Annotated in this window: 44 protein-coding genes (2 of these 44 cut by a window edge); 21 read left to right on the top strand and 23 right to left on the bottom strand. The window is 51.4% G+C overall.

The features are described from left to right. On the top strand, positions 1–11 hold the end of the coding sequence (locus ABDW72_RS11320) for an efflux RND transporter periplasmic adaptor subunit (RefSeq protein ID WP_347158676.1). It extends 1132 nt beyond the left edge of the window; 11 of the gene's 1143 nt are visible here — the last part of the coding sequence; the start codon falls outside the window, past its left edge; it ends in the stop codon at positions 9–11. A 286-nt stretch (positions 12–297) separates the two neighbouring features. On the opposite strand, the gene ABDW72_RS11315 is transcribed toward ABDW72_RS11320, so the two are convergent. The 3 genes from ABDW72_RS11315 to ABDW72_RS11305 form a co-directional block, all read right to left on the bottom strand. Further along, positions 298–1098, bottom strand: coding sequence for a hypothetical protein (locus ABDW72_RS11315; protein ID WP_347158675.1), 801 nt, complete (start codon positions 1096–1098; stop codon positions 298–300). 7 nt (positions 1099–1105) lie between these two features. Next, the gene (locus ABDW72_RS11310; protein WP_347158674.1) at positions 1106–2305 is read right to left on the bottom strand and encodes an iron transporter; all 1200 of its coding nucleotides are present in this window, start codon (positions 2303–2305) and stop codon (positions 1106–1108) included. 224 nt (positions 2306–2529) lie between these two features. Beyond that, on the bottom strand, positions 2530–3447 hold the full coding sequence (locus ABDW72_RS11305; RefSeq protein ID WP_347158673.1) for a mechanosensitive ion channel family protein: 918 nt from the start codon (positions 3445–3447) through the stop codon (positions 2530–2532). A 237-nt stretch (positions 3448–3684) separates the two neighbouring features. Between ABDW72_RS11305 and ABDW72_RS11300 the strand changes: the two genes are divergently transcribed. Further along, a complete protein-coding gene (locus ABDW72_RS11300; RefSeq protein WP_347158672.1) occupies positions 3685–5151 on the top strand; it encodes an aminoacyl-histidine dipeptidase in 1467 nt (488 codons plus the stop codon). Between the two features lie 229 nt (positions 5152–5380). Here ABDW72_RS11300 and ABDW72_RS11295 read toward each other — a convergent pair whose 3' ends face one another. The 12 genes from ABDW72_RS11295 to ABDW72_RS11240 all read right to left on the bottom strand — a co-directional run bounded on the left by ABDW72_RS11295 (position 5381) and on the right by ABDW72_RS11240 (position 24738). After that, complete coding sequence (locus ABDW72_RS11295; RefSeq protein ID WP_347158671.1) at positions 5381–6553, bottom strand: DUF3570 domain-containing protein; 1173 nt, start codon at positions 6551–6553, stop codon at positions 5381–5383. Positions 6554–6576: 23 nt separating this feature from the next. Further along, positions 6577–6804 (bottom strand): DUF4266 domain-containing protein, encoded by a 228-nt coding sequence (locus tag ABDW72_RS11290; protein ID WP_347158670.1) that lies wholly within the window; start codon positions 6802–6804, stop codon positions 6577–6579. After that, positions 6801–7868, bottom strand: coding sequence for an FAD:protein FMN transferase (locus ABDW72_RS11285; protein ID WP_347158669.1), 1068 nt, complete (start codon positions 7866–7868; stop codon positions 6801–6803). The genes ABDW72_RS11290 and ABDW72_RS11285 overlap by 4 nt, the downstream gene beginning before the upstream one ends. An 84-nt stretch (positions 7869–7952) precedes the next feature. After that, positions 7953–8423 (bottom strand): thioredoxin family protein, encoded by a 471-nt coding sequence (locus ABDW72_RS11280; RefSeq protein WP_347158668.1) that lies wholly within the window; start codon positions 8421–8423, stop codon positions 7953–7955. A 221-nt stretch (positions 8424–8644) separates the two neighbouring features. Further along, a complete protein-coding gene (gene bglX / locus ABDW72_RS11275) occupies positions 8645–10960 on the bottom strand; it encodes a beta-glucosidase BglX (RefSeq protein WP_347158667.1) in 2316 nt (771 codons plus the stop codon). 130 nt (positions 10961–11090) lie between these two features. Beyond that, entirely contained in the window at positions 11091–11762 is a 672-nt protein-coding gene (locus ABDW72_RS11270; protein WP_347158666.1) for a GDSL-type esterase/lipase family protein, read from the bottom strand. A gap of 382 nt (positions 11763–12144) precedes the next feature. Continuing rightward, the gene (locus tag ABDW72_RS11265) at positions 12145–13878 is read right to left on the bottom strand and encodes a family 43 glycosylhydrolase (RefSeq protein WP_347158665.1); all 1734 of its coding nucleotides are present in this window, start codon (positions 13876–13878) and stop codon (positions 12145–12147) included. A 12-nt stretch (positions 13879–13890) separates the two neighbouring features. Next, a complete protein-coding gene (locus tag ABDW72_RS11260; RefSeq protein WP_347158664.1) occupies positions 13891–15267 on the bottom strand; it encodes a glucoamylase family protein in 1377 nt (458 codons plus the stop codon). A gap of 113 nt (positions 15268–15380) precedes the next feature. Next, positions 15381–17006 (bottom strand): glucoamylase family protein, encoded by a 1626-nt coding sequence (locus tag ABDW72_RS11255; RefSeq protein ID WP_347158663.1) that lies wholly within the window; start codon positions 17004–17006, stop codon positions 15381–15383. A gap of 72 nt (positions 17007–17078) precedes the next feature. Then, the gene (locus ABDW72_RS11250; RefSeq protein ID WP_347158662.1) at positions 17079–18560 is read right to left on the bottom strand and encodes a RagB/SusD family nutrient uptake outer membrane protein; all 1482 of its coding nucleotides are present in this window, start codon (positions 18558–18560) and stop codon (positions 17079–17081) included. 21 nt (positions 18561–18581) lie between these two features. After that, on the bottom strand, positions 18582–21560 hold the full coding sequence (locus ABDW72_RS11245) for a SusC/RagA family TonB-linked outer membrane protein (RefSeq protein WP_347158661.1): 2979 nt from the start codon (positions 21558–21560) through the stop codon (positions 18582–18584). Between the two features lie 265 nt (positions 21561–21825). Continuing rightward, a complete protein-coding gene (locus ABDW72_RS11240; RefSeq protein WP_347158660.1) occupies positions 21826–24738 on the bottom strand; it encodes a hypothetical protein in 2913 nt (970 codons plus the stop codon). Positions 24739–25063: 325 nt separating this feature from the next. On the opposite strand from ABDW72_RS11240, the gene ABDW72_RS11235 reads away from it, so the two are divergent. The 12 genes from ABDW72_RS11235 to ABDW72_RS11180 all read left to right on the top strand — a co-directional run bounded on the left by ABDW72_RS11235 (position 25064) and on the right by ABDW72_RS11180 (position 38836). Beyond that, positions 25064–26905, top strand: coding sequence for a glycoside hydrolase family 15 protein (locus tag ABDW72_RS11235; RefSeq protein WP_347158659.1), 1842 nt, complete (start codon positions 25064–25066; stop codon positions 26903–26905). Then, positions 26902–27717 carry an SDR family oxidoreductase gene (locus ABDW72_RS11230; protein ID WP_347158658.1) on the top strand — a complete coding sequence of 272 codons (816 nt, stop codon included), beginning with the start codon at positions 26902–26904 and terminating at the stop codon, positions 27715–27717. Before ABDW72_RS11235 ends, ABDW72_RS11230 begins: the two co-directional genes overlap by 4 nt. 192 nt (positions 27718–27909) lie before the next feature. Next, the gene (locus tag ABDW72_RS11225) at positions 27910–28347 is read left to right on the top strand and encodes an HYC_CC_PP family protein (RefSeq protein ID WP_347158657.1); all 438 of its coding nucleotides are present in this window, start codon (positions 27910–27912) and stop codon (positions 28345–28347) included. A 161-nt stretch (positions 28348–28508) separates the two neighbouring features. Continuing rightward, the gene (locus tag ABDW72_RS11220; protein ID WP_347158656.1) at positions 28509–29783 is read left to right on the top strand and encodes an efflux RND transporter permease subunit; all 1275 of its coding nucleotides are present in this window, start codon (positions 28509–28511) and stop codon (positions 29781–29783) included. Positions 29784–29807: 24 nt separating this feature from the next. Next, entirely contained in the window at positions 29808–30173 is a 366-nt protein-coding gene (locus ABDW72_RS11215) for a four helix bundle protein (protein WP_347158655.1), read from the top strand. A gap of 38 nt (positions 30174–30211) precedes the next feature. Beyond that, on the top strand, positions 30212–32110 hold the full coding sequence (locus ABDW72_RS11210; protein ID WP_347158654.1) for an efflux RND transporter permease subunit: 1899 nt from the start codon (positions 30212–30214) through the stop codon (positions 32108–32110). Further along, positions 32097–33395 carry a TolC family protein gene (locus ABDW72_RS11205; RefSeq protein ID WP_347158653.1) on the top strand — a complete coding sequence of 433 codons (1299 nt, stop codon included), beginning with the start codon at positions 32097–32099 and terminating at the stop codon, positions 33393–33395. Before ABDW72_RS11210 ends, ABDW72_RS11205 begins: the two co-directional genes overlap by 14 nt. A gap of 79 nt (positions 33396–33474) precedes the next feature. Next, on the top strand, positions 33475–34770 hold the full coding sequence (locus ABDW72_RS11200) for a heavy metal-binding domain-containing protein (protein WP_347158652.1): 1296 nt from the start codon (positions 33475–33477) through the stop codon (positions 34768–34770). A 52-nt stretch (positions 34771–34822) separates the two neighbouring features. Further along, on the top strand, positions 34823–36043 hold the full coding sequence (locus ABDW72_RS11195) for an efflux RND transporter periplasmic adaptor subunit (RefSeq protein WP_347158651.1): 1221 nt from the start codon (positions 34823–34825) through the stop codon (positions 36041–36043). A gap of 165 nt (positions 36044–36208) precedes the next feature. Then, positions 36209–36841, top strand: a complete 633-nt coding sequence (locus tag ABDW72_RS11190; protein ID WP_347158650.1) for a DUF3347 domain-containing protein — start codon at positions 36209–36211, stop codon at positions 36839–36841. 763 nt (positions 36842–37604) lie between these two features. Then, positions 37605–37937, top strand: a complete 333-nt coding sequence (locus ABDW72_RS11185; protein ID WP_347158649.1) for an ArsR/SmtB family transcription factor — start codon at positions 37605–37607, stop codon at positions 37935–37937. Between the two features lie 53 nt (positions 37938–37990). Next, a complete protein-coding gene (locus tag ABDW72_RS11180) occupies positions 37991–38836 on the top strand; it encodes an arsenite methyltransferase (RefSeq protein ID WP_347158648.1) in 846 nt (281 codons plus the stop codon). Between the two features lie 171 nt (positions 38837–39007). On the opposite strand, the gene ABDW72_RS11175 is transcribed toward ABDW72_RS11180, so the two are convergent. Further along, entirely contained in the window at positions 39008–39232 is a 225-nt protein-coding gene (locus ABDW72_RS11175) for a hypothetical protein (RefSeq protein ID WP_347158647.1), read from the bottom strand. Positions 39233–39634: 402 nt separating this feature from the next. Between ABDW72_RS11175 and ABDW72_RS11170 the strand changes: the two genes are divergently transcribed. Next, positions 39635–42064 carry a TonB-dependent receptor domain-containing protein gene (locus tag ABDW72_RS11170; RefSeq protein ID WP_347158646.1) on the top strand — a complete coding sequence of 810 codons (2430 nt, stop codon included), beginning with the start codon at positions 39635–39637 and terminating at the stop codon, positions 42062–42064. A gap of 194 nt (positions 42065–42258) precedes the next feature. On the opposite strand, the gene ABDW72_RS11165 is transcribed toward ABDW72_RS11170, so the two are convergent. Further along, positions 42259–43809: a vitamin K epoxide reductase family protein gene (locus tag ABDW72_RS11165; RefSeq protein WP_347158645.1), complete on the bottom strand. Its 1551-nt coding sequence runs from the start codon at positions 43807–43809 to the stop codon at positions 42259–42261. A 174-nt stretch (positions 43810–43983) separates the two neighbouring features. Between ABDW72_RS11165 and ABDW72_RS11160 the strand changes: the two genes are divergently transcribed. After that, positions 43984–44619: a hypothetical protein gene (locus tag ABDW72_RS11160; protein ID WP_347158644.1), complete on the top strand. Its 636-nt coding sequence runs from the start codon at positions 43984–43986 to the stop codon at positions 44617–44619. An 83-nt stretch (positions 44620–44702) separates the two neighbouring features. Here the strand turns inward: ABDW72_RS11160 and ABDW72_RS11155 are convergent, their stop codons facing one another. Beyond that, on the bottom strand, positions 44703–45182 hold the full coding sequence (locus tag ABDW72_RS11155) for a vitamin K epoxide reductase family protein (protein ID WP_347158643.1): 480 nt from the start codon (positions 45180–45182) through the stop codon (positions 44703–44705). Positions 45183–45352: 170 nt separating this feature from the next. Between ABDW72_RS11155 and ABDW72_RS11150 the strand changes: the two genes are divergently transcribed. Further along, positions 45353–46375, top strand: a complete 1023-nt coding sequence (locus tag ABDW72_RS11150) for an SDR family oxidoreductase (protein ID WP_347158642.1) — start codon at positions 45353–45355, stop codon at positions 46373–46375. A gap of 589 nt (positions 46376–46964) precedes the next feature. Here the strand turns inward: ABDW72_RS11150 and ABDW72_RS11145 are convergent. Continuing rightward, positions 46965–48893, bottom strand: coding sequence for an ABC-F family ATP-binding cassette domain-containing protein (locus tag ABDW72_RS11145; RefSeq protein ID WP_347158641.1), 1929 nt, complete (start codon positions 48891–48893; stop codon positions 46965–46967). A 301-nt stretch (positions 48894–49194) separates the two neighbouring features. On the opposite strand from ABDW72_RS11145, the gene ABDW72_RS11140 reads away from it, so the two are divergent. Further along, positions 49195–49743 carry a 2'-5' RNA ligase family protein gene (locus tag ABDW72_RS11140; RefSeq protein ID WP_347158640.1) on the top strand — a complete coding sequence of 183 codons (549 nt, stop codon included), beginning with the start codon at positions 49195–49197 and terminating at the stop codon, positions 49741–49743. A gap of 80 nt (positions 49744–49823) precedes the next feature. On the opposite strand, the gene ABDW72_RS11135 is transcribed toward ABDW72_RS11140, so the two are convergent. The 4 genes from ABDW72_RS11135 to ABDW72_RS11120 all read right to left on the bottom strand — a co-directional run bounded on the left by ABDW72_RS11135 (position 49824) and on the right by ABDW72_RS11120 (position 54420). Further along, positions 49824–50795 (bottom strand): deoxyhypusine synthase family protein, encoded by a 972-nt coding sequence (locus tag ABDW72_RS11135; RefSeq protein WP_347158639.1) that lies wholly within the window; start codon positions 50793–50795, stop codon positions 49824–49826. A 221-nt stretch (positions 50796–51016) separates the two neighbouring features. After that, complete coding sequence (gene hslV / locus ABDW72_RS11130) at positions 51017–51559, bottom strand: ATP-dependent protease subunit HslV (RefSeq protein ID WP_347158638.1); 543 nt, start codon at positions 51557–51559, stop codon at positions 51017–51019. A gap of 420 nt (positions 51560–51979) precedes the next feature. Beyond that, positions 51980–53668 (bottom strand): pyruvate dehydrogenase complex dihydrolipoamide acetyltransferase, encoded by a 1689-nt coding sequence (locus tag ABDW72_RS11125; protein WP_347158637.1) that lies wholly within the window; start codon positions 53666–53668, stop codon positions 51980–51982. 107 nt (positions 53669–53775) lie between these two features. After that, on the bottom strand, positions 53776–54420 hold the full coding sequence (locus tag ABDW72_RS11120; protein WP_347158636.1) for a histidine phosphatase family protein: 645 nt from the start codon (positions 54418–54420) through the stop codon (positions 53776–53778). Positions 54421–54479: 59 nt separating this feature from the next. Here ABDW72_RS11120 and ABDW72_RS11115 point away from each other — a divergent pair, with 59 nt between their 5' ends. From ABDW72_RS11115 to menD, 3 genes are all read left to right on the top strand, one after another. Beyond that, complete coding sequence (locus tag ABDW72_RS11115; protein ID WP_347158635.1) at positions 54480–54899, top strand: hotdog fold thioesterase; 420 nt, start codon at positions 54480–54482, stop codon at positions 54897–54899. 20 nt (positions 54900–54919) lie between these two features. After that, positions 54920–56119, top strand: coding sequence for a chorismate-binding protein (locus tag ABDW72_RS11110; protein ID WP_347158634.1), 1200 nt, complete (start codon positions 54920–54922; stop codon positions 56117–56119). A 215-nt stretch (positions 56120–56334) separates the two neighbouring features. Further along, positions 56335–57671, top strand: partial view of a 2-succinyl-5-enolpyruvyl-6-hydroxy-3-cyclohexene-1-carboxylic-acid synthase gene (gene menD, locus ABDW72_RS11105; protein WP_347158633.1) — the 5' portion only. It continues 355 nt past the right edge of the window; 1337 of the gene's 1692 nt are visible here — the first part of the coding sequence; its start codon is at positions 56335–56337; its stop codon lies off the right edge, out of view.

The raw sequence follows: 57671 nt of genomic DNA, 5'->3' as shown, positions 1-57671 counted from the left end.
ATGAAGAGTAACAGTTAAAGTCACAACAAGTATAAAGGCCGCCTTATGGGCGGCCTTTATACTTTGTAAAATGGTTCCCCCCCCTAGCCCCTCCAAGGAGGGGAATTGGACGGAGGCATTTTTTTGGAATAGGGTGTTGTAACCTTTGCTATGCCGCATCCCCCCTGCCCCCTTTGAAGGGGATTCTTGTACGTGTGATTCCCCTCCTCGGAGGGGTTAGGGGTGTTTTATACTTGCACAGCATCAGTGGATCGCGGCTTTGGCTAGTAGGTAATCTCAACGTCTGACATAGTCTCTTTACCGTGCCTGCCGGGAGGGCCGTATCGTCGGGAACTCGTAGGTAAGGATGCTTTTGAAAACCCAGTTATCGGAGCCGTCCGTCAGGCCTTTGCCGGCGCCCAGCTCCCACATAAAACCGCTGAAAAACCGCATGTTCAGCACCCCGAACAGCACATGCTCCCGCTGCTGCTGCTCCGGAAACTCCTGTACCTCCCCGAAGCGCCCATAATACTCCAGCCCCGGCTGAAAGGTATAGTAGCGGCGCCAATACAACCCAGTGAACAAATTGGCTTTCAAGCTTTCCTGTACCTCCTCCCCCGACAGGTCCTTCTCGATGGCCGGGTTCAGGTTGAGGCGGAAGTCGCCGAAGTCGTGCTGCAGGATCAGGCGCGTCTCCAGCTCGGTGGCCTCCCCGGAGTTTTTGCGCGGCACATAGTATTCCATGTAAATGGCGGGGTTGAAGAAATACTCGAACTTGCTGAACAGGCGGTAACGCGCCACGGCCCGGAAACGGTAAAAGCTGAAGTTCATGTCCGGGGAGTCTCTAAAATCAACGTAGGAGCCCACGGCCAAACGGTCGGTAATGCCATACTCCACCTCCGCCGTGTGCAGAAAAAGTCCCTTCCGCGACAGCTGCTGGTCGTTGAGCGAAAAGGTGTTGTCGCTGGAGCTGACATATTTGTTCCACATGTTGAGCTCCAGCCAGCCGCGCCGGGGCGTTTCCCAGCCGTACACCCGGTAATACTGTGCTTGCGCCTGGCTGGCCGCGAACAGGAGAAAGCTAAATAGGAGTAGTTTTGTATATCCTTTCATCATCATTTGCTGCTTATTTCTGACCTGTCACCACATCCACATCCTCAAAAGTATAGGTGATCGGCTGGGCCATGATGTTGCCGATGCCATACCCGTAGCGGCGGTAAGGCGGCGGTGCCACCTGCACCTGCAGCGTATAGTTGCCGCTGCCAGGCACCCGAATATTCTGCCCATAGTGGTAGAGCCAGGGGTGCCACATAAACATGGGGCTGTAGCTGTTTACCTGCTCCCCGTTCCGGAAAAACGTGGTGGTTACCTGAAGACCCGGCAACAGGCGGCCTGTCAGGGCATCGCGTGGGGCCACCTCTACGTGAGCGTTATTTTCTGCGCTATACTCTACTGATATCTTATATTTTAACTTATCCTTTATAAAGCGCCAGTACCCTTCAGCGAACTCCACCCCATAGGCCAAATCATAGTCGCCCAGTTTGGTTTCGGCACCGTCCATGGCCTCGCTGGCAATCATCGCGTCCAGCGAGCGCTCCAGCATACGGCCCTGCTCCTTTGCCAGCGGCAGCCACTCCTGCTCGTTCGCCGGGTCTTCCGCATCCTGCAGGCTGTTCAGGTCGATGGTTACGTCGGTGAACTCGGCCATCGCCGGGCTGGCGAAGCGGTCACCGTTCACGGGGTCATGGCGCCAGAACTGCGCCGGTTTGATGTGAAAACGGATGGTATAGTTGCCGGAGGAAGGCAGGCTGATGTTGTCGCCATAGCGGTGGAGGAGCGGAAACCAACCGAAAGCAAGCGGCACTTCCTGCACCGCGGCCCCCAGCGCCCCTTCTACGGTAGCCGTCACCTCCAGCCCCGGCACAATGCGCCCGTCGTAGCCGTCGAGCACCGCCACGCTCAGGAAAGCATTCTGCTGCGGCTCGTGCCAGGTCAGCTTCCCGTTCTGCTGCTCATAATAGCCTTTGGGCTTCTCGAGCAGGTAAATCAACTGATACTCGCCAGCCCGCATTTCGCCGGACTGCGTCTGGCGCATGGCGTAGCTGGCGGCCTCTGCCACTGCCTTACCCTGGTTCTTGGCCAGCTGAAACTGCTCCGCCGAGGACTCATCGCTCACCACCGACAACGGTATCTGCGGCTCTGTGGCCCGGCCGTTCCGCGTCACCCGCACGTTCTGTTCCAGGTTCGGCGCCACCTGCACACAGGCCTGAAGGCCCAGCAGCGGCAGGAATAATAGCAGGAAAATATACTTTGCGTAGCCTGTCATACCATTCGTCTTCCTATTGATTCCGCTATAGTATACAAGAGGCAACACAAAGTGTTGATGTTTAACCTTTATTTGAACACGCTCTAAATAAGAACCTCATCTATAGAAATATATAGCTATACTTTGCCTTGACTTTTTCACAAAAGCGTGCAGCATCGTGCAATTTTGAGGTAAACTCAGGCGGATTAGCAAAGTCTCATGCGAAACCAGCTGCTGCGCCAGGCTTAAGGCCGCAGGGGACCGGCTTCACCGGGTGGTGGCGACTGGTAGAAGCGTGTGGTGGGGTATGCGAAACGGATGTCGGGGGAGCTGAGGAATTGCCGCAGCAGGTCCTCCCAAATCTGGTGCTCACTTAAGCGGCGTCGGTTCAGGCCCACCACATAACGTAATGTCAGCTCGATCCCATACTTGCGGACGCGGGTGTATACCTGCGGATCGAAGTCGTTGTAGAAGATCAGGTGGCGCTGTGATTTACGCTTGACAAGCTGTTTGGTGGCATCAGTCAGTTGCTCGGCATGTTGCTCCCCTACCTGCTTCAGAATTTCTTTCGCCTTCTCCCAATTGCTTCCAAACGTGAGGCGCACTGGTATCTCATGCCAGATATAAGGAAAACCATAGGTATAGTTAGACAGCGGCTTTGAAAACAACAGTCCATTGGGAATGTTGACGACGCGGCCGGACGCCTGATCGGCATGCACCCATTCCTGAATCTCATTAATAGCAAACTCAAACAATCGGATATCGATCACATCACCTTTGCGGTCGCCAATCTCGATGCGGTCGCCGATGCGGAAAGGACGTTTCCAGAGCAAAAACAGCCAACCAGCCATATTCAGCACCGGTTCTTTGAGGGCAACCACCAGACCCGCTGACAGCAGGCCCAGAAAAGTTGCGACTGATTTAAAGCCATTGAACCAGATATCAATCAACAGAAACAGGATAAGCCCTGTCGTAATGTAATTGGTGGTTTTGCGCCAGCGATACTGCTTCCGCAGATCATGCTGGCGCTTAAACAGCAGGCGAAGCACCAGCCGACTCAGCAACCAGAAGCCCACGATCAGCACAATAGAAAGCAGCAGGTCTTGCTGAAACTCAGCAGACAAACCGGTGTTTACTTCAATCCAATGGAATATGCGGTGCATTGGTTTTTTTCTCTGCTTACGGGTACCGCCACCTGAAGGATAAAGATTGCTGCTGAAGTATAGGCATCTGTGCGAGTCAGGACGGCATTGCAGGCTGCTTCAGACCACATGAAAAACCTGTATACCTCGGCAAAACACCCTAAAAATGCGTACCTTTAAGCCATAATGGCGTGGTGCCGCACGCGTAGTACCGCTGCCGCTGAACCAAAACCTCTACTTAATTTACAACCTCAATCTATGAGCACTAACGTACGAAGCCTGGAGCCAAAAGCGATGTGGAATCATTTCGCAGACCTGAATGCGGTTCCCAGACCTTCCAAGAAAGAAGAACGCGTGATTCAGTTCATCAAAAATTTCGGTGAGCAACTGGGTCTCCCAACTGTGGTGGACGAGATCGGCAATGTGATCATCAAAAAGCCCGCCACCCCCGGCATGGAAAACCGCCAGACAGTGGCGCTGCAAAGCCACCTGGACATGGTGCACCAGAAAAACGCCAGCACCAATTTCGACTTTGATACGGAGGGAATCCGCATGTACGTGGAGGGCGACTGGGTAAAAACAGAAGGCACTACGCTGGGCGCCGACAATGGCATTGGCGTGGCCAGCATTATGGCGCTCCTCTCCTCTACCGACATTGCTCACCCTGCACTGGAGGCTTTGTTTACTATAGATGAAGAAACTGGCATGACGGGTGCCATGTACCTGAAAGGCGGCCTGCTGGACGCGCCCATTCTGCTGAACCTGGATACTGAAGATGACAACGAGCTGACCATCGGCTGTGCCGGCGGCATTGATCTTACCGCTATCGGCACTTATGCCGCGGAAGCAGCAGACCGGGAGGCCAAAGCCTACCGCATCACGATAAAAGGTCTTACTGGCGGCCACTCCGGCATGGATATTCACCGGGGGCGCGGCAATGCCAACAAGCTCATGAACCGCCTGCTGTTCCATGCGGCCGCAGCGACAGACGTGCGCATTAGCACCATTGATGGTGGAGGCTTACGCAACGCTATTCCGCGTGAGTCGGTAGCGCTTGTTACTGTGCCGGCGACGCAGCAGGAGCAATTTGTGCAGCTGCTGCAGGAGCAGGAGGCGATCATAAAAGCAGAGCACGCCAGCACTGACCCGCAGCTACAGGTACTGTTGGAGGCGCAGGAAGTACCAACGGAAGTGTTACCTGCCGATTTCCAATACAAGCTGCTACGCGTGCTGTATACGTGCCCCAACGGCATTTACCGCCTCAGCCCCGACATTGAGAACCTGGTGCAGACCAGCAACAACGTGGCACGGGTGCAGGTGCAGGAAGGTACCTATACTATTCTCTGCCTCACCCGCAGCTCTGTGGATTCTGAGAAAATGGACCTGGCAACAGCCATCCGTAGTGCGCTGGAGTTGGTAGGAGCCGAAGTGAAACTCAGTGGCTCTTATCCCGGCTGGGCACCCCGCCCCGACGCTGCTATCGTGCGCATCATGAGCAACTTATACCGCCAAATGTTCCAATCAGAACCCGAGGTAAGCGCTTGCCATGCAGGGCTGGAGTGTGGTATACTAGGAGCAAATTACCCCAATATGGAGATGATCTCCTTCGGTCCCAACATCCGCGGCGCCCACTCCCCGGACGAGAAAGTGCAGATCAGTTCGGTGCAGAAGTACTGGAACTTCCTGTTGGAGACACTCCAGCAGATTCCGGTAAAGGTGGCATAGTAAAAGGTAACTTTTATACTTAGTGGACCTTGGCTGTTCCGGATATCTTTATCTGATGCGTTTTTTTAATTCGCGTTTGCAGCAACACAGGTATTAGGAAATACCCTGTTGAATGCTTTCATACTAGCAAATCTAAAAGAGAAAGCAAATTAGATTAAGAGAAATCAGTCAGGTATCAGCTATACTTTTATACAGCAAAAGCCGCTCCTAAACAGAGCGGCTTTTGCTGTTACTGGCCGGCCGGAATGTTGAAGCCGAGGTCAGTGCTGATAATAAAGGCATGCAGGCCGTCGCTGCGCCAGTACTGTGCACCCCTGATTTCTATACTTTTAAATAGGGCGTTGCTGCCCGACAGCGGCCAATTGAACTTGGAAATGCCGTACAGCGGTGAATAGCGCACCCCCAGCCCCACTTTGTTGCTGTTGAAAGCCGACAGGTCATAGTCAGAAGTATAAAATGCGTCGGACAGGTGATGCTGTTTGTAGGGTGCAAAATAATCGGCGGCGGTTTGCACGTGGTAGCGGTAGAAAGGGTAGAACGAGAAAAACGGCCCGATCTTAACAGGCGTTTCCAGTTCCAGCGTATTCGCCGTAATGCCCCAGTCGTCGTTGTAGAAGCGGTAAAACAGGCGCGCCGTTACATAGTCGCTCACATAGTAGTTCATCCGCACACTCACCGGAAACTTAAAACGGCTGTCAGGCAGCTGCTCTACCTTGGGCTGCGACTGCTCCACAAAGTAATCGCGGTGGAAAGGCGTGGAAAGCAGGCCTGTCTGGTATACCAGGTCTGTAGCAAACAAGGCCTGAAAACGCTTGGTGAATACCTGTGAGAGCGCAGCAGAGAAGTTGAACGACTGCCGCTTTTTGGTCGGAACCAGCTCGCCCTGCCCCCGCAGCTCTATGGGGTAAATTAGCTTCCAGGTGTCTAAGAAAACCTCCCCCGCCAGGCTCAGCTCCCGGTTTCCATCACGTGAGTCTTTTGTCCAGCCCGCGCCGATGGAAAAAGAAGTATAATCATACTCTTTGGAAACGCCAAGATTCAAGCTTCTGATCACGCGGTGCAGCTTGTTATTGCGGCTGAAGCCGATGTTGAGGTGCGTGCGGGTGTCAGAACTGGAGGCAGAGGATACCGTATAGGGGGCGATGTTATCGGTTGAAGCGGAAGAATAAAAATCCATGCCAAAGTTCACGTTCAGGTTGGTGACTGTATCCAGTGGCACATTCACAATAATCGTAGGCGTTACGTCTGTCAGTTGCTCGGTGCCAATGCCGCCGGTAACCGGCGAGTGGTCGCCGTCCTGGCTATAGTAACTGGCCAGAATATTCACATCTGCTGGCGATATCTGCTGGAAGCGCTGTGGGTCTTTGGCCGTCTGTGCCACTGCCGATGTAGCTATACCCATGGCTAGCAGCAACAAAGTATACTTTAATTGCATCCGCAGCCGCCTCCTACTTTACCACCGTTCGCCCCAGATCCACCCTCTCTGTATGATTCAAAGTTTACTTCAAAAGTCTCTGGCTTGCGCATGCTCAGCTGCATCTCTTCCTCATTAAGGTAGGTTTTCTGATATGGCTTTACGGCCTCGCAGCTGCTCATGAGCACCATCAGCCCAAGACCGGCCAATGCTATTTTTGCTTTCCCTGCTTTTTTCATGGTTGTTTTTCTGTTGCATTTATACTTACTGCTGCGGCCGCGTTTGGTTTACTTTTATAATAGTGGAGGTGCAGTTTGTCAGAAGTGATCACGTCGTTGTTATCCGTAATCAGCAGGCACTCCACGCCTTTCAGCTGGTTGATCAGGGACAAGCCTTGCTCGGCACCCATCACTGATACGGATGTAGCCAGCGCATCGGCCAGTTCAGCGTTGGGGCACACAATGGTGACGCTCTTAAGGCCGGTAGCTGGCCAGCCGGTGCGCGGATCGATGATGTGAGAGTAGCGCTTGCCATCCACTTCGGCATACTTCTCATAGTTACCAGATGTGACTACAGCTATATTGTCGGCGGTAAGCCAGGAGAACACCTTTTCCTTTTCGGCTGGATCAGCAATGCCCACGTACCACGACTCCCCATCGGCCTGCCTGCCCCAGGTGGTCAGGTCGCCTGCGGCGTTCACCACGCCGCCCGCTATGCCCATCTCGCGCATCACATCGCGGGCACGGTTGGCAGCGTAGCCTTTTCCGATCGCCCCGAAGCCGATCTTCATGCCCGGCTCTTTTAAAAACACGCTGTGGTCGGCAGGGTTCAGGAGAATTTTCTCATACCCGATTTTTCGCACGGAGGCGGCCACTTCCTCCTGCGAGGGCAGCTTATTCATACTTCCATCGAAGCGCCATACCTTATCGATAGCAGCAAAGGAAATATCGAAAGCACCACCTGTGAGCCTGGAAAGACGGATGCAGCGGCTGATAAGATCGTACAGTTCGGGATCTACCACCACCGGCTTAATACCAGCGTTGCGGTTGATGGCGCTGGTCTGTGAGGTAGGCTGCCACTCCGAAATCAGTGCTTCAATCCGCCGGATCTCGCTGATGCCTGCCTGTATACTTTCCCAAGCCAACTGCTCATCTTTGCTGACAGCGGCCAGCTCAAAGCGCGTGCCCATCAGCAGAAGCACTTTTTTATACTGGTGCGGTTCTTTGGTGGGCAGGCGCTGCGCGTAAACGGATGTAAGGGAGAGCAACAGCACGGAAAAAAGAAGCAGAAGGCGGTTGGGCATAATCGAAAGTATAACACAAGTATAACGAAAAACCCACCTGCGCGACGAAGCGAGGTGGGTTAAATTTCTTTAACGATACGAAGTTTACTTCAGAAGAGATTTCAGGTGTTCCACATATTTTTTAGGACCACCGGCCTGATAGCCTGTTTTGGCAATCACCTTGCCATCGGCATCTGTCAGCACCACCAGCGGGAAAACTCCTTCCTGGTTATACTTGCTGGCAAGGCCCTCATTCTGCTTGGTTTGCTCGGCTGGCAACTGGTTTTTCTTAAAGCGCGGGAAGTCAAGTTCCAGCAGCACCAGGTTGTCTTTGGCATAATCTTTAAACGCCTGCGACTCCCACACTTCCTTGCGCAGCATAATGCAGGGCTTGCACCAGTCGGAGCCGGCGAATACCATCATGATGGGCTTGTGCGCTGCCTGGGCTTCTTTGGCCGCGGCTTCGTAGCTGGTTTTCCAGTCGTCGGTGGCAGCAGCTGTTTGCGCAAAGGCGCTGCTTAAGCTAATAAACAGTAAACCTAGTAAAATGGTGAGAAAGGGAGCTTGTTTCTTCATGTTATTGATTGTTTTCATGCTGGTTATACTTAAAACTGCCTCTGCAGGTATTGGCTACAGTGTTTCAAGTATAGTGCCAAACATTTAGGCAACACCTGCGCCATTTAAAAAATAATGTACGAAAATACAGCAGCAGCGGATTACAAATGCAAACGGGACAGTAATGCTACTGTCCCGTTTGCAAATAGGAGCACTTGTAATATTAATGCCCGCTGGTGCTTTTACTGCACTACTTTAAAGTCGGCTGCTTTCACATCGCGGGAGTTAGGACCGACATATACTTTAAAATCACCGGGCTCCAGCACATACTCCAGGTCGTTGTTGTAGAACTTCAGGTCGTCTGGGGTGATGTTGAAGGTAACGGTTTTGCTCTCGCCTTTCTTCAGCATGATTTTCTGAAAACCTTTCAGCTCTTTCACTGGGCGGGTGATGCTACCCACCACGTCCTGCACATAAAGCTGCACCACTTCTGCACCGTCATAATTGCCGGTGTTTTGTACGTTTACCTGCACCTGCAGATTCTCATTCGGGCTGATGCTTGTTTTACTTAGCTGCGGCTCCGAGATGCTGAAGGTAGTGTAGCTCAACCCATAGCCGAAAGGGTAAAGCGGGTCATTTGTTACGTCGAGGTAGCGTGATTTATACTTGTCCAGCACGTCGCCGGCGTAAGGGCGGCCGGTACTTTTGTGATTGTAGTAGAGCGGCACCTGCCCTACTACTTGCGGGAACGTAGCGGTGAGTTTGCCTGATGGATTATAAGCCCCAAACAGCACATCTGCGATAGCATTGCCTGCTTCTGTACCGGCAAACCAGGTTTCCAGCATAGCGTCGGCGTTTTCATCCTCCCAAGTCAGCGTAAGCGGACGGCCGTTCATGAGCACTACCACCAGCGGTTTGCCGGTTTGCTTCAACGCCTTCAGCAGGTCAAGTTGGTTGCCTGGCAGTCCGAGATCCGAGCGGCTGGCCGCTTCTCCCGTCATCCCCTGCGACTCGCCCACGGCGGCCACAATTACGTCAGCCCCTTGTGCCGCTTTTACCGCCTCAGCAATCATAACTTCTGGCGAGCGTTTGTCGATCTGCAGCTCACCGCCATTGGAGTTCAGCCGCTCGATCAGCTGCTGGTCGTTCGTGATGTTGGCCCCTTGCGCGTATACGATCTTCACGCCTGTGCCTGCCACATTGCGTATCCCCTGCTCCAGCGACACGGCTTGCTTCCAGTCGCCGGCACCGCTCCAACTGCCAATCATGTCGCGCTGGTCTTTTGCAAGCGGACCAATCAAGGCAATCGTGCCTGTCTTTTTGAGCGGCAACGTTTGCTTTTCGTTTTTCAGGAGCACCATGCTTTTGCGGGCAATCTCGCGGGCCGCCTGGCGATACTCCGGCTTCATCAGCGTGTTCTTAGCACGTTGCTCGTCTGTATAGCGGTACGGGTCCTGGAATAAGCCCAGTTTATACTTGGCCTCCAGAATGCGGCGACAAGCTTTGTTCACGTCCTCCTCCGACACACGGCCATCTTTGATCAGTTGTGGCAGCTGCTTCAGGAACACCTCTCCTACCATGTCCATGTCGATGCCGGCTTTTAATGCCAATGCCCCCACCGTTGCCTCATCGCCCAAGCCATGCGCCATCAGCTCGTTAATGGCAGTATAATCTGTTACCACGAAGCCATCAAAGCCCCACTTACCGCGCAGCAGGTCTGTCATTAGCCACTTGTTGGCTGTGGCGGGCACGCCGTTGATGTTGTTGAACGAAGACATCACGCTGCCTGCGCCCGCATCGATAGCGGCTTTGTAGGGTGGCAGGTACTCGTTGAACATGCGGTTCATACTCATGTCCACGCTGTTGTAATCGCGGCCGGCCTCTGCCCCTCCATACAGGGCAAAGTGCTTGATACAGGCCATGACCGTGTTCGGAGCAGCCAGGTTGTTACCCTGGTAGCCGTTCACCATCGCACGAGCCACCTGCGAGCCCAGGTACGGGTCCTCACCAGCTCCTTCGGCAATGCGGCCCCAGCGTGGGTCGCGGGCAATGTCTACCATCGGCGAGTATACCCAGTTCAGCCCATCGGCGCTGGCTTCATCGGCAGCAATCTGGGCGCTGCGTTTAATCGCGTCCATGTCCCAGCTCGTAGCAAGGCCAAGCGGAATCGGGAAGATGGTGCGGTGCCCGTGGATGACGTCGTAGCCGAAGATGAGCGGAATTTTAAGGCGCGTGTTATTTACGGCGAACTCCTGCAGCTTGCGCGCAGCCAACGGTGTATAGGTGTTGAACACGCCACCCACGTTGCCTTTGCGGATGTTCTCATCTACGTTCTCGCTCACCACCGGTCCCGTCACGTCAAAGCCCACCGACACGAGGTTCAGCTGTCCGATCTTCTCATCCAGTGTCATCTTAGCCATCAGTTGGTCGATAAACTGGTTCATCTGCTGCGGGTCAGTCGCAGTGGTGCTGGTCTGCTGCTGTGTCGTTTTTTTCTGCGCCTGACAGCCCGAGAGGCAAGCGGCTATTATCAAAGCGGTAAGTATGGATTGCTTCATGAATTATTGTTGGTTGTTATTTGAATAAGTATGGCGTAATCATTTCTCCCCGCTGGCGCGAGCTTGCAGCTCGTGCTACCCCAGTATGGGACTCGAGCTGCAAGCTCGCGCCAGCCAGTAGCTAACATTTTTACTTCACCAGATAGGGCTGAATCTGTTTTTTCCAGATAAGGTAGCCTTTATCGTTCATGTGCAGGCTGTCCTGTGTAAAAATCTCCGGAATGGCCTTGCCGTTTTTCAAGAGCATCGGCGCGTACACATCTACAAACTTAGCCCTGGGCTGCTGCGCCAGGTAAGCCTTTATCAGCTTATTTGCCTCCTGCACAATAGGCCAATACTGCGCTCGCGAAGGGCTGGGCTTAATGGAGATAAACAGGATAGGCACCTCCGGCATTTTCTGGCGGATAGCGGTAAAAACGTCTTTGAACCGTTGCAGCACTTCCGGCGCCAGCACGGTATCCGTGGCAATATCGTTTTCACCGGAGTAAATAACAATCTGCTTCGGCTGGTACGGAAACACAATGTCGTTGAGGTAGCGCTTGAGGTCAGGAAGTGTGGAGCCACCGAAGCCGCGGTTGATGACAGTATACTTCGGGAACATTTGCTGCAGGCTCTCCCATTTACGAATGGAGGAACTACCCGTAAACAGGATGGCATTCTTCGGCGGCATCTGCAAGCTGTCCTGCTTCTTAAAGGCCTGGATCTCGTCCCAGAACGGTGACCTCTGTTCCTGCGCCTGCGCCCTGGTAAGTATAAAACAGGTCAGCACCAGCCCAACAAAGTATAAAAGTAATTTTTTCATCTTTAAGTTAATATAACTGCTTTTACTATAGTTATAAGCCTTGTGTTTACATCACCAACTCTAACCTTTCTTGTCCAAAGCAGGAAACTTGTAACTGCTCTTCTAAAGGTGCGCGATTTAGTTAAAATGTATGGTTAACTCACCCAAAGTATCCCTTCATTCTTCAAAGCTACAGAGCAAATAAACCTGCCAGGTGCGTAATTTTAAGCTTCACTGTTTGAGCGTTCAGCGAGTTTGAAGCTTCTTGATTCTTTTTCTTACTTTTCTTATTAAGAAGGAAAGTAAGGCCCAGCCGGCAAGGCGAAACCCTGGCAAAAAGCCTAAACTTCTGAAATTAAGAAAAGCCATACTTCATAATAAATTTTTTTCCTGCATTGCCCTCCTACTCCACCTTCACCACTTTCGACCGCTCCGACACGCCATTCTCATTGAAAGACTCTACTGCAAAGTAATAGGTCTGGTCCGTTGCCAGGCTCCGCATAAATAGGGAGTTATCGCCATATACCTGCCAGGAGCTGTAGAGTTTATCCGGCGCGATGCCCCACAGCACGTTATAGCCCTGGCTGCCGGGCTGCTTTTGCCAGGCAATTTGGGCATTGCGGCGGTCCTGCTGGCGCTTCACAGCAAATCCTTTCACTTTGCCCGGTGCTTTGCCCTGCCCCAGTCCAAACACGCGTAAACCGGAGATAGCCAGGTTGGGCGTAGGCACGTGGATGTTCCGGTAACGCACATACCGCACAGTCTGCGGCGAAACCAGTTCTACATAATCATTCGGTACATCGCGCTGGTTGTCTTTGCGGTCTACCAGCGGGATCCAGCTTTTCCCGTCTGTAGAGCCTTCTACCATATATTGGTGGTGCAGCCCTTCCGGTCGGCCATAGAGGTTCGATTTATAGTCGTGGAAGTTTACCTGAATAGCGTATACTTTGGCGGCTTTCTGCAGATCGATTTGCACCCACTGCTGGTTGTTGTTTTCCCTGGCTACCCAAAAAGAGCGGATGTTCTCATCCACCAGATTCTCCGGTTTATACTCCTCCAACGCGGAAGAGGCAGTTACCGGCTTGTGATACGACAGCAGCATCCAGCCGGCAAACTTCCCCTCTTTCCCCACCACCGTAGGTGCCAGGTGCGGGTAATCCCCGAAATAGGTGTTCACATACATCAGACCGTCTTTATCAAAGTAGGTCGGGAACATATTGATACGCCGCTCCCAATTGACGTTCACTGACACAGATGCCGACGCAAAGTGCCAGTATTGGTCGTTCGGACCAATAACTGTACTGCCGTGGCCTGCGCCATTGGCAAAGCCGCCCGGCTTGTACGAGATGGGGTTATTAGGCGCATAGGTATATGGCCCCAGCGGATTGTTGCTGGTATACACGCCATCGCCATACACGTTGAATTCCGTACCTGGCGCGGCGTATTGCAGGTAGTAGGTGCCGTTGTGCTTCGTCATCCATGGTCCTTCGATGTAGCCGCGCGCCGTATCCTGGTGGTTTTCGCCGAAACGTTCCCAACCGTGCTTCCCTGCCTGAATGTTGAATAGATCATAGATACTATCAGTGGGTATAAAACGGTGGCTGCGCTCCAGTTTTTTGGCCCGGATCGGATACACGTTTGAAGATCCCCAGTACATATAGGTCTGCCCGTCATCGTCAATAAAGAGGTCCGGGTCCTGCAGGTTGTGCAGGATGGACGGAACAGCCTTCCAGTCGCCTTTCTTCGGATTATCGGTGTACAGCATGCTCATTTCGCCAGACGGGTCGCCGGTCACGTACAGCACCGAGTCTTTGTAATTGTGCGCTGCCGGCGCATTGGAACCCTGGAAATACCATTTCTGTGGCTCGATAAAATCCCAGTGCAGCAGGTCGGGAGAATGCCAGTAGCCGAGGGAGCGGGTCACGAACATATAGTACTCGCCTCGGAACTCCACCGCCGCCGGATCTGCGCCGGAGCGGTACGAAAGGTCCTGATCCGAATTATAGATCATGTAAGTATAATCGAGGTTCAGGGGGTTGCAGTAGGTTGTTTGTTTATCCGACTGTGCCTGTGCGTTCGTGAAAAAGGATACCGAGGCGGCGAGTAAAAGGAATAACAAGTAGCGTTTCTGATGCATAGGTTAAAATTTTCACTTTAGTTTCGGGCTCTGAAAATCTAATTTTTTAAGACCTGCCTGTACTTCCGGAGCGCTCATGAACAAATTCCAGAGCAGACCCGAACGGCCGTTTTCCAGCATCACCACTTCTGGCCCCTGGTCTATGCCCAGGTAGCGTTGCGGAAACCAGTTCTTCTCCTGACTGAAGGCGTCGTAAAAACCATACCTGCCCCATACTTTGTCGCCCAGGTCCTCATACAAATGCCGGATCACCTTCATCGACTCTTTTGGCGTGTAAGGATAAGAAGAAATAGCGGCCGTGGGTGAAATCACGCCCAGGTCGTTGGTGGGGCTGTGGCCGGCGTAACCATCTACGGAATAACTGGAGGTGAGGCCCCAGCAATCTTCGCCATAGCCCTGGTAGTGCTTGGGATTATCGACGCAGTAGGCCACGTTCACGAGCGTATGGTTCTGGTTGTGCTGCCAGTAGTCGGCGTAGCGGTCTTTGAGGCCGCGCGGGTCGAGGCCGAGGTAAGAGTATTGTGCCCAGAACAGCGGCCCTACACTGCCATGGTGGCCGTTGTGCTCTAGTGCAATAAGATAGCCGTATGGGTGCGCATCGGCCCGGATGTCACCACTGCGGGCCCAACCTTCATGGTATACTTCGGCAGGAATGGTATGTGTAGGTGAAGCCGCGGCCATAACATACATAATCAGACATTCATTATAGCCCTGCACCGGGAAATTCATCTGCCAGGCATAAGTTGGCGACCAGTGCCAGTAGAGCACATTCTGGCCGTGGCGGTACCAGTCCCACTCCACGCCGCGCCACAGCTGGTCTATCTGGGCGGCCAACGCTTTCTCCTGCGCATTGCCTTCTTTAAAGTACTGGCGCACGCACAGCAGCCCCTGCACCAGGTACGAGGTTTCTACTAAATCGCCGCCGTTGTCTTTGGTGCCGAAGGGCTTCACTTTGCCAGTTTCACCCTCAATCCAGTGCGGCCAGGCTCCATGAAAGCGGTCGGCTTTTTCCAGAAAGTTCGTAATTTTTTGCAGCCGCTCAAAGCCCTGCTGCCGCGTGATGAAGCCGCGTTCTATGCCAACAAGTATGGCCATCACCCCAAAGCCCGTGGCGCCGGTGGCCACCACGTGCTGGTCGTTCTCCGGGTAATCATTGTCGAGGTGGATGCGTTCGGGGGCAGCTCCGGAAGTAGGTTCCGCCCCATCCCAGAAATACTGAAATGTGTTCTGCTGCACCTTCGTCAGCAGTTCGTCATCGTTGAGTTTGGCAGCCGTATTAGTGTTGATTGAAGGAGTAGCAACGCTGTTAACTGTGGCATCGGTCGGCTTTTTATGGCAGCCAGACAGCCACAGTGGCAGGACCAAGAGCAGGTAAAGGTGTTTCTTCATAGTTCTTTTCTGATTTCTAAGTTGATGCCCACCCGGTGCTTCGCTCCTTGTAAACGAACAAATCCACCAGGTGCTGGCATGAGCTAAAGTATAAACCCGGTGCTACTGCCGCTTTAATGCAGGTATACCGTTACTTCCTTGCTGCTGGTTGGGCTAACCAAGTGCAGGCTATACTTGCCTGTGGAGGCTTCTTTCCCAAATATCACTTGCTGCAGCCCATCCGGCTGCACTTGCTTATCCCAGATGGCTTCAGCCGTGCTCCCGTCTTCCCGCTGCAAGTATAACGTATAGCTGCTCTCTCCTTTCGTGGCTACATCTAGCGTATACGCATTCAGATCAGGGTGCTTGAGCAGGTCTACCTGGCCTTTCTGTATGTCGGGTACGGCCAGCGGGAAACCATTGGCATAATCAGGCGGATGTATATCCATTTTGGCTAAACCGGCCTGTATCTCAGGCTGATCGGTAAACAGGCGCCAGAGCAGCCGGCTGCGGTAGTTCTCGATCATCGCCACTATTGGCCCCTGGTCAATGGCCAGTTGGTCTTTTGCGACCCAGTTCTGCGCCTTGTTGTGCGCGTCCTGTAAGCCATACGGCCCAATTAATATGCTCTGGAGGCTGCCGTAGAAGTTACGAAGCACCTGCATGCTGTAGTATGGTGTGTAAGGGAAGGACGATAACGCGGCTGTGGGTGCTACGGTGCCATTGTCGTTGCCGGGAGCATGTGCGCTGTACCCCTTCGGATCATCGGAGGCAGTGAGGCCCCAATAGTTTTCAGCGTAGCCGTAGATTTCTGGCGCGTTGTTCAGGCAGTACGAACGGTTAGCCATGGTATGATCGACATTCTGCAGCCAGTAATTGGCATAAGTATCTTCCATCTGTTTCGGGTCGAGGCTAAGGAAAGAGTACTGCGCAAAAAAAAGCGGACCGCCATATGTTGGTCCCATCCACAAAGTATAGCCTCCATAATTCATCGGTGAGCCAAAGCTGGTTGCTACCCAGGTTTGCCGGTATACTTCCGGCGAGATGGCATGCGTAGGCGAGGCAAGCGCCAGCACATACGTAATCAGCGCCTCGTTCCAGCCGCGGATAGGCATGTTCATTTCCCAGCCATTGTTCGGACTCCAGTGCCAGTACAACAAGCCCTCGCCCCGCGAGGCGTACCAGTCCCACTCCACCGCCTCCCACAGATTCGTAATTTTATCCCTCAGTTCAGCTTCTGCCCCTGTTCCGCTAAAGTATGCCCGCGCTGCTAGCAGGCCATTGATCAGGTAAGAGGTTTCTACCAGGTCACCGCCATCATCTTTGGCGCTAAACGGAATCACCTTGCCTGAGCTGCCATTCAACCAGTGCGGCCAGGCACCGTGAAAACGGTCAGCCGTTGCCAGGAAATCGCACAGATTGTTCAGCTGTTCTATCGCTGCTGCTCGGTCTATCCACCCACGACTCACGCCGACAAGTATGGCCTGCACGCCAAAGCCAGTGCCGCCAGTCGTCACCACATCGCCTGAGCCGGTGCGCTCCCGCGCCATGCCAGACGCCGGGTGGGCATACTCCCAGAAATAACCGATGGTGGATAGTTGTACTTTGTCGAGCAGTGCTTTGTCTGCGGCAACGTTTGCTACAACAGGTGTGGCGGGGTCGTCCACGGGAGCGACATCAGGTGTTGTGGCTTCTTTCTGGCAGGAAACAAGACAACCCAACATCAAGCTACTGTATAACCACAGCCGGAGTATTTTCATTGGCAGTATAAAAGTAAAAGAAGAAGTATGAAGCCTTTGACATGCTCCATACTTCTGAATAGAATTTACAGCTTAATAGCCCGGGTTTTGTGTAAGCACGCCACCACTCAGATCAATCTGGCGCTGCGGAATGGGATATATTTCGTTTTTACCTTCCACAAAATGCTTGCCAAGCGCCTGCAGCACTTCGGCCGCACGGCCCTGACGCACCAGGTCAAAGAAGCGGTCGCCGTTCTCCAAAGCCAGCTCTACGCGGCGTTCGTGCCAGATTATCTGGCGCAACTCCTGCTGGTCTGTGGTGGTTACATCAGCCAGCCCGGCCCTGTTGCGCACCATGTTCAGGGCATTCAGCGCCTCTTGTGTCTGGCCCAGTTCGTTGGCTGCTTCGGCATGCATCAGCAGCACCTCGGCATAGCGTAAAATATGGATATTCTGGTCTCGTCCGTAGCCGCACTCCTGTGTCACGTAGCTGGGCACGTAAGCTTTCTGGTTATAGCGTGGGTTCGGAGCACTTTCGGTAATTTTATCGCCCTCCGCAGTTTCTTCACCCCGGAAAAGAATCGTTGCATCCAGGCGTTCATCGCCCTCTTCGAACGCATTCACCAGATCCTCGGTTGGCTCCACAAAGCCCCAACCAAACTGGTTACGTACGCCCTGTACCTCCGCCCATTGGCTGTTAGCAGCGCCACAGTTTCCCGGAAACGTCTGGGCCTGAATCTCAAAGATGGACTCGGCATTGTTCTCGCCGGCAATGGTAAAAATGTCATGGTAGTTGGGTGTCAGCGCAAAGCCCATGCCCATTACCTGCTGCGTCAGGCTTAGCACCTCATTCCAGTTCTTCTGGTAAAGCTGCACCTTCGCCAGCAACGTTAAAGCAGCGGCTTTTGTGGCCCTGCCTATGTTGGCGGCATCGTAATTTGCAGGCAGCACATTAATAGCTTCCTGCAGATCCGATACAATCTGATTGTATACTTCCTCTTTTGTAGCCCGCGCAGGGTTCAGCTGCTCCGGCGTTTCTTCCTCGTCCCCAACAGGCACGCTGGTCCGGAGGGGTACGCCGCCAAATGTGCGCACCAGGTTAAAGTAGTGGAATGCCCGCAGGAATTTAGCTTCTGCAATCAGCCGCGCTTTCAGGTTTTCGTCCATGTTAATTAAAGGCACATTGGAAATAACCTGGTTTGCCAGGTTGATTCCCTGGTACTGACCTTCCCAAAAGCCGTTCAGCTGCCCCTCCGTAGAGGTGAGGGTGAAATCATCGAAAGTATCGAGGAAGCCTGCATCGCCGGGTACGCTGCCTTTCTCGGCATTGTCGGAAGCGATGGTAGTGACGGCCAGCCACGGAAATGCGATAACGTTAAAGCCTTTGAGGTTGCCGTAGATGGAGCTTACTGCCTGAATGGCCTGTGCTTGGTTGGTGAAGAAGTTCTCACTCGGCGTCTGCCCTTCCGGCGCTACATCCAGAAAGGATTCGCTACAGGAGTACAGGCCGCCAATGGAAAGTATACCGGCTAACGCAAGTATGTTTCGTTTTGTCTTAAAGCTTATATTTTTCATAATGGATTGCTGTGATGGAGATTAAAAGGTGACGTTTACGCCTAAGTTATAGGTAGCGGAAAGCGGGTACACGTTCTGGTCGATACCTTGGCTGATGGGTGAGCCACCCACTTCCGGCGAAAAGCCGTTATAGTCGAACAGCGTAATAGCGTTCTGCGCATTCACATACACCCGGAACGACTGCATTTTCCACTTCTCTACGATACCGCTGGGCAGGTTGTAACCTAGCTGAATGGTACGGAGGCGGATGTAATCGCCGCTCTCCACAAAGAAAGTGCTGGGATCCAGGTTGGTTCCGGTCAGATCAGCCGATGGATAGGTGTTGGAAGTACCTGCCCCGTGCCAGCGGTTATCGAAAAAGTCTTTTGTAAAGTTCTCGTTGCCATAGCGAATGTTGCGGTTGGCATTATACACATCCACATCGGCTACTCCCTGAATATCAATGTTGAGATCGAAGTTCTTGAAGGTGACGCCGCCGTTGATGCCATAGTATACCCCGGCGTTCGGGTTACCGATGATGGTTTTGTCTTTGCTGTCGATCAGGCCGTCACCGTTCAGGTCTTTGTAGCGGAAATCGCCGGGCTGCACTGAACTGCTGTTTGCCTGCGCTGAAGCGGCAATCTCCTGCTCATTCTGGAAGATGCCATCCACCACGTAGCCATAGTATGAGCCGATCGGGTCGCCTACTCGTGAGACAGTTACCTGGTAACCGCCCAGAGGCAGGTTGCCGTTGAACAAAGCATTATTGCCAGTAGCCAGATCCGTCACTTCGTTCTGGTTCGTGGACAGGTTAAAGCCCAGGTTGTAGCTAAAGTCTGGGTTCGGGTTATCGGTCCAGCCGGCAACAAACTCAAAGCCTCTGTTGCGGAAGGTGGCAAAGTTGCCTGTCACGGTGCTAGAAAGCAGACCAGTTGAGCCCAAAATCGGCACGGTAAACACCGCGTTCTCGGTTTTCTTGTTATACCAGTCTGCCTCAAAAGTAAGGCGATTGTTCAAAAAGCCAAATTCGGCACCAAAATCTGCTTCTTTTACTACTTCCCACAACAGCGTCGGCGGAACAACACTGGCAATGTTTCTACCCACATAAGGTACGCCACCAAAAGAGTAAGTATAACTTCCCGGATCAGACACCACCAGCGCAAAAATGTTGGAAGGGATTTTGTTGTTGCCGAGCTTACCCCAACTGGCGCGCAGCTTCAGGTTGTCGAAAATGGTCTGATCGCGCATAAACGGCTCTTCCGTTACACGCCAGCCCAAACCGATAGAAGGGAAATAATCGGAACGGTTGTCCTTTGGAAACTTGGAGGAGGCATCGTTCCGCAGCGTTGCAGTCAGCAGGTACTTGTCTTTGTAGCTGTAGTTGATACGGCCGAAGTAGGAAGCGAACGTATACCTGTCGCCTGTATTAACGAGGCTGTACGTGTCCGGGTCGCCGAGGCTTAAGTATAAAGTCGCTTCCGATACAAAAGGCACATCATTGGCAGTGCCGATCAAGTCCTCTAAGCGGTTCTCCTGCGCCGAAATGCCGAGCAACACGGTAAGGTCGTGGTCGCCGAAAGTTTTGTTATACGTCAGTGTGTTTTCCCAGAGCCAACTGGTGGCTTTGCTCCTGGATTTGGTGAGCGTGCTGCGCTGCGCTTTCTGCACCGTCGTCAGCGAGTCGGCCGACTGGTAGGTACGGTACTGATTGATAGCATAGTCGATGCCGAGGCTGGAGCGGAACGTGAAGTCATGTAGAAAATCCACCTCGCCAAACACGTTGCTGGTCAGGCGCTGCCCCTGCGATTTCTGGTTATACCAATCCAGAGATGCCTGCGGGTTTGCAAAGTCGCCTAGTCCAATATCAGCCGGGTCGCCATAGTTCCCGTTGGCTTTAAACACCGGTAGCACCGGCGGCGCTACAAAAGCCTGCAGAAAGATACTGCCGGGGATGTCTTTGGACTTATAGTCATAGAAGATGGCATTATACCCAAATCGTATTTTGTCGGTTAGCTTCACATCCGTTTGCAAGCGGGCAGTAATGCGTTCGTAGTCATTGCCTTTCACAATGCCTTCCTGGTTCAGGTAGCCGCCGCTTAACGTATAAGTTACTTTCTCAGAACCTCCCGAAGCCGTAACCTGGTGGTTGTGCACCAGCGCTGTACGCAACACCTGATCAAACCAGTCGGTAGAAGTTCCGCCGGCATTTACGAGGTCCGTACCCTGCTTCTCGTTGATCAAGGTGGCATATTCCTGGCCATTGGCCATCTCCAGCTTATTAGTTACCTTCTGCAAACCGACATAGCCATTATAGCTCACCCGCATCTGGCCGGCTTTGCCGCGCTTGGTGGTTACCAGCACCACGCCGTTGGCTGCCCGCACCCCATAGATAGCGGCGCTAGAGGCATCTTTCAGAATCTCCATGGAGGCGATATCGTTCGGATTGAGGAAGCTCAGGTCATCCACAAACGTACCATCCACCACATACAGCGGCGAAGTGCCGCCCTGCGCAGAGCCTACGCCCCGGATACGCACTTGCGGCGAGGAACCCGGAGCGCCCGAGTTGGTGATCTGCACGCCGGCAACCTTGCCCTGCAGGGCACTTACCGGGTTCTGGGTGGCCTGTCGTGAGATGGTTTCCCCTTTCACAGAACTGATAGAGCCCGTCACATCGCGTTTTTCCTGCGTGCCGTAACCTACTACCACCACTTCTTCCAATTGTTCGGTATTCACGCCCAGCTGCACATTCACGGTTGTCTGGTTGTTAATGGGCACTGTTTGCTGGTTATAGCCCAGGTAATCTACTACAAGGGTGCCATTGGCAGGGGCTGATAGGGAATAATGCCCGCTTACGTCGGTGGTGGTGCCAGTGCTAGTCCCCTGCACAGCCACACCTGCTCCTATCAAAGGAGCACCGCTGGTTGCATCGGTCACAGTTCCCTCCACGGTGATGTTACCCTGTGCAAAGAGAAAGTGGACATTTAGCAGACACAGAAATAATAGTAAAAATGATTTCTTCATAATCTGTTTGGTTAGATGTAGGTGAGATGAATGATGGCTAAATTGAATGTAATTTGCTTCGACCCCAAAAAAAGGACCTCTACAAAAACTCATCAATAGGAATTTAACTTACGAAACATGATTAATCACTTATCGGTCCGGTCATAGGCCTTTAAGCCTATGTTATATACGAGCATAGACAAGGACAGATAAATGGAAGAGGTATGAAATTGAAGCAAGAGCCTTTTTAGCTCCAAATGAGAGGTGATGATGTGGTAAAAAGTAGCTAAAACTCCATAATAAAGCCCACCAGGTTCTGGTCGTGCTCCATATTTAGCTTTTTGCGCAGCCGGTAGCGGCGCAGCTCTACGCTCCGAACCGTGATGTTGAGCAGTGAGGCCATCTCCTTACTTGACATATTCATGCGCAGCAGGGCGCAAAGCTTCAGGTCATTTGGCGTCAGTTCCGGGTACTCTTCCCTTAGCTTTTTAAAGTAGTTCTCGTTTGCCTCGTTAAAGCTGTTCTCGAAGATGAGCCAGTCGCGTTCGTCGCTCATGCCTTCGTCTATTATCTTTTGTATTTTCCTAAGTTTTTTCTCCGGCAGCCGCAGCCCTTTTTCATCCTGCAACTGGTCTACCTCCTGGCGAATGTTTTGCAGCAGCTCATTCTTATACACGATGTTCAGCGCCGTGCTGGCCAGCTCCCGGCTCTTGCCCGCCAATTCCGACTGCAGCTGCTCGTTCTTCAGCTTTACAATCTTCTGCTCGTTCAGCAGCGCCTCCTGCCGCAGGTGTTCCTGCTTTTCCTGCTCGAGCACCTGCTGTATGCGTGCTTTGTCGCGCTGCAGCTTAAGCGCATACAGCCGCTTAAAGGCATAGGCCAGCAGCAGCGCCAACACCCCATACCCTACCCATGCCCAGCCTGACGCATACCAAGGGGGCAGCACCCGGAAATGGAACACAGTATCCTGTGTTACCAGGCTTCCGTTTACCCTGGCGCGCACATGCAAGCGGTAATCACCGAAGCCCAGGTTAGTATACTCCTTCTGGTTGCTGCTTCCCCAGGCCGACCAGGTAGCGGCATAGCCCTCCAGAAAATACTGAAACGCTGTGCTGGCCTGTTGGTAGTATGGCAGTGCCACAGTGAACCGGATGTTGTTCTCATTATAAGGCAGCTCCAGCCCCTGCATGTATAAAGCATTGTCGCTGATGTTTTTTTGCCGGCCAGTAGTGTTCTCCACGCGCCGGATGAGCACCGGCGGCACCTGCACCGGGTAACGGCCCATGTGCATGTTATAGATCACGAAGCCATCATCTATACTTATCAGGAAATTGCCATCGCTTATTTTGCTGATGTTCTCATACTGCTGCACCATACGCCCATCCAGAATGCTGAACTGGTTGGCGTTAATTTCGGCCTTTCCACCAGGTCCGTTCAGCTTGGCCAGCGCCACATGGCCGTTGTCTATAAACCAGTAGCTGCTGTCCGTTGCCGGAATGATGCGGCCGGAAGAGGCAAAGGTGCCAAGCTTTTTGTTGAGCTGTGTATAAGGCGTAAAAGTGTCGCTTACAGCATCGTAAGTATAAAAGCCCTTGGCCGACGAAAACACCAGTTGATCATACAATTTTGAGATCATGACATTGAAATTGCTGGGCAGACCCTCGGTTTGGCCATAGGTCCGGACTTTCTTTACACGCCGCAAATCGTCACTGAGCGTGAGCCGGTAGAGGCCTTTGTAGGGATGCGTTGCCCATAGATGCCCCGTGTTGTCCTGCTCCACATGGTTTACCGGCTCCCGAAAGCCTTCAAGTTTATGGTCGAACGCCCACTTCCCCTGCTTGTCTTTAGTATAAAGCACCAGCCCGGTATAAGTGCCCTGCACCAGATACGCAGGATTGCTGTTTAGCTTTTTAATGTCCCAACCACCTTTTACCTCCGAGATACGCTCCAGCTTGTCGGCTTTAACCCGGAAGGTACCTTCGTTATGGCCGCAAAGCAGCTCCCCATCTAGCACAGACAGATCCCATACCTGTCCTTGCGAGTCCGGTATCATCCGGAAGTTCAGCGACTGAAACAAGGGAGCGGCCGTCGGGTTCCAGTCGCTGTAGAAAAGGCCCTGATTGGTGCCGAGATAGATTTTATTCTGGTAGATGATGCTGGCGTAAACGGTGCCGAACCTGCCCGCCTTGTCGAAGAAGAAATAGAGCGGAGAGTTCACCTCTACCCGATCGATGCCATTGTCGAGGCCCGCCCACAGGTTGTGGTTACCGTCCGCGTAAAGGCTCAGCACGGTATTGTTTTGCAGGCCTGTGGTTTTGTTCAGGGTGTGCAGCACATGGCCGTCTTTGTCAAGTATAACGATGCCGTTCAGGATGGTACCGAACGCAAACCTGCCTCCTGCCAGCACTGCCCCATTGTTCAGCTGGTTGGCTTTCAGGAAATCGTTGGCTTCGTTCTGCCAAGGTATAAAATTGGAGCCGTTATACTTGTAAAGGCCATTTTTTGCAGTGCCGATCAGAAACTCACCTGGCCCGAAAGGCAGGATAGACAACACACCAGAGGTGCCTATCTTTCCGCTGTGCTCCAGAAAAACCAGTTGGTCACCCTTCAGCTCGTAAAGACCTTTGGAAATAACCTCAGCAAAAAAGCGCCCGCCCGCCTGGAACAGGAACAGGTAAGGCTCCGGAGCTTTAACGACGCTTATCTTTCCGTGCTCATAAATAAAGATGCTGGCGAACGATTGAAAGATAACCTTATCGCCGGCCACGTAGATTTTCCATACTTCGTCCTTTAGCGCATACTGCCTAGGGATGAGTTTGGTAAGCGAATGATAGGTAAACTTGCCGTGGTCCAGGTAATCCCAGTAGCCCAGCTCGCCAAAGCCACCCACATAGATGCGCCCGTGGTTTCCGGCAGCAACCGCCCGCACAATAATGTGGTGCGGCATGCGGTACAGCTGCCAGCTGCTCCCGTCATAGGTCAGCAGGCCGTTGGAGTTGCCAAAGTATAAAATGCCCTGCCCATCGCGGGCGACGGACCAGTTTTGGTTACCCGCCTGGTAAAGCGACTTCGTATAATTCTGGGTGTAGGTGAACCCGTTGCCTGTTTCGCCTGCTGCATGGGCACGAGTATACCCCAAAATGCTTAGGAGCAGGACGATCACACCAGCCTTAAATTCTTTTATAAAGGGAATAAGCATCTCCTTTGGCTCTTTTGCCTCAATATTAGAAAAATAAAGAGAGAAGCCCTAACCCTTGCTTCAGCAGCTGCCATACTTGGCTATACTTCTGAAGCAACGAAAGGAATTTCTGCTCTGCATCACCAACGCCAATCCGTGTACTTCATTGCTTTACGCATCCGGCTGAACTCCTTTTGAGGGTGACCTATGCCTCTTTGCAGGATACCTGCAGAAGTGTGCCGGCACGAAGCCCGATGTTGCTGCCGCTCCATAATAGCCGGGAGGTACATACAAGAAACCATCTGTTCAGGCAGTCGTTACAGGGATATAACCCATTGATGCACGCATGAAATCATACTGCCCTATTGCCGATTACGGACTGATTGGAAACATGCATACCACCGCCCTCGTTTCCTCCACCGGCTCTATGGACTACCTGCCGTTCACCCGCTTCGACTCTCCCACCATTTTCGCCGCCCTGCTGGATAAGGACAAAGGCGGCTATTGGCAGCTAAAATCCACGCACCCTGATACAAACTGCAAACAGCTCTACCTGCCTGACACCGGCGTGCTGCTCACCCGTTTTTTCACACCCGATGGTATGGCCGAGCTGACCGATTTTATGCCACTTAAGCAGGAGGGAAACAACACGGCTGTGGTGCGGATGCTTCATGTCATCAAAGGCAAAATGACATTCCGAATGGAATTTCGCCCCCGCTTTAACTATGCCCGCACACCACACGAAGTGCAACAGGAGCCGGGAGCGCTGCTGTTCAGAAGTCAGGGACCAGACTGTACACAGTTTCGGTTTATGGCCGACTTGCAGGTGCAGGTGCAAAAAGGCGATCTGGTAGGCGAATGGCAGTTACTGGAGGGCGATAAAGCCTCGTTTGTCATTGAGGCCGTGCCGCAGGCAGAAGGCTCTTTCCGGGGCGATAACCTACGAAGTTATACCAACCAGGCGTTTACGCAAACCATCAAGTTCTGGCGCGACTGGGCTGATAAGTCTGCTTATCAGGGGCGCTGGCGCGAAACCGTGATGCGCTCCGCCATCACCCTCAAGTTGCTGACCTCGCAACACTACGGCTCTACCATTGCAGCGGCCACCTTTGGCCTGCCCGAGTACATTGGCGGCGGCCGCAACTGGGACTATCGCTTCACCTGGGTCCGCGACGCCGCCTTCTCTATGTATGCCTTCCTGCGGCTGGGCTATACTGACGAGGCGCAGCACTTCCTGCAGTGGATCATGCAGCGGAGCAAAGACATGAAAAAAGCTTCGGACCTGCAGCTGATGTACGCGGTAGACGGCGGGGCACACCTAGAGGAAATCATACTACCCCACCTGGAGGGCTACAAAGGCTCCAAACCGGTGCGCATCGGCAATGCCGCCTCCGAGCAGTTTCAGCTGGACATCTACGGCGAGCTCATCGACACCATCTACCTCTATAACAAAGACGGCGGTCCTATCACCTACTCCTTCTGGAAAGATGTGACGGTTTTTATAGACTTTGTGGTGGATAACTGGAAAACTCCGGACCACGGTATCTGGGAGGTGCGCCACGAGCGGCAGGAGTTCCTCTATTCCAAAGTGATGGCCTGGGTTGCCATTGACCGTGGCCTCCGGATTGCGGAGCACCGCTCCTTCCCGGCACCATTGGAGAAATGGGTGAACGCCCGCAATGATATTTTTAAGGATGTGTATGAGAACTTCTGGGATGAGGAGCGGCAGTCGTTTGTGCAGTACCGGGGTGCCAAAGTGCTGGATGCCTCAACCCTGATTATACCGCTGGTGCGCATGATGAGCCCATCAGAGCCCCGCTGGATAGCCACTTTCAAGGCCATTGAAAAGAACCTGCTCACCGACTCGTTGGTATACCGCTACAGCACGGAGCACGGCGCTACCGACGGTTTGGTTGGCAGGGAGGGCACCTTCAGCATCTGCTCGTTCTGGTATATTGAGAACCTGGCCAAGATGGGCCGCGTGCAGGAAGCCAGGCTCCAGTTCGAGAAAATGCTGGGCTATGCCAACCACCTGGGGCTGTTCTCAGAAGAAATAGGATTACAGGGCGAGCTGCTGGGCAACTTTCCACAAGCGTTCACACACCTGGCCCTGATAAGCGCCGCTGTGGAGCTAAATAAAAAGCTAAATACTAAATCAACTAACAACGATACTGCTGCATATTCATGAACAACTCACCTCAGAAAAGATTAGAAGGAAAAGTAGCCATTGTGACCGGATCCAGTTCCGGCATAGGAGAAAGCATTGCGCTGGCCATGGGCCGCGAAGGCGCCAAAGTGGTCATCAACTACCACTCGCACCAGGCGCCTGCCGAAGAAGTGAAGCGACAGATGGAAGCAGCAGGCAGCCAGGCCGTAGTGGTGCAGGCTGATAGTGGCAAACCCGAAGATGTGGAGCGGCTTTTTAAAGCTGCCACCGATAACTTCGGAACCGTTGATATACTGGTAGGCAATGCAGGTATACAGCGCGACAAGAGCTTTCTGGATATGACGCTGCAGGATTGGGAAACCGTGATCAATACCAACCTGACCGGCTATTTTTTGTGTGCCCAGGCTGCTGCCAGGGAATTCGTGAAGCGCAAAGTAAACCCGGATGAAAAGCGGGCCGCCGGCCACATAATCTTCATCAGTTCGGTGCATGATATTATACCTTGGGCAGGGCATGTAAACTATGCCACCACCAAAGGCGGCGTGCAGATGCTGATGAAAACGCTGGCGCAGGAGCTGGCCCCGGACAAGATCCGGGTGAACAGCATTTCGCCGGGAGCAATCAAAACAGCGATCAACCAGGAAGTTTGGAACACAGACAAGGGCCGAGAAGGCATGCTCTCGCTCATCCCCTACGGCCGCATCGGCGACCCGGAAGATGTGGCAAAAGTGGCCGTTTGGCTCGCCACGGATGAAGCTGACTACATTACCGGCACTACGCTATATGTAGACGGCGGCATGACGCTCTACCCTGGCTTCAGCGATAAAGGGTGATAAGTGCATACAGGAAATCGGAGTATAACCCTGAGTCCTTGTATATAACTAAAGCAAAAGTATTGTGATCGCTATAGTATAAGGACTCAGAGTTATACTTGCAAACTTTCGGAAATCTGTAAATCTTTTAAATAAAAGTATAAGGCCATTCACCATCGAAACATTACTTTTGTATAACTAAAGTATAAAACCTTGAAGCTCTACCGCCAGATCATTCTGCTAACCCTTACACTGCTAGTGCTCGTCTCCTCGACGGGTATGGCCGTAGGGCTGCACTATTGTGGCGGCGAAGTGGCTGATGTAACTTTCTTTGGCAATAAAGCGGCTTGCCCCATGGAGCAGGAGCAGCAGGCAAGCCTGCCCCCCTGCCATACTCCTCAAAAGCATCACCTTGCTAAAAAAAGCTGCTGCGAAAACCACAAACTGGAGCTCAAGCGCCTGGATACGGCCACAGATGGCAAGGCTATCACCTTTACCAAAACTTTTGACCTGAAGTTTATAGCTGTTGTTAAAGCTGTTATACTTCACTTCTACGCGCCGGCGGCAGCTACTACGCCTGCTTTCGCCCTTTATACTTCCCCCCCGCTGTCCCGCGATATTCACGTGCTGGTGCAGTCCTTCCTTCTTTAATCTGACAAGTTCCGGTGCCGCTTAGGCCCGCTTAAAAGTAGTGGCTTTTATTGTATAGCCCTGCTGCTGCGGATTGCCTTTGCCGTGATGTATGGCACCTGCTGCTTCCGCTGCTCTTTTGCAGCCGGCTATACTTGTATTCAGGTTAAACTTCTATTTTCATGATTGAAAGGCTAATATCCTTTTCGCTCCACAACCGCGTAATGGTGTTGCTTATAGCGGCCATCCTGTTTGGCTGGGGTTTGTATTCAGTGCAAACCAATAAAGTGGATGCCATTCCGGATTTGTCCGAAAACCAGGTGATCGTTTTTACCGAATGGATGGGGCGCAGTCCGCAACTGGTAGAAGACCAGATCACCTATCCCTTGGTTACCAACCTGCAGGGGCTGCCACAGGTAAAGTATGTGCGCGGCAGTTCTATGTTCGGCATGAGCTTTATCTATATCATTTTTGAGGATGATACGGATATTTACTGGGCCCGCTCCCGGGTGCTGGAGCGCCTGAACTCGGCAGGTAACACGCTGCCCCAGGGCGTTACGCCCACCCTCGGCCCCGACGGCACAGGCGTAGGCCACGTGCTCTGGTATACCCTGGATGCGCCGGGGATGGACCTGGGAGAACAACGTGCCCTGCAGGACTGGTATGTAAAGTTTGGCTTGCAGAATGTAAAAGGAGTCAGCGAGGTAGCTTCTTTTGGCGGTTTTCAGAAACAGTACCAGATCACCCTTGATCCCAACAAACTCACCTATTATAAACTTTCCGTACCGCAGGTTATCGAATCCATACGCGCTAATAATAATGAGTCGGGCGGCCGTAAGTTTGAACTCAGCGACATCGGCTACATCATTAAAACGACCGGTTACCTGCAGTCAGTAGAAGAGATCGAGAACATAGCCGTTGCGACGAACAACACCATACCGGTGCGGGTGAGAGATGTAGCGACCGTGCAGATGGCCGGCGAAAGCCGCCTCGGTATTTTTGATTTGAACGGCCAGGGAGAAGCAGTTGGTGGCATTGTTGTGATGCGGTATGGCGAGAATGCCGCCCAGGTGATTGAGCAAGTGAAAGCAAAAATGGAACAGGTCGCTAAGGGCTTACCGAAAGGTGTCAAGTTCAATATTGTGTACGATCGCAGCGGCCTTATCAAGGAAAGCGTCAACTCCGTCAAGCATACGCTTATAGAAGAAATGATGGTGGCCTCCATCGTGGTCTTCCTGTTCCTGTTTCACTGGCGCAGCGCCCTTATCATCATGATCCAATTGCCTCTTTCCGTCGCCATCGGCTTTATTTTGCTCAACGCTTTTGGTATCTCCTCCAACATCATGTCGCTTACCGGCATAGCGCTGTCCATAGGTGTGATTGTGGACGATGCGATTGTGATGGTAGAGAACGCATACCGGCACTTGGCCAGTGCGAACAAAAGTAATCTTGAATAACAGAATTTTGAATAATTGAATAAGATGGACCAGGAAAGAAAAGAATTCATAGAGCAGTTTCAGAAACGCACCAAGCGCTTAGCCATAGATGTAATTCATTTTTCAAAGACGCTCCCCAAAACAGAGGAAGCAGCCATCATGAAACGGCAATCACTCAGGTCTGCTACATCCGTTGCATCAAACTATAGAGCTTCCTGCCGTGCAAGGTCTTCAGCTGAGTTTCATGCAAAAATCAGCATTGTTATCGAAGAGGCTGATGAGACGCTGTTTTGGTTGGAGCTATTAGAGAAATCTGGCATAATTCCGAAAGCCTCAGTAGAGCGGCTCATGAAAGAATCGACTGAAATATTATCAGTAATGGCAAAAGCCAGAAAGAATACTATAAGATAACATTCTGTTATTCAGAATTCAGTTATTCAAAATTGCACATGAAATTAGATAAAGAAACCCGGATCGCCATCATCGAGAAAGCCAGCAAGCAGGTAGGGCCGAGCGTGTTCTGGAGCACCATCATTGTGATCACGTCCTTTTTGCCGGTGTTCCTGCTGACCGGACAGGAAGGCAAACTATTCAGCCCACTGGCCTGGACAAAGACGTTCATACTTATAGTGGATGCCATTGTCGCTATTACGTTGACGCCGGTGCTGATCTCCTTCTTTCTGAAAGGAAAGCTGAAGGCTGATAATGCGAATCCGATAAACCGAGGGCTGGAGCGGGTATACGGCCCAGTGCTGAAGTGGTGCCTGAAGTGGCGCAAAACCACGCTCGGCCTCAACATCCTGGCGCTGCTCATCGCTATCCCGATGCTGTTTAGTCTGGGTACCGAGTTCATGCCGCCGCTTAACGAAGGCTCGATCCTCTTTATGCCTGTGACGCTACCCGATGTTTCCAACGCAGAGATCAAGCGCATTCTGCAGGTGCAAGACAAAATCATTAAGCAAACGCCTGAAGTAAAAAGCGTACTGGGAAAAGCCGGCCGCGCCAGCACCGCCACCGACAACTCCCCTATCAGCATGATCGAAACGATCATACTTTTAAAGCCGCAATCAGAATGGCGTGAGGGCATCAAAAAGGAAGATATTATCAAGGAGCTCGATGCCAAACTGCAGATTCCGGGGGTGGTGAATGGCTGGACGCAACCGATCATCAACCGCATCAACATGCTGGCGACCGGCATCCGCACCGATGTAGGTGTAAAAGTATACGGGCAGAACCTGGACTCTATCAGTGCCGTGTCGGAGCGGGTGAAATCTGCGCTGCAAGCAGTGCCCGGTGTAAGCGACCTTTATGTAGACCAGGTAACAGGCGGAAAATACCTGGAAATAGACATTAACCGTGAAGCACTCGGGCGCTATGGCCTCACAGTAGACGATGTGAACATGCTAGTGGAATCGGCACTCGGCGGCGCCACAATCGGCAACACCATCGAAGGACGCCAGCGTTTCGCTATTAGTGTGCGGCTGGCGCAGGAGTACCGCAACAGCATAGAACGTATTCAGCGCATCCCGCTTCAGACTCCTTCGGGCGGCACCATTCCCCTGTCTGCCGTAGCGGCTATCCGGTTTGTTGACGGACCGCCGATGATCAATTCAGAGAATGCACAGCTGCGCGGGGCTGTGCTCTTTAACGTGCGCGACCGCGACATGGGCAGCACCGTGAAAGAAGCTATGGCGAAAGTAAACGCTGAAGTAACCGGCATTCCGAACGGCTATTACCTGGAGTGGAGCGGTCAGTGGGAAAACCAGGTCCGCGCTACCAACACGCTGCAACTCATCATTCCGTTGGTGCTAGTAATTATTTTCCTGATCTTATACTTCACATTTAAGTCGGTGAAAGAAGCCTTTCTGAACCTGGTGACGATCCCTTTTGCGCTTATCGGTGGCGTGTTCATCGTGTACTTCTATGGGGTAAATTTATCCGTAGCGGTAGCAGTGGGCTTCATTGCCTTGTTCGGTCTGGCGATAGAGACTGCCATGGTGATGGTGGTATACCTGAACGAAGCGATGAGAGAACTAGCCGATACGAAAGGCAACAGCAGCGCCACCATCACAAAGCAGGACATCCGCGACTATGTATTTCAAGGTGCCGCCAAACGGCTGCGCCCCAAGATCATGACAGTTTCGGTGGCGTTGTTTGGCCTGATACCTGTGCTCTGGGCTACAGGCGTGGGTACCGACGTGATGCTGCCCATTGTACTACCGATGATCGGAGGTGTGTTCACCTCCTCCATCCACATCCTGCTGGTAACGCCGGTTGTGTTTGAGATGACCAAAGAATATGAACTGAAGAAATATGGAAAACTATCCATTTACGATGTCAAGCACTAAGAAACATAGTATAAAAAGTCTCTTTTGGAAGCTGGTTAGAAAATGTTCTGCAGCTGTTGTAATTGCCTTTCTGCTCCTTTTTAGTAGCACAGCTGCCACCGCCCAGCAGCTGCCGCTCGACAGCGTACTGCAGCAAATCTCGGCCAACAACCCTACGCTGCAGCAGTATGCATCGCGCGCGAGGGCCATGGACGCCTATGCTGCCGGAGCCACAAGCTGGAAAGCGCCTATGGTTGGTGCCGGGGTTTTTATGCAGCCGTATACTGGCCAGGAAGCTATGACTACCGGCCGGCAGGGCTCGCTCATGCTTTCGGCGGAGCAGGCCATCCCCAACCCAGCCAGGCAGCGAGCAAAGCAGCAGTACCTGAACTCCCGGGCTGCCATCGAAGACGAGAATAGAGCCATCGCCTACAACAACCTGCGGGCACAGGCCAAAGCCGCCTATTATAGTTGGGTGGTAGAGGAGAAAAAGTTAGCTGTGCTACAGGAAAATGAGCGCCTGGTTGCATACATGCTCAAGCTCGCCCGCATCCGCTACCCTTACAGCCAGGGCAGCTTAGGCAGCATTTACAAAGCCGAGGCGCGGCTGCACGAAGTGGAGAACATGCAACTGATGGTAGCCAGCGAAATTGCTCAACAGCGGGTGCAGCTTAATACCCTGATGAACAACCCGAAAGAGCACCTCTTTAGCATCGATACATTAATCAGTCTACCCGCCGCTGTACAGTTAGCAGTAAATACCACATCCCTCCAGCGGAATCGCAGCGATATTCACAAGCTGGATCGAACGATTGCCTCCATGCAGCTGAATACGACTCTGGAAAGTCTGGAACGCAAACCGGATTTCAGCCTGAGCTTTAACCACATGCGGCCTTTCAACAGCGACATGCCGGACATGTTTACAGCAATGGGCATGGTGTCTATCCCGATTGCCCCATGGGCCTCTAAAGGGTATAAAGCCAATACCAAAGCTATGAACCTGGAAATAGAAGCTATGCAGCACGAGCGGGAGAATATGCTCAACGAGGCGCAAGGCACGATCCGGCAAATGGCTCTGGAACTCAATAGCAAGCGGGAGCAGGTGGAGAATTATAAAGAAAAGATTCTGCCAGCCCTGAAGAAGAATTATGATGTCACCATGCTGGCTTATGAGCAGAACACGGCGCAATTGCCGGAGGTGATCGATGCCTGGGAAGCGCTGAACATAGCACAACTGGATTACCTCAACAACCTGGAGCAGCTTTACAAGCTGGCCGTGAACTATGAACGGGAGATAGAGAAGTAAAATACGGCAAGTTGAGTAACAGCATCAACTCATACCTGGTCCATTATTCAAAAGCTGCCATAAGAAGTTAAGAGATAAAATGAAACGATACCTGAACATACTGTTAGCCTTTCTGCTAATGCTCTCGGTGGGCTGCTCGGAGCCAAAGCACGAGCACAGTGAAAAAGAAGTTCTGGCAGAGAATACTACTTATACTTGCCCAATGCACCCGCAGGTAGTGGAAAATGAGCCCGGCACCTGCCCTATCTGTGGCATGCAGCTGGTGCCGGTAAATGCAACAGGAGAAAAGATAGAGATTACGGACGATCTTGCTTTTTTGCTACAGCCGACCAGCAGCACGGTAATTTCATCGATAGCAACGGTGCAGCCCGAACGCAAAACCATGCAGGCCTCCGTGCAAATGGAAGGCATTGTTACGTACGATCCGCGCCAAGTGTATACTGTTCCGGCAAGGGTACCCGGCCGCATTGAACAGTTGTATGTGAAGTATAATTTTCAGCCGGTACGAAAAGGGCAGAAGCTGCTGGAAATTTACAGTCCTGAGCTGATAACGGCACAACAGGAGCTGCTTTACCTCATGCAATCTGCTCCGGAAGATAAAGCTCTGATTGTTTCGGCAAAGCAAAAGCTGCGCCTGCTGGGCGCTACGGATGCACAGATCAATCACCTGATCCGCGCTGGCGAAGCGAGCTATACTTTCGCACTATACAGCCCGTACGATGGCTATGTGATCAGCCTGAATACCGCGGCACCAGGTGCAGCCGCTTCAGCTAGCCTTGGCAGCGGGATGAACGGAAATGGAACAAGCATGGGTAACAATGCGGATCCATCTGTTCCGTCTGAACAGTCTATTTCCCTGAGAGAAGGTATGTATGTTGCCGCCGGCCAAACCTTGTTCCGCATTGTGAATCCAAATCAACTTTGGGCTGAATTTAATGTACCGGCCGGCGAGATCAATGCGCTGGCCAAAGGAGCACCTGTAGCAATTACATTCCCGCAGGTGCCCCAAGATACACTGCAGGGAAAACTTGATTTTCTGGAGCCATTTTACCAGGATGGAGAGAATTTTGCTAAAGTAAGGGTGTATCTGCCCGGCGGCCAGAAGCAGGCGATGGTGGGCCAGTTGGTCAGTGCACGGGGCAGCTATACGACTTCCCCTGCGCTTTGGGTGCCAAAAGCAGCAGTACTGGACCTTGGAACTACAGCTGTTGCCTTTGTTAAGGCAAATGGCGTTTTTAAACCTGTATCTGTTACAACGGGCACAACCGCAAATGGGGACATACAGGTTATAGAGGGTCTGAATCAAACCGATAAAATAGCCGCCAATGCACAGTTCCTGGTTGACAGCCAGAGCTTTATTAAAGTGAAGGAATAATGACACCACAGCGTAAATCTGACAGAATTTGTATTCAGAATTTAAACCTGACATGAACATGAAACGATACTCGCCTATAGGGCTTCTCCTGCTTTTGTTGGTCACTGCGGTGGGCTGCTCGGAGCCAAAGCACGAGCACAGTGAAAAAGAAGTTCTGGCAGAGAATACTACTTATACCTGCCCCATGCACCCGCAGGTGGTGGAGAACGAGCCCGGCACCTGCCCCATCTGTGGCATGCAACTGGTGCCTGTTTCCCAATCAGACAAAAACAATGGTGAGCTGACGCTGAGTGATAGCCAGATCGCACTAGGCAACATCAAAACTGAGGAGGTTGGCAACGGTGCTGTTGGCAGCAACACGATTCTGACTGGCAGACTGGTTCTGGACGAAACGCAAACAGACGTGGTCAGCAGCCGCGCAGCAGGCCGCATCGAGCGATTGTACATTAAAGACAGCGGGCAGCCGGTAAAAAAAGGGCAGCCGCTGTATCAGCTCTACTCTGAAGCGTTGCTTACGTTGCAACGCGAGTACCTGCTGGCCCTAAAGCAGAACCAGGAGTTAGGAAAGGACAACCCACGTCTGGCCTCTTTTGAGGAAGCAGCCCGCAAAAAGCTGCTACTCTATGGCTTAACAGCAGGACAGATCAGGCAACTGGCGTCCAGCGGCCAGATGGATGCGCGGGTGACCTTTTTGGCACCGATAACTGGTGTGGTTACGCAAGTAGCTGCTGCCGAAGGGCAATATGTAACGGAAGGCACCATGCTGTATCGTTTAGGAAATCTCCAAACAGTATGGGTAGAGGCAGAACTGTATCCGCAGGAAGTAGGGACTGTTAACCCAGGTGATATGGTGCAGGTAGCGGTGCAGGACTTTCCGCAGAACCCTGTCACAGCGAAAGTAACTTTCCTCAGCCCCGAGTTCAGGCAGGGCAGCCAGGTAGCCGTACTCAGGGCCGCATTGCCAAACCCTGCCGGGCAGTACTTGCCGGGCATGCAGGCTAACGTCATTCTTCCAAACGCAGGTGGCGCTGCCTTAACCATACCTACCGATGCCGTTATCCGCAACAAAACGGGCGACCACGTGTGGGTAAAAACCGGCAAAGGAACATTTAAAGCCAGAATGGTCACCTTAGGTGAAGAAAATGCGAACCGGGTAGCTATACTTTCCGGTTTAAATAACAAGGAGCAGGTGGTTACCTCCGGTGCTTACCTGCTTTACAGTGAGTTTGTTCTTAAAAAAGGTGCCAGCCCGATGGCAGGCATGAAAATGTAAAGCCTATGAAGTCCTGTTGCCAGGTAGAACCTGAAAAACCCTCGAACAACAACTTGAAGAAGTGGCTGAAATGGGCCGTAGCGCTTCTTATTGTTTGCCTCCTTATCTTTGTAAGCCTCAGTAAATAAGTATAATCAAATTTAACACGAACCAAATTTATCAATCATGAATAAAAGCCTTTTAACCGCCGCAGTACTGTCAGTTTTTGCCTTTTCCTCCTGCACTTCAAAAAGCTCTGAGAACCAGAAAACTGCCACTGCTGCAGCCGAGCAGCACGAAAACATGGATATGGGCAACATGCAGGAAACACCGGCTACGGAAGTGGTGAAAACGCCAGCTTATGGAGACGTAGCGGAGCCTTTTAAAACGCAGGTGTCGCAATTGTTAGAGGAGTATTTGCAGTTGAAAGATGCGCTCGTAGCCTCTGACGCAGCCGCAGCGAAAAAAGCGGCAGAAGATGTGCTGGCCGTTGCCAATGCGCTGCCCGAAGCTACTTTAACTGGCGATCAGAAACAATTCGCAGAAGAGAAAATAGCTCAGGTTAAGGAAACGGCTACTAAAATAGCTGCCGCCACTGATGTGGAAGTACAGCGTCAGAGCCTGGAGCCGCTCTCCGAAGCGACCTTTGCAATGACGAAAGCTTTTGATGCCTCGAACCAAACACTTTATTATCAGCATTGCCCGATGGCCAACAACAACGAGGGCGCCTATTGGGTAAGTGCCAGCGAAGAGATCCGCAACCCCTACTTGGGCGACCGTATGCTCACCTGCGGCAGCAACGAAGAAGTGCTGCGTTAAAGGTATAATCAGAATTAAGTAGAAGAAAAGCGGCCTTTGTGCCGCTTTTCTATTTTACCGCTGGGCATTTTAGTAGCGGTAATGGGTTTGAAGGGTTAGTTAAGCAATTTAAATTTATACTTCTTGCTGTACTCTACACTACCCAGGTGTATACCTAAGTTTTTATTTCAAGCTATACTTTGTAGTGACTAGCCCTTAGTTATGCTTCCGGTTATACTTGGTAGCTGTAGTTTATACATCAACAGGCAAGCTATACTTGCTAGTTGCCGTTCTTCCTCAGTTTTATATTTTGCCTTGTTTCATGTTTGGCTTTGGTGCGCTCTAAGCCCGCGAGGGCACGTCCTGGGGGTGCAGGGGCCCCCGACAAGGGCATCGCGCTGCTTTCGTTTCTGCCCTCGTGCCTCGGGCTGCCTCACTAAAAAGCTCGGCACCGGAAACTCTCGAGGCGCTCAACCCAAGGACTGGAATCTTTCTAATAGCTCCTGCTTATACTTGGGAGCAAGTATAAAAAGTGTACTGTTACGAATAAAAAACAAGAGCGAAGCTTCTGCTATAAAATTTCTATTTTCCTTCCTTCTGAAGCAGACTCCCCTCCTTAGACAATCAAGAACGCGAGTTCGAAGCTTGTGGGCGTAGCTCTGAGCGCAGGGGCAGTTGAAACCCGTACGGCCCTAAAGCATTTGCCCCCTATTCCAATAATAAATAATTTCAGAAAACTTCTTGATTAGCTAAGTTTATAATCGTAATTTTACGATTATAAACTATGGGAACCTCTAAAACAACTGAATTTACACTGGCCGATGTAGTCGTGGCTAAGTATGCCAAAGCGCTGGCACATCCGGCACGAATAGCCATCCTCCGCATCTTGCTTGAACGCAATGCCTGCATCTGTGGCGATATTGTGGAGGAACTGCCGCTGTCGCAGTCTACTGTATCGCAGCACCTGAAAGAACTGAAAGAAGCTGGTTTGGTCAAAGGCGACATCGACGGAAAAAAAGTATGTTACTGCATTGATGAACAAGCGTGGACGCAGGCGCAGCAACTACTCGGCACCCTGTTCAGCACCTATATTTCCAGCAGCACGCGTTGTTGCTAAAAAAAATTTACCTCAATTAATCGTAAAATACCGATATATTAAATTAAAGAACTATGAACAACGCAGAAGAACTAAAGAAGATTGTCAAAGACAAGTATAGTGGGATCGCGCTCCAGAGCAAGGAGCAGAATGAGACGTCGTGCTGTGGCGCCACTGGCTGTTGCACGGTAGATTATGCCATTTTCGCCGATAACTACACGGAACTGGATGGCTACAGTGCGGAGGCCGACCTGGGCCTCGGCTGTGGCATCCCTACTGAATTTGCTCAGATACGGAAGGGTGATACCGTTCTCGATCTGGGCTCCGGAGCCGGCAACGACTGTTTTGTGGCGCGCGCGATTGTGGGCGACACCGGTAAAGTGATTGGTGTTGATATGACCGAAGCAATGATTGCTAAGGCGCGTGAGAATGCCGAAAAGCTCAACTTTAATAACGTGGAGTTCCGCCAAGGAGAAATCGAGGCTTTGCCGCTGGCTGCTAACCGCGCAGATGTAGTGATCAGCAACTGTGTGCTGAACCTGGTGCCGGACAAGCAAAAAGCTTTCGCTGAAACATACCGCGTACTGAAACCGGGCGGCCATTTCAGTATTTCGGATGTCGTGCTGATGGGCGAACTGCCAGCCGGTTTAATAAAAGCTGCTGAACTTTATGCCGGCTGCGTTTCCGGGGCCATCCAGAAAGACGCTTACCTGCAAATCATTCGCGAAGCTGGTTTTGAGAACGTAAAGGTGCAGAAGGAAAAAGTAATTCAGGTACCCGACGAGATCCTGAAAGACTACCTGGATGACGCAGGTATTCGTCAGTTCCGCGAGAGTAATACCGGCATCTTTAGCATCACCGTTTATGGCAATAAGCCGCTGGAAAGCGACTGCTGCGCGCCAGGCTCCGGCTGCTGCTAACCTCCTACTTCCTCCTCCCGCTATGATAACCTACAGCGGGAGGATCAAAACCTCGGCAAAAATTATTGCCTTATCAAAGACACTGCTCTGTCGCAAAAGCTATACTTTAACAAGCAATTCAGCATCCTGCTGCAAGCCTGCAGCGGCTCAAGGTAAACATCCGAACCTAGCTTAATAGCTTGTTGTATTATGCCGGACATCAGGCCGGAAAAGGAGCCACACCAACAGGCTGATCGGCCACGAAAGCAAAGCTACTAAAAGAGCCACTAGCCAGCCCGGCTTTCCTCTTCGTTCCGCATCATTGTAGGCCCACACAATACTCCAGATATAAAGTACCAGGCCTAGCAAACCAAGTATAAGTCCGACAATGCCAAATCCTGCGAAAAAATTATCCATTTCTATGTCTATTTAAACGTGTAACAAACAGCCATGCACCCGTTGCACCGCTAGTTATATTAACGAAGTTGCTGCAGATTAGATATTTAGCAATGCGTTGTGTGCTTACTGTGGCTTTGCGCTACCTATTATCATCAGCTCAGGTAAGTATAAAAGAACCCCTTTCTGCACCAGAATTTACGTGCTGGTTTGGGCCAGCCAGTTCTCTTCATCTATTCTGGTAGAGCAACAGCAGTGGCCCTCCGCTACTTAAGGGAGCGCAACACCCAGTTGGAAGATATTTTACCGGAGTTCGTCTAAAACATAGCGCAAATGCACAACGGTACTTTGTTATACATAGTACCTTATGCTATCTTTACAGCACGATCTATTCTTATCCGCAACATCAAACAAAATAACACAATGAAAAAAATGTACCTGCTTTTCGCTTTGCTACTGGTCTTTTGCAGCATGCGCGTATTTGCCCAGACCGCTGGCACCCTGCGCGGCCAAGTGACAGAAGAAAATGGCCAAGCGATCGGTTTCAGCAATATAGCTGTGCTGGATGCTGCCACAGAGAAAGTAGTAACCGGCGCTATCGCTGACCAGGATGGCACATTCCAGATCAAAACGCCCGACGCGGGCACGTATAAACTCCGGGTTAGTGGCCTGGGCTATACATTGATGCAGACGCCGGCATTTGACGTAACGGCCAGCAGCTTCAGCAAGGATTTTGGCAAGCTGCAGCTAAAGCCGGATGTAAGAACGCTGAAAGAAGTACAGGTGCAGACCCTCCGCCCTACCGTAACCACAACACCTGATAAGATGGTGGTGAGCGTGGAAAACACCGCCATGGCCGAAGGCAACACCGCTTACGACGTACTGACACAGTCGCCGGGTGTGTGGGTGGATCAGGATGGCAACATTCAGCTTAATGGCAAGGGCGGCGTGCAGGTGATGCTCAACGGCCGCCGCACCTATCTTTCAGGCAAAGAACTGCAGAGCCTGCTGCAAAGTATGGCTGCCGAAAACATCAAAGATCTGGAGATTATCACTAACCCTTCTTCCCGTTTTGATGCCGAAGGTGCTTCCGGTATCATCAACATCAATGTCAAAAAAGGCAGGCAGTCGGGTATCAGTGGCAGCGTGTATGGCGGCTACCAGTTCAACAGCCTGAGCACCTATACCTCCGGAGCTGAGATCAGCCAGAAGCAGGGCAACTGGAACTCGTTTGGAAGTATAAACCTGAACCGCCGCATGCGCTACCGCGACATGGAAATGGACCGCATGTTCAGGGCGGATGATGGCAGCAGGAGCAAGTTTGACCAGACTGGGTATGAGAAAAAAGAGCGCCTGGAGCCTTCGCTGCGGCTGGGCACAGATTATGATCTGAACGATCGCCATAGTATCGGTGCATTGGCCAACCTCAGCCTGAACCGGAACACCTCTTCCTTCAATACCTCATCTTACCTGCGCAACAGCGAGGCGATGTTCATCGACGCCAAGAACCAGAGTAGGGAAACGTATGGCAATGGCACATTTAACCTGCACTACCTGGGTAAGATCGATACCACCGGCACCACGTTCTCGGCAGACCTCGATTATGTGCATATCGAAAGCGAAGAAGATGCTAGTTTCCACAACCGCTACCTGCCGCTTGTTTCCGGCGCTACAGTCAGCGAAGAACTGCTCCGCAATGAGAACCCGACAGGCTACCATATCTACTCAGCCAAAGTTGACTTTGCAAAACAGCTCAGTACAAAAACGAAACTGGAGCTAGGGGCAAAAGCCAGCCACGTAAAATCAGATAATGAGCTGCGCTTTTTTCAGGTGCAGGATTCGCAGGAGGTGCCGGATGCAAGGCGCAGCAGCCACTTCATCTATACAGAGGATATTTTTGCAGCGTATACCAACTTATCTGCCACGCTAAGCGACAAGTGGAGCCTGCAGGCGGGGCTGCGGGCAGAACAAACAAAATCGAACGGCAACTCACTTACCACGAACGTGCAGACAGACCGCAGCTACCTGGACCTGTTTCCTACCCTGTTCGTGCAGCAGAAGGTGAGCGATAACTACCAGATCAGCTACAAGTATAGCCGTCGCATCAGTAGGCCTTACTACGAGAACCTGAACCCGTTCATCTTTTACCTGGATCCTTACACCTTTGCGCAGGGAAATCCGCTGCTGAAGCCGCAATACATCAATTCGTTTGAGATGACACAAACCCTGAAGCAAACCTATAATCTGGTTGTGGGCTATGCCGTGACAAAGAATTTTATTGGTGAGGTGCCAGAACAGAATGCTGCGGATAATACCACTATTTTTCAGCAGCGCAACATCCGGGATTTGAAAAGCGCCACCGCTACATTGGTGGCACCCGTCCGCTTCTCCAGTAAATGGGAAACGAGCAATAACCTGACCGGTATTTACCAGCAGTTTACCACGCTCACGCAAGGCTCCGTTGTGGTCAGAGACCAGTTGTCGGTCGTTGCAAACACCAACCATACTTTACTGCTGCCGCACAACCTGCGGCTGGAGATAGGCGCCAACTACCAGGGACCGATGGTATACGGCCTCTACCAAGTAAAAGACCAGTGGTGGGTGGATGCCGGCCTGAAGCGCAGCTTTCTGGAAGATAAGCTGAGCCTGTCGCTGAACGTAGCTGACATTTTCCGAAGCCGTGTGCTGAAAGTTAATACGGAACTTAACGGCAACCTGAACTCCATTGATCAGTACCAGGGCCAGCGCGGCATACGCCTGAACCTGCGCTACAGCTTCAACAAAGGCACGTCTTTTGAAGCCAAAAAGCGCAACATGAACCTGGATGAACTGAACCGCACCGGTGGAAATTGATACCGGTTGCTCCACCTGTTAGTTATAGTATAACTACAGTAGAGGCTCTGCCGGAAGAAATGGTCTTATTCGTTTCTTCCGGCAGAGCCTCTTTCTTTTCATTATAAAGGAGCAAACAAGTATCGATAGAAATTCGGCCTGTGTTAACAGTTCATACTTGCTACACTTCTGCGAACCTGCTTTTCATATGCTTTTTATTTAATATATTCATCCCAGGTACCATAGTGCTGGTCTACTTTACCGAGCGGCAGCGCCAACCCTGCTACAGCAAGCCCCAGCACGATACCAGTGAGTCGTAGGCCCATCGGACTGCCATCTATAAACCAGGGAGCCGCCGCCACGATCAATCCTAGGAGTATGTTCAGATAACGTCCTCTGCGCAATGGTTCGGCCATACAAATAACGGAAACCACCACCACCAGCGAGCCGCACAGGTGGAAGATGTCTGCCACTGTTTCCTGTATGCCTACCTGAAACAGCCCCGGCGCTATAACTAACCCGATGCCCAGCAGCATACTTATCACCAGCGTCCAGGGAAAACTGAAGCCCCAGAGAGAGGCCCAAAACACAGCCATTGGTTTTTGCGGCAGCTCCATCAGCTCCGGCGCTTTGTCTTTGGCGTTGCTCTCGATGGTGCCTCCTTTCCAGAACAGGGGCCAGAATTTCTCGCCCTGGTTCATTTTCTTTTTCATGAACTGGCACATGGCAATCACCTCATCAACCTCCAACGGAATCATCGGCAGCATAATGCAAGCAGCCAGCAGGCAGAATGTACACCAGGCACCCACCACAATGGGCTGACTGATCACCAGGAAAATGTGTACCAGCCCCAGCGGAATAACAAGTATACCAAACACAGCCACCATCCACGGCATGGTACGCCAGCGCGAAGGAGCACCCATCCAGCCCATCAGAAACTCGAAGGTATAGGCCATGGCTCCCATCCCGGCATCGGAAACAGGCATGGAGTGCGACATGCTGGAGTTGAGCACATGCATGGTAGAATCACCGAAGAAAGGGTCCCAAACGGCATCAATATAGCCCAACTGAAAGGCCGCCAGATACCGCGATACAACCCAGCCTAAAAAGCCCAGCACCATCATGCTCCAGCGTTGTGGCCAGCTGGAAGGATTATAGCTCCAGCCCGGCGGCGTTTCCGGCCCCATTTTCATGTATAAAATCATGTTGGGCATGCCCGGTATCAGAATGGTTAGAGCAATAAGGAGCGCCCCAACCATGGTATCATTCAGGTAAGCGACTGCCGTAGGCGACCACAGCAGCAAAGGCGCAATAGTGAGCCATATACCAATGAAGCAACAGATCCAGAGGCTAACGGGCCGATTCGGTGTCAGGCCGCGCCAGCCGAAGAAAATAAGTAAGGCACCGCTGATGATATCACTCCACTTCATCGCCAGAATACGCATATCAAGCGAGAGCCATACTTCGCGGCCGCCGGAGGGCTGCACCACGCCTACGCCATAGTTAAAGGTTAGCGGCGAAAGCAACACCCAGGCCCCCAGCAGAATGATCATCCAGTATACCCAGAGGGTTTGCATGTGGTGCATCCGCAGCATCTGCTGGCGCATCTCGGGCGTCATGTGCTGCATTTTACCATCTTCCTGCATTTGTTCGTGGTGCTGCCTGACTTGTTTTTCGGCCATGGGACGGGTTACCCCGCGCATCGCCATACCTGAATGTTTGCTGTGTTGTCCGTCTTCGTGATGCTGGTCGTTGTTATGTTCCATATGCTGTTTACTTGTTCAAAATACCATCTGGGCGGCTCTTAAAGTATACGCTGCATCTCCCTTTGGGGTATAAAACAGGCTGTTTACCATTTTTAAAGTTAATCCTTAACTATAAATCAACATCGGCTCCTCCGGAACGTAAGCAGGAAACTACTAAACAAAAAGGAGGCGATTATGGGGTTGAAGGACATCACCAATAAACTAAAGAAGGAAGTGAAGGTGTTGCAGGGAGAAGAAACCAAGGACAAGACCTATACCAATAAGCATGATTACCCTGATGTGCAGACTGCCCGCCAGCAATTTGCATCAGCCAAAGAAAAACTCTTTGATGTGAATGGCTGGAACAACCTGGAGGGGCTAAAATCCAAATTCACGCTGTATGACCGGCAAGGCAACCCAGCAAACCGAATAAAACCTGTTATAGGCGACTACATCGAAATTGTGCTGCCGGCCACCAAAATAGATAACTGGGTACAGGTAACGGAAGTTAATGAGGGAGAAAATTCGGCGGAGTTTGTGGTGCACCCAAGCAAAAAGCCGGAGAAATTAGTTGAAAACGAAGCCGAAGCGCAGGAAATCAAGCATTTCTTTATTCAGGAAGCGAGTAGCACCTTTAAAGTTGAGCTGCAGGGCACTACCCTGATCGGGTATGAGATCGGGAAAAATGAAGGTATCAACAACCACGGAGAAGAAGCCGGTGACAGAGCGGCGCTGAACACGCTGGTAGCTGAGGGCGGCTGGTCCGGTTTTCAGCAGATACACTGGGACAAACTTACCTTATACTTCGTACACCTGCACGCCACAGAGTAAGCATTGGTGCGACGTATGCAGCAAAAAACAGCCCCGTTCTGATTATGTGAGCGGGGCTGTTTCTTGCTTCTGAATGCAAAGTTTTAGTCTCTGGATTTAAGCAGGTTTCGGAGTGGTACCAATGCGGCAAAATTGATGGCAGCACCGGCAACGCAGTAAATACAAACTTTTTTCTGTACAAAAGTCATATCGGCCAGGTATTGTGCAGCACCAGCTGCCTGCCCCAGCAAAACCCCACCCAAAGCTACATCCAGCACCCGCGAAGGCTTCTTGAATCGTGTAGCAGCGGCGGCCAGCAGTATAGTAGCCGTATACGCACCCAGGCTTACGACGCCATCTGGTAAGCCCAGCAGCACCGCACTTTTAGACGTGTTCACTTTTTCGGTGTCGAATATCTTACCGGGCAGATCGGGCATTTTACGGATAAAGCCCAGCTGGAATAAGGAGATAAGGCTGAAGTCGATTAGCCCTAGCGCGGCAAGTGCTGCTATTTGCCGGCGGGATTGCGTTGGCCGGCTATGATCGTGGCGAATGGTATCAATAATGGAGTGTTCTTGTTTCATAGCTTTAACATTGTATACCTGCTTTACGCCGCTGGCTGATGTTGGTTAAGGTAGGATTAGGTTCAGGCCCTCCCCTGCTAACGCCTATGTTTCAGAACATCAAAGGAGAATCAGGCGTACCATTAGCTAACGATGATGTTGCAAAATAATCTATGAAAAAACATTAGCAGATGGATACAGAACAAAGAACACAACGCCGCGGTGTAGCCGTGGTAACAGGTGCCTCAGCAGGACTGGGCAGAGCCATTGTGAGGGAATTTGCAAAAGCAGGCTATGATGTGGCCATGCTGGCGCGCGGCGAGGACGGCCTTAAAGGCGCACAGAAAGAAGTAGAAGCCGTTGGCCGCAGGGGCATTTATTTTCCGATAGATGTGGCAGATGCCGCTGCTGTAGAAGATGCTGCCGCCAAAACAGAGGCCGAATTAGGCCCGATAGATGTATGGGTGAACAACGCAATGATTAGCGTTTTCAGTCCGGTGAAGGAAATGAAGGCTGAAGAGTATAAACGCGTAACAGAAGTAAACTACCTCGGCCAGGTATACGGTACCCTTTCCGCGCTGAAGCGCATGCTCCCCCGCGACCACGGTGCGATTGTGCTGGTTGGCTCAGCACTGGCATACCGTGGTATTCCGTTACAGTCTGCATACTGTGGTTCTAAACACGCCATTCAGGGTTTTTTTGATTCGTTGAGAACAGAGCTCCTGCACGACAAGAGCAAAATAAAGCTCAGCATGGTGCAGCTGCCGGCCATGAACACAACGCAATTTAGTTTTGTAAAATCGCGCCTGCCTAACAAACCTAAGCCGATGGGTAAGATCTATCAGCCTGAAGTAGCAGCTAAAGCCGTTTTGTTTGCCGCTAAAGATGGCCGCCGCGAGATTTTTGTCGGCTACCCGACAGTGGAAGCTATTATGGGCAACAAGATCGCTCCGTGGTTTGCAGATTATGTGCTGGCAAAGAACGGCTTTGAAGGGCAACAGACCGATGAGCCGGAAGATCCGAATCGTCAAAATAACATCTGGGAGCCTATACCAGGCGATCATGGCGCACATGGTTCGTTTGGCGACCAAGCAACAGATTTCAGCCCGGAGTTGTGGCTAAGTATGAATCGTAATAAAATTTACGCTGGATTGGCCGCTGTGGGAGGTATTGTCCTCGGCACTGTGCTCTCCAAAAAGCAGCGTAACCGATAATCTATTCTCTGTAAAAGGAAAAACCCTGAACAAGGCACCCCCATGCGCTTGTCAGGGTTTTTAATTAACCTGTGTGTTAGAACCGGTTAATGTATCATCTCTTCTCAGCTAGAACTGCCCGGCCAGAAGTTTAAATCAGCTTGTGGTGAACTTCACCGTTCAACGACATCTAAGACATTAACTTAACGCCGCCGGAACTCTTTGAAGTATAAACAACGTGGTATTTTCTGCTATTACCACCTGATGGTAGCACCATCTCTCCTTTGCGGATTTTTTAGTTGCTTTAAGCTTTAACGCCTTCAGCCAACCTCAAACACATCATTTACATCTTAAAGAAAATGGTATACACGAAGCATAATCATTTCAGTGCAAATGTATCTTTAATTTTAACTAAAACAAGTATTTGTTCTAATTTTATTTCTATTTAAAACAATTCCTGTTCTATATTGAAAAAATAAAGTATTACCGGCACAAATATATTGGAAGTTTGGTTCTGGTACAATGTCAGTTACAGTTGTTTATGCTTCTCAATCAGTTGTATACCTTTCTTATTTCTTCCGTGGCCTGTTAGCAGCTTACGTATTGCAACTCAATCAGCTATTTTCGCTTCCAATTCTTCTACTTCCAGCATCAGCTCTTCCCATTTTTGCTGCTGCGCGGCCAGTTCTTTCTGCACGGCCTCAAACTTCAGCGAAGTTTCTTCCAGCAAGCTAACATTGCCGTAAACTTTCGGATCGGCCAGTTTGGTTTCATAGGCTGCCAGTTCCTGCTCCAATGAAGCAACCTGCTTTTCTACGTCGTTCACCTGGCGGTTTATCTGTTTTAACTGATTACTCAGCTGAAGCAGATCACTTTTTTCACGAGGTTGCTTTTGCTTTTCTTCCTGCTTGGTCGCAACGGGCCCAGATTTGCGGGTCTCTTTATCTCGCAACTCCTGAAACTGCTCATATTCGTGGTAGGTACCCGGATACTCCTTCAGCTGAAAATCTTCGATGTACCAGATCTTGGTTGCGACATTCTCTACAAAGTAACGATCGTGCGAGATAACGATAAAGGTGCCCTCGTACTGTTCCAATGCCTGAATCAGAATATTAACCGACTGCATGTCCAGGTGGTTGGTCGGTTCGTCCAGCATCAGGAAGTTGGCTTGTGAGATGAGCGTTTTCGCCAGCGCTACCCGGCTCTTTTCTCCACCTGAAAGCACTTTTACCTTTTTGAAAACTTCATCCCCAGTAAACAGGAAAGATCCCAGGATCGTACGTAATTCCATCTCTGTTTTACCGGACCCCGCCTGCTGCAATTCCTGCAGAATCTCGTTCTCTACGTTCAGCGACTCTAACTGGTGCTGCGCGTAAAACGACATAATAACATTATGCCCCAGTTCCCGGTTGCCTTTGATAGGCTCCGTGCCAGCTATGATGCGCAGCAAAGTAGATTTACCTTTGCCGTTGGCACCCACAAGCGCAATTTTATCCCCACGTTCCACATGTACGTTGGTATCACGGAAAATCATTTTACTGCCATAGCTCTTGCTCATATGCTCCAGGCGAAGGATATGGCGGCCCGGCTGCGTCGTGAACTTAAAGCTAAAGTTAACTTTTGCCGCATCAGAAGCCACATCGTCAATGCGGTCCATGCGGTCCAGCATCTTCTGGCGGCTCTGCGCCTGCTTGGCTTTGGTCGCTTTGGCTTTGAAGCGCTCGATGAAACGCTCCGCCTGCTTTATCTGCGCCTGCTGGTTTTCATAAGCTCCCTTTTGTATCTCGTTGCGCAGTACTTTCTCTTCTACATAAAAGCTATAGTTACCGGCGTATACATTCAGCTTTGCGCCTGCTACCTCCACGGTAACGTTGGTGGTGCGGTCCAGGAACTCCCGGTCGTGTGATACGATCACCACAGCGCCTTCGTAGCGCTCCAGGTAAGTTTCCAGCCACTTGATAGAAGGTAAGTCCAGGTGGTTGGTAGGCTCATCGAGCAACAGCAGCGAAGGCTTTTGTAACAGGATCTTGGCCAGCATTACCCGCATGCGCCAGCCGCCTGAAAAAGAGGCCAGCGGCTGATGCAGTTCTTCGGTCGTAAAGCCAAGTCCCTCCAGGATAGCCTCTGCCTCTGCTTGCATGGTATAGCCTCCCAGAGCCTCAAAGCGCTCCTGCAGGTTTGCCAGCCTGTCTACCAGGTTATCATGAAAGTTATTCTCAAACTCTATCAGAACCTTATCTATTTCCTTCTGAAGATGCAGAGCCTCATCAAACGCCTGCATAGCCACCGATAAAATACTTTCGTGTGTTTCGTAGCTGAGCAAGTCCTGGTTCAGGAAACCAATTGTGGTTTCTTTGCTCATTTGGATGCTGCCACCATCTGCGGTATACTCACCAACGATCAGGCGCAGCAACGTGGATTTTCCAGTTCCGTTCAGTCCTACAAGGCCGATCTTATCTTTTGGCTTAATATGGAGGTTAGCATCCTCATATAAAGGGCGGCTGCCGAAATGGAAACTGAGGTTATTAATGGAAATCATACAAGTTCTTAGAAATACGCCTTGCAAAGGTACTTAATTTTAGCACAGCTTGAAAAGCAAAGGCTTACTTGTGCGCTTACTGCTCCTCAGGGATTTTGGGAAAATAGATTTATTTGCTCTCCGTTTGACTTAGCACTGTGAAAGGCTACCTTTGCTTTTCCTGTTCCGGAACCCGGACATGGCAAAGTTCATACCTGCTATGCATGTATGGCTTAAACAATAAGCTTATAGGCGCGTTTTATAGCAGAACGCCCTGTTTAGCACCGGCAGAGCCCGCATGTGTTATTTTACAGCTACAATTATGATCGCGATTACGTCGCTTTTAGATGCCACCCATTCAGCACGGGTAACGGAGCTAACAAACCACCTCGAAAAGAACTTCGGGCTTACGGGGGTGCAAATTACGCCTTACCCGCACCTGACGCTGCTTACTGCTGAGATACCGGACATGGATGAGCTGAAGCACTACCTGGACCAGGTATGCCTGGAAACGCAGCGCTTTACGGTGCGCACAACAGGCCTGGGAGTCTTTCCGGGTCAACATCCAGTCATTTATATTCCGGTGCTACGCACTGCGCCCCTAAACAAGCTACACGCCAAGCTGCACCGCGACATGTCGGAGATGAGCACTGAAATGGGTGTCTTTTATAACCCGAACATGTGGCTGCCGCACATTTCGCTGGCGCTAGGCGATACTACGCCCGAGCTGCTGGGCCCCGTATTGGCTTTTTTGTGCGACTATACTTTTAACTGGGAGATCACGATCGAGAACCTGACTATTTTACAGAAAAGCGGCGATTTTTTCCTCAAAGAAGAAGAATTTCACCTGCGGAAAGAGCTTATTGCCTGATACAACATTACAGCAAGTATAAAAGAAAAGGGCTGCCCGGTTAACAGGCAGCCCTTTTCTTTTATACTTATACTTGTAGCTTACATATCCAGCACGATTGCGAAGATAAGTGGCGCCACAATGGTGGCATCAGACTCGATCACAAACTTAGGCGTTTCTTTCCCGAGTTTACCCCAGGTGATCTTCTCGTTCGGCACAGCGCCGGAGTAGGAACCATAGCTGGTAGTAGAATCTGAAATTTGCGCAAAATAGCCCCACAAAGGCACATTCGTGCGCTGCAGGTCCTGGTGCAGCATCGGTACCACACAAATCGGGAAGTCACCGGCTATACCGCCCCCTATCTGGAAGAAACCGATCTTGGAATCTTCTGTAGCCGTGTTGGTATAAAACTCAGCCAGTTCCATCATATACTGGATGCCGGTGCGCATGGTGTGCACGTTCTTGATATCGCCGGTAATCACATGGCCAGTATAAATGTTGCCCAGCGTAGAATCTTCCCATCCCGGCACAAAGATCGGCAAGTTCTTTTTAGCCGCTTCCAGCATCCAGCTGTTTTTGGGGTCTATCTGGTAATACTGCTCCAACTCGCCCGATAACAGAATCTGGTAAAAGAACTCATGCGGGAAATAGGACTTGCCTTCTTTATCTGCTTTTTCCCAGAACTTCAATACGGTATGCTCCAGGCGGCGCATAGCCTCTTCCTCCGGAATGCACGTATCCGTTACCCGGTTCATGTGGCGGCCCAGCAAAGCCTCCTCATCGGCTGCAGACAGCTCACGGTAATGCGGCACTCGCTCGTAAAAATCGTGCGCCACCAGGTTAAAAATGTCTTCTTCCAGGTTAGCGCCTGTGCAGGTGATCGCATGAACTTTATCCTGGCGGATCATCTCAGCCAGAATAATGCCCAGCTCTGCCGTAGACATGGCGCCTGCGAGCGTGATCATCATTTTACCGCCCTCGTTCAGGTGGGTTTTATATCCTTCCGCTGCGTCAATCAGTGCGGCGGCATTAAAGTGCTTGTAGTGTTTCTTTAGAAAATCTGTTACCTGCATAGTTGCTTCTTTTGTTCAAACCGCTGCCTGCACTGGCAGAGTGGTTCTGCAATTTATTAAATTTTACTGATTTATACTTTACGGCACATAAGCAGCAGCTGTTCAACTACCAGTTGAATTGCAGATGGAATGATGCCGGTATATGAGCTCAGGTTTCAAAGGCATAACATTTGAGCTAAAAAATTCATGTTAACATCACCGATTCTTCCTTTAGAATCAGCTTAGGAAGCCGGCTTTTCGATAATGAGATTATGGTTCGTATAGATACAAATGTCAGCGGCAATATTCAGCGCTTCGCGTACCATTTCTTCTGCAGAAAGGTGCGGGGCATGCTTCTTTAATGCCAAAGCGGCAGCGTGCGCATACATACTGCCGGAGCCAATCGCTGCGATCTGGTTGTCAGGCTCCAGTACATCGCCGGTTCCGGAAATAATCAACAGTTCGTCTTTGTTCGCTACCACCATCATGGCTTCCAGTTTGCGCAGGTACTGGTCTTTGCGCCAGTCTTTGGCCAGCTCAATGGCCGCTCGCTTCATGTTGCTCTGGTAGGCATTCAGCTTCTCCTCAAAGCGCTCCAGCAACGTAAAAGCATCTGCAGTTGAACCGGCAAAACCAGTCACAATCTTGCCGTCCAGCAACTTGCGAATTTTTTTAACATTGCTTTTAGCAATGTGCTTGTCCATGGTAGCCTGGCCATCAGCGCCCAGGGCTACTTCACCATTATGGTAAATGCCACATACGGTGGTTGATCTTATCTTCGTCATAGTTTCGGATTTTATCCTTAAGTCTGAGCAGCTATACGTTCATTGGCGCTGCTTTGTAAAACTAGGGGAACATCAAACAAAAAGCCAAACCCGGCGCATGTGCCAAATTGTCCTGCATGGCGGTGAAGCTTCAAGAGCTTGGAAAAACCTGCACTTCAGCAGACAGCTCACTCCTGGTATAAGCTCTAATTAACCGCATTTAAATAGCGTTTGATAAGGACGTAAAGAAGCTATCTATTTTAAATGACCCGGAAAGTTATAGTCAACGGCAAGCTGCTTAGCATTCTGAAGCAGGCAGGGGAAGGCCTGACGAGCATCGATGCAGGAATTTGTTAGTCAAGTATAAAGTATAAAACAGAAAGCGCCTCTTCGTTTCCGAAGAGGCGCTTTCTGTTTTATACTTTATACTTGAACAGGTACTTATACCAGCAGGCGCACCGGATTCTCCAGCAGGTTCTTGAAGGTTTGCAGGAAAGCAGAGCCTACGGCACCATCTACTACGCGGTGGTCGCAGGAAAGCGTCACTTTCATCACGTTGCCGATCTGGATGTTCCCGTTCTTCACCACCGGCACCTGCGAAATGCCGCCCACCGCCATGATGCAGGCATTTGGCGGGTTAATGATGGCAGTGAACTCGTCGATGCCAAACATACCTAAATTAGAGATAGAGAACGTGCTGCCCTCCATCTGCGCGGGCTGCAGCTTTTTGCTTTTGGCTTTACCGCCCAGGTCTTTCACTTCGGCTGAAATGGCAGAAAGCGATTTAAAGTCAGCGTTTTTAACCACCGGCACCAGCAGGCCTTCCTCTACTGCAACAGCCACACCAATGTGCACGTGCTTGTTATAACGGATTTTATCTCCTAACCACGAAGAGTTCACGGCCGGGTGCTGGCGAAGCGCCGCAGCAGCCGCTTTGATGACCAGATCGTTAAACGAAATCTTCACCGGAGAGATCTCGTTCATGGTCACGCGAGCTTCCATCGCTTTGTCCATATCGATAGACATTGTGAGGAAGAAGTGCGGCGCAGTGAAGAGGCTTTCTGATAGTCGACGGGCAATTACCTTGCGCATCTGCGATACGTTCACTTCTTCGTAATCTTCAGTCGCCACGCCGGCAGGCAAGGCTTGCGGCGCAGGGGCTGCTGTTGTTGCAGGAGCGGCTTGTGGATGCGGCGCAGCAGATGGCGTAAAGTTCTCAACATCGCGCAGCACAATACGGCCGTTCTCGCCAGAGCCTTTAAGCTGCGACAGGGTAATTCCCTTTTCCTGCGCTACTTTCCGAGCCAATGGCGAAGCTTTGATGCGACCGTTAGCAGCTGATGTTCCGGTATTCTCTTCTTCAGATTTCGGTCCTGGTATGTGCTCCTCTTCTACTTCTTTTGATGTCACTGCATCCACGCCGGCCTCAACAGCCTCTTTCGTTTTAGCACCGCCATAAGTCCCGGCAACATCCAGCAAAGCTTTATAGTCAGCACCCTTCTCGCCTATAATAGCGATAACAGCATCTACCGGAACAGAATCTCCTTCGTTCACCCCAATGTATAACAGGGAGCCATCTTCATAGGCCTCCAGCTCCATAGTAGCTTTGTCGGTTTCTACTTCAGCGAGTACATCGCCGGCACTCACCTTATCTCCTACTTTCTTCAGCCACGAAACCAGCACACCTTCCGTCATGGTGTCGCTCATCTTAGGCATCCGGATAATGGAAGCTTTAATATTGCTTACGTCTACCTTTGTTTTAGCAGCGGGAGCTTCTGTTTTAGCGGCTGATTTGGCTTCTTCTTTCTTTGGTTCAGGAGTTTTCTCTTCGGATGGGGCCGCAGCTCCGGCACTGCCGTTTGCGTTGCTCAATAGGCCGGAGATATCCTCTCCTTCTTTGCCAATCACTGCAATCACCGCATCGACTGGTACACTATCGCCCTTCTTCGGACCGATGTGTAAGAGGGTGCCATCGTTATAAGACTCCAATTCCATGGTGGCTTTGTCAGTCTCTACTTCGGCGAGTACATCACCGGCGCTAACCTTATCACCAACGTTCTTGAGCCAAGATGCTATCACCCCTTCTGTCATCGTGTCGCTCATCTTGGGCATTCGTATCACTTCAGCCATAAATATCTTGTTGTTTATAATCGCCCGAAAGGTCTAATTTCTTCTGCCCAAAATTAGATTTAAAAATATTTTATTCAAACTATACCCTGCTTATTTGTTGCTACACGTTATTTTGCCGCTTCCCTGTGCTCTACGGGTTCCTGCAGGTGGGCTACATCGCAATACTTTTTGACAGTGAACATGCTGCCGGTATAATCGAGCTGGTAGAGGCAGAGATTCTGATGCTCGAATATGTCCATGCAGCTAAGCGGGTAATGCAGCAGCACGCTAAGCAATATACGCATGGCACGGCCATGCATGCAAATTAATATTGTCTTCTCCTCCGGCCGGCTTAGCATCAGGTTGATAAAGTTCTGTTGCCGGGCAGCTACCTGGGCTGGGCTCTCGCCGCCCTCAATGCACAGGTTGGTTTCGCCATTGCGCCAGCGCTGGAGCGTTTCGTAATAATAGGCATCCTCTTCGGGTGTGATGTGCATGCCTTCGCGCGTGCCCCAGCTGATCTCGTTTAGCCCGGCATGCTGCTCATGCGGCAATCCCATATCCAAAAAGCCCTGCACCGACTGCATACTTCGCTGCAGCGTCGAAATATACACTTTATCAAAGGGAATATCTTTGTAGCGGGCAAAAAACAACGCAGCCTGGTGCCGACCGGTTTCGTTTAAACTGGAGTTTACACCACTGCCCTGCACAATCCCCTGCAGGTTGTAATCTGTTTGTCCGTGGCGGATAAGGTATACTTTCTTACTACTCAAAATTATTTTACTTTTGCCTTTTGATCAAAGTTACACCGCTAATTTAGTAATCACTGCGCATGCCTGAAAATTCTTTTACGTTTCAACAGCTGAATGAGTGGCGGAAACATACCATGGTAGAGCACCTGGGCATTGAGTTTACAGAAATTGGTGCTGATTATTTGTGCGGAAAAATGCCTGTGGATCATCGCACCCATCAGCCTATGGGCCTCCTGCATGGCGGGGCTTCTGTGGCACTGGCAGAAACACTGGCCAGCATTGGCGCGGCCATGCAGGTAGATCTAACAAAAAAAGCCTGTGTGGGTTTAGAGATAAACGCCAACCACTTGCGCAGTGTGCAGAGCGGCTGGGTATGGGGTCGGGCGCAAGCCCTGCACATTGGCCGCAGCACGCAGGTCTGGGAAACAAAGATCACCACCGAAGCAGGCGACCTGGTTTGTGTCAGCCGGATGACGGTAGCGGTGATCGATAAAAAATAAGATAAGGAGCTTACAAAGGCATGGCCTTGGAAACTATAAACAGGGTTGGCACAACCCATACCTATACAGTACAAGATATTTTTAAAACAGCTGTAGCAGGCCAGTATGCTGTGGCGGCATGGCGCCTGCCCCATACTTCGGCGGTGCAGCTGTGTGTTTCGCTGCAGCAGCACCTGCAAACCGGCCAGCCGATCCTGGAAGACAGTCCTTTTGGATTTCTCTTTTGTCCGTTTCAGGCTATTGCTCAGCAGCAGCTGTTTATCAAAGCCGATGTGTATGCCGACCTGGCCTCGGGAGAGCTGATAGCAGCACCCGATGCCCCCACTGCTGCCCTGGAACAGTTTTATACTTTGCTGGCGCAGCCGGTAACCGCCACCTGGCACCCGCCGCACACTTCAGACAAACAGGCACAGCAGCAGACGGACACCAGTTTCACAGCAGTAGTAGCAACGGCTGTGGAGGCGATGCAAGCCGGCATTATGGAGAAAGTAGTGCTGTCGCGAAACAAACGGGTGCCCCTGCCTGATGGATTCGACGCAACCGGCGCTTTTGAAGAATTGTTGGCGGCCTATCCGCGTGCCTTTGTATCGCTGGTGTCGGTGCCGGGCGTAGGTACCTGGTTGGGCGCCTCGCCCGAAGTGCTGGTAAGTATAGACAACGATCTTGTGTTTCGTACTATGGCGCTGGCGGGCACACAACCTGCCGCCAATGCCCGCTGCGTAGAAAAGGCCAAGTGGCGCCAGAAAGAAATAGAAGAGCAGGCGATGGTGGAGCGCTATATCCTGAGTTGCTTTAAGCGCCTGCGCCTGCGCGATTATTCCGAAGTAGGCCCCCGCACCGTGCTTGCCGGTAACCTGATGCACCTGCGCACCGATTTTAAGGTCGATTTGAAAGAAGTGGATTTCCCGACGCTAGGCTCCGAGATGCTGCAGCTCCTGCACCCCACTTCGGCCATCTGCGGCTTACCAAAAGAACCCGCTTTAGCATTTATACTTGCCCACGAAGGCTACAACCGCAGTTACTACAGCGGCTACCTGGGGCCGGTGAACAGCGCCTCCGGCACCTACCTGTATGTGAACCTGCGGTGCATGCAACTGCTGGCCTACGAAGCCATGCTGTATGCTGGCGCAGGCATCACAGCCGAATCAGACCCGCAAAAAGAGTGGCTTGAAACAGAGCAAAAGATGGAGACAATGGGTAAGGTTTTAAATTTTGAATGATTGAATAACTGAATGATTGAATAATACTCGACCTTATCTAACTATTCTATCCATATTGTGATCAAGTATAGTTTGCTTTCTGAAACTATACTTCTCCTCCCTCATAACGAAATATTATTCTTTTGCGGGATTCCCCTTTAAGGAGGGGCTAGGAGTGGGTTAATTGCAGCCTTAATTAAAAGTCTGTTATTCAGTTCTTCAAAATTAGCTTTCTCATGATCATCCAACCAGTTGTAAATATTGCTGAGATCTGCGCCCGTAAAGGTGTACAAAATGTAGTGTTGTCGCCAGGGTCTCGCTGCGCTCCACTCACCATCGCTTTTGCGCGGCACCCGCAGCTGAAGGTGCGCACGGTAAGCGATGAACGTGCCGCCGCCTTCATCGCCCTGGGCATGGCCGCCACTACCGGTAAGCCGACCGTACTGGTCTGCACCTCCGGCACGGCTGCGCTGAATTATGCACCTGCTGTGGCCGAAGCATACTTTCAACAGGTGCCCCTGCTCGTGCTCACGGCCGATCGTCCGCCCGAATGGATCGATCAGCTCGACGGCCAGACAGTCCGACAGCAAAACGTGTATGGGCAGCATGTAAAACAGAGTTATACGTTTCCAGTAGATTTTTCGCATCCGGATGCCCGCTGGTTTGGTGAACGGATCGTTTCGGAGGCGCTGAACACAGCTACTTGTTTTCCGGCAGGCCCGGTACATCTCAACATCCCTTTACGCGAGCCCTTCTACCCTGCTCCCGATGAAACGCTTGTGTTTGATACACAGGTAAAGATCATAGAGGAGGAAGCAAATACTTATGACCTGCATCAGCAGCAGAAGGAGGAACTGCAAGTGGCTTTCGGCAAGTATAAACGGGTGCTTATAGTAGCAGGTCAGGACACGTATGATGCTTCGCTGCTGCAAAGCGTGCAGCAGTTTGCCGAGACCACCGGAGCCGTACTGGTCGGTGATATCATCAGCAATGTACAGCAGAGTCCGGTGGCTGTGCGTTACCAGGATGTTTTTTTACCGGCACTTTCAGAGACAGCACTGGCACAGCTTCAGCCTGATCTGCTTGTGACGTTCGGCAAATCCATTATCTCTAAAACGCTGAAGTTATACTTGCGCAAGTATAAACCTGAAGCAAACTGGCACGTGCAACCGGCCGGTGCTGTGGCTGATACGTTTCAGACGCTTACAAAAATTATCCGCTGCACGCCCGAAAGCTTTTTTGGTAGTTTTGAAACTGATAATTCTGTAGAAGCAACCTTTACAGACGCCTGGCGCGAGGCAAATACCAAAGCAGGCGACTTTTTAACCCAGTATACTTCGGAGGCGGATTATAGTGAACTGGCCGTGGTAGCGCGCGTATTGCGGCAGTTGCCCGACCGGAGTAACCTGCAACTGGCCAACAGTATGTCGGTGCGCTATGCGAACATCGTGGCACTGCAACCCGATCAGCATGTGCGGGTATTTGCTAACCGTGGCACGAGCGGCATTGATGGCTGCACCAGCACTGCGGTTGGTTGCGCGTTAACCAGTTCTGAAATCACTACGCTGCTTAC

Source organism: Pontibacter chitinilyticus (assembly GCF_039748935.1).
Lineage (GTDB): Bacteria > Bacteroidota > Bacteroidia > Cytophagales > Hymenobacteraceae > Pontibacter > Pontibacter chitinilyticus.
Note: the sequence above shows the minus strand (reverse complement) of the source record. Positions and strands in the feature narration are given on the sequence as shown.

Excerpts from the sequence above, each read along its gene's own strand:
- ABDW72_RS11230 (WP_347158658.1), top strand. The coding sequence starts at position 26,902 with ATGAACAACTCACCTCAGAAAAGATTAGAAGGAAAAGTAGCCATTGTG.
- ABDW72_RS11300 (WP_347158672.1), top strand. The coding sequence starts at position 3,685 with ATGAGCACTAACGTACGAAGCCTGGAGCCAAAAGCGATGTGGAATCAT.
- ABDW72_RS11290 (WP_347158670.1), bottom strand. The coding sequence starts at position 6,804 with ATGAAAAAAGCAGGGAAAGCAAAAATAGCATTGGCCGGTCTTGGGCTG.
- ABDW72_RS11295 (WP_347158671.1), bottom strand. The coding sequence starts at position 6,553 with ATGGGTATAGCTACATCGGCAGTGGCACAGACGGCCAAAGACCCACAG.
- ABDW72_RS11260 (WP_347158664.1), bottom strand. The coding sequence starts at position 15,267 with ATGAAGAAACACCTTTACCTGCTCTTGGTCCTGCCACTGTGGCTGTCT.
- ABDW72_RS11180 (WP_347158648.1), top strand. The coding sequence starts at position 37,991 with ATGAACAACGCAGAAGAACTAAAGAAGATTGTCAAAGACAAGTATAGT.
- ABDW72_RS11185 (WP_347158649.1), top strand. The coding sequence starts at position 37,605 with ATGGGAACCTCTAAAACAACTGAATTTACACTGGCCGATGTAGTCGTG.
- ABDW72_RS11135 (WP_347158639.1), bottom strand. The coding sequence starts at position 50,795 with ATGCAGGTAACAGATTTTCTAAAGAAACACTACAAGCACTTTAATGCC.
- bglX (WP_347158667.1), bottom strand. The coding sequence starts at position 10,960 with ATGAAGCAATCCATACTTACCGCTTTGATAATAGCCGCTTGCCTCTCG.
- ABDW72_RS11280 (WP_347158668.1), bottom strand. The coding sequence starts at position 8,423 with ATGAAGAAACAAGCTCCCTTTCTCACCATTTTACTAGGTTTACTGTTT.
- ABDW72_RS11285 (WP_347158669.1), bottom strand. The coding sequence starts at position 7,868 with ATGCCCAACCGCCTTCTGCTTCTTTTTTCCGTGCTGTTGCTCTCCCTT.
- ABDW72_RS11305 (WP_347158673.1), bottom strand. The coding sequence starts at position 3,447 with ATGCACCGCATATTCCATTGGATTGAAGTAAACACCGGTTTGTCTGCT.
- ABDW72_RS11255 (WP_347158663.1), bottom strand. The coding sequence starts at position 17,006 with ATGAAAATACTCCGGCTGTGGTTATACAGTAGCTTGATGTTGGGTTGT.
- ABDW72_RS11265 (WP_347158665.1), bottom strand. The coding sequence starts at position 13,878 with ATGCATCAGAAACGCTACTTGTTATTCCTTTTACTCGCCGCCTCGGTA.
- ABDW72_RS11215 (WP_347158655.1), top strand. The coding sequence starts at position 29,808 with ATGGACCAGGAAAGAAAAGAATTCATAGAGCAGTTTCAGAAACGCACC.
- ABDW72_RS11245 (WP_347158661.1), bottom strand. The coding sequence starts at position 21,560 with ATGAAGAAATCATTTTTACTATTATTTCTGTGTCTGCTAAATGTCCAC.
- ABDW72_RS11250 (WP_347158662.1), bottom strand. The coding sequence starts at position 18,560 with ATGAAAAATATAAGCTTTAAGACAAAACGAAACATACTTGCGTTAGCC.
- ABDW72_RS11210 (WP_347158654.1), top strand. The coding sequence starts at position 30,212 with ATGAAATTAGATAAAGAAACCCGGATCGCCATCATCGAGAAAGCCAGC.
- ABDW72_RS11200 (WP_347158652.1), top strand. The coding sequence starts at position 33,475 with ATGAAACGATACCTGAACATACTGTTAGCCTTTCTGCTAATGCTCTCG.
- ABDW72_RS11175 (WP_347158647.1), bottom strand. The coding sequence starts at position 39,232 with ATGGATAATTTTTTCGCAGGATTTGGCATTGTCGGACTTATACTTGGT.
- ABDW72_RS11140 (WP_347158640.1), top strand. The coding sequence starts at position 49,195 with ATGATCGCGATTACGTCGCTTTTAGATGCCACCCATTCAGCACGGGTA.
- ABDW72_RS11195 (WP_347158651.1), top strand. The coding sequence starts at position 34,823 with ATGAACATGAAACGATACTCGCCTATAGGGCTTCTCCTGCTTTTGTTG.
- ABDW72_RS11170 (WP_347158646.1), top strand. The coding sequence starts at position 39,635 with ATGAAAAAAATGTACCTGCTTTTCGCTTTGCTACTGGTCTTTTGCAGC.
- ABDW72_RS11150 (WP_347158642.1), top strand. The coding sequence starts at position 45,353 with ATGGATACAGAACAAAGAACACAACGCCGCGGTGTAGCCGTGGTAACA.
- ABDW72_RS11110 (WP_347158634.1), top strand. The coding sequence starts at position 54,920 with ATGGCCTTGGAAACTATAAACAGGGTTGGCACAACCCATACCTATACA.
- ABDW72_RS11220 (WP_347158656.1), top strand. The coding sequence starts at position 28,509 with ATGATTGAAAGGCTAATATCCTTTTCGCTCCACAACCGCGTAATGGTG.
- ABDW72_RS11315 (WP_347158675.1), bottom strand. The coding sequence starts at position 1,098 with ATGATGATGAAAGGATATACAAAACTACTCCTATTTAGCTTTCTCCTG.
- ABDW72_RS11115 (WP_347158635.1), top strand. The coding sequence starts at position 54,480 with ATGCCTGAAAATTCTTTTACGTTTCAACAGCTGAATGAGTGGCGGAAA.
- ABDW72_RS11270 (WP_347158666.1), bottom strand. The coding sequence starts at position 11,762 with ATGAAAAAATTACTTTTATACTTTGTTGGGCTGGTGCTGACCTGTTTT.
- ABDW72_RS11190 (WP_347158650.1), top strand. The coding sequence starts at position 36,209 with ATGAATAAAAGCCTTTTAACCGCCGCAGTACTGTCAGTTTTTGCCTTT.
- ABDW72_RS11145 (WP_347158641.1), bottom strand. The coding sequence starts at position 48,893 with ATGATTTCCATTAATAACCTCAGTTTCCATTTCGGCAGCCGCCCTTTA.
- ABDW72_RS11205 (WP_347158653.1), top strand. The coding sequence starts at position 32,097 with ATGTCAAGCACTAAGAAACATAGTATAAAAAGTCTCTTTTGGAAGCTG.
- ABDW72_RS11155 (WP_347158643.1), bottom strand. The coding sequence starts at position 45,182 with ATGAAACAAGAACACTCCATTATTGATACCATTCGCCACGATCATAGC.
- ABDW72_RS11125 (WP_347158637.1), bottom strand. The coding sequence starts at position 53,668 with ATGGCTGAAGTGATACGAATGCCCAAGATGAGCGACACGATGACAGAA.
- ABDW72_RS11165 (WP_347158645.1), bottom strand. The coding sequence starts at position 43,809 with ATGGAACATAACAACGACCAGCATCACGAAGACGGACAACACAGCAAA.
- hslV (WP_347158638.1), bottom strand. The coding sequence starts at position 51,559 with ATGACGAAGATAAGATCAACCACCGTATGTGGCATTTACCATAATGGT.
- ABDW72_RS11240 (WP_347158660.1), bottom strand. The coding sequence starts at position 24,738 with ATGCTTATTCCCTTTATAAAAGAATTTAAGGCTGGTGTGATCGTCCTG.
- ABDW72_RS11310 (WP_347158674.1), bottom strand. The coding sequence starts at position 2,305 with ATGACAGGCTACGCAAAGTATATTTTCCTGCTATTATTCCTGCCGCTG.
- ABDW72_RS11235 (WP_347158659.1), top strand. The coding sequence starts at position 25,064 with ATGAAATCATACTGCCCTATTGCCGATTACGGACTGATTGGAAACATG.
- ABDW72_RS11160 (WP_347158644.1), top strand. The coding sequence starts at position 43,984 with ATGGGGTTGAAGGACATCACCAATAAACTAAAGAAGGAAGTGAAGGTG.